The 53,081-nt window shown below is 63.6% G+C and carries 45 protein-coding genes, 1 tRNA gene and 1 rRNA gene (1 of these 47 only partly in view); 32 read left to right on the top strand and 15 right to left on the bottom strand.

Translation table 11 applies throughout. The features are described 5' to 3' along the window. The 3 genes from ACGYLA_RS05160 to ACGYLA_RS05170 form a co-directional block, all read left to right on the top strand. Positions 1 to 190: the 3' end of a DUF3035 domain-containing protein gene (locus ACGYLA_RS05160; RefSeq protein ID WP_394430834.1), read on the top strand. Its footprint begins 323 nt before the window's first position; 190 of the gene's 513 nt are visible here — the last part of the coding sequence; the start codon falls outside the window, past its left edge; the stop codon is at positions 188 to 190. Between the two features lie 64 nt (positions 191 to 254). After that, positions 255 to 1,601, top strand: coding sequence for a M16 family metallopeptidase (locus tag ACGYLA_RS05165; RefSeq protein ID WP_394430836.1), 1,347 nt, complete (start codon positions 255 to 257; stop codon positions 1,599 to 1,601). Continuing rightward, positions 1,598 to 2,920 (top strand): M16 family metallopeptidase, encoded by a 1,323-nt coding sequence (locus ACGYLA_RS05170; protein WP_394430838.1) that lies wholly within the window; start codon positions 1,598 to 1,600, stop codon positions 2,918 to 2,920. Before ACGYLA_RS05165 ends, ACGYLA_RS05170 begins: the two co-directional genes overlap by 4 nt. 56 nt (positions 2,921 to 2,976) lie before the next feature. On the opposite strand, the gene ACGYLA_RS05175 is transcribed toward ACGYLA_RS05170, so the two are convergent. Both ACGYLA_RS05175 and deoC read right to left on the bottom strand, forming a co-directional pair. After that, the gene (locus tag ACGYLA_RS05175) at positions 2,977 to 5,322 is read right to left on the bottom strand and encodes an aldehyde dehydrogenase family protein (RefSeq protein WP_394430840.1); all 2,346 of its coding nucleotides are present in this window, start codon (positions 5,320 to 5,322) and stop codon (positions 2,977 to 2,979) included. 44 nt (positions 5,323 to 5,366) lie between these two features. Continuing rightward, the gene (gene deoC, locus ACGYLA_RS05180) at positions 5,367 to 6,380 is read right to left on the bottom strand and encodes a deoxyribose-phosphate aldolase (protein ID WP_209218436.1); all 1,014 of its coding nucleotides are present in this window, start codon (positions 6,378 to 6,380) and stop codon (positions 5,367 to 5,369) included. Positions 6,381 to 6,557: 177 nt separating this feature from the next. Between deoC and ACGYLA_RS05185 the strand changes: the two genes are divergently transcribed. The 12 genes from ACGYLA_RS05185 (at position 6,558) to ACGYLA_RS05240 (ending at position 19,678) form a co-directional block, all read left to right on the top strand. Continuing rightward, positions 6,558 to 7,547, top strand: coding sequence for a metal ABC transporter solute-binding protein, Zn/Mn family (locus ACGYLA_RS05185; RefSeq protein ID WP_394430842.1), 990 nt, complete (start codon positions 6,558 to 6,560; stop codon positions 7,545 to 7,547). Positions 7,548 to 7,550: 3 nt separating this feature from the next. Continuing rightward, positions 7,551 to 8,345 carry a metal ABC transporter ATP-binding protein gene (locus ACGYLA_RS05190; RefSeq protein WP_394430844.1) on the top strand — a complete coding sequence of 265 codons (795 nt, stop codon included), beginning with the start codon at positions 7,551 to 7,553 and terminating at the stop codon, positions 8,343 to 8,345. Next, positions 8,342 to 9,547 carry a metal ABC transporter permease gene (locus ACGYLA_RS05195; protein WP_394430846.1) on the top strand — a complete coding sequence of 402 codons (1,206 nt, stop codon included), beginning with the start codon at positions 8,342 to 8,344 and terminating at the stop codon, positions 9,545 to 9,547. The genes ACGYLA_RS05190 and ACGYLA_RS05195 overlap by 4 nt, the downstream gene beginning before the upstream one ends. Then, a complete protein-coding gene (locus ACGYLA_RS05200; protein ID WP_394408699.1) occupies positions 9,544 to 10,473 on the top strand; it encodes a metal ABC transporter permease in 930 nt (309 codons plus the stop codon). Before ACGYLA_RS05195 ends, ACGYLA_RS05200 begins: the two co-directional genes overlap by 4 nt. 296 nt (positions 10,474 to 10,769) lie before the next feature. After that, positions 10,770 to 12,659: a DNA mismatch repair endonuclease MutL gene (mutL, locus tag ACGYLA_RS05205; RefSeq protein WP_394430848.1), complete on the top strand. Its 1,890-nt coding sequence runs from the start codon at positions 10,770 to 10,772 to the stop codon at positions 12,657 to 12,659. Then, positions 12,656 to 13,900: a DNA recombination protein RmuC gene (locus ACGYLA_RS05210; RefSeq protein WP_394430909.1), complete on the top strand. Its 1,245-nt coding sequence runs from the start codon at positions 12,656 to 12,658 to the stop codon at positions 13,898 to 13,900. The genes mutL and ACGYLA_RS05210 overlap by 4 nt, the downstream gene beginning before the upstream one ends. Then, complete coding sequence (locus tag ACGYLA_RS05215; protein WP_394430850.1) at positions 13,901 to 14,914, top strand: pyridoxal-phosphate dependent enzyme; 1,014 nt, start codon at positions 13,901 to 13,903, stop codon at positions 14,912 to 14,914. It begins immediately after the preceding gene. A 136-nt stretch (positions 14,915 to 15,050) separates the two neighbouring features. After that, positions 15,051 to 16,370, top strand: a complete 1,320-nt coding sequence (locus ACGYLA_RS05220) for an NAD(P)/FAD-dependent oxidoreductase (protein WP_394430852.1) — start codon at positions 15,051 to 15,053, stop codon at positions 16,368 to 16,370. Further along, positions 16,367 to 17,155, top strand: a complete 789-nt coding sequence (locus ACGYLA_RS05225; RefSeq protein WP_394430854.1) for a DUF1365 domain-containing protein — start codon at positions 16,367 to 16,369, stop codon at positions 17,153 to 17,155. Before ACGYLA_RS05220 ends, ACGYLA_RS05225 begins: the two co-directional genes overlap by 4 nt. Then, complete coding sequence (locus ACGYLA_RS05230; RefSeq protein WP_394430856.1) at positions 17,152 to 18,387, top strand: MFS transporter; 1,236 nt, start codon at positions 17,152 to 17,154, stop codon at positions 18,385 to 18,387. The genes ACGYLA_RS05225 and ACGYLA_RS05230 overlap by 4 nt, the downstream gene beginning before the upstream one ends. Then, positions 18,384 to 18,950 carry a DUF3833 family protein gene (locus tag ACGYLA_RS05235; RefSeq protein WP_067267771.1) on the top strand — a complete coding sequence of 189 codons (567 nt, stop codon included), beginning with the start codon at positions 18,384 to 18,386 and terminating at the stop codon, positions 18,948 to 18,950. The genes ACGYLA_RS05230 and ACGYLA_RS05235 overlap by 4 nt, the downstream gene beginning before the upstream one ends. Beyond that, positions 18,947 to 19,678 carry an SDR family NAD(P)-dependent oxidoreductase gene (locus tag ACGYLA_RS05240; protein ID WP_394430858.1) on the top strand — a complete coding sequence of 244 codons (732 nt, stop codon included), beginning with the start codon at positions 18,947 to 18,949 and terminating at the stop codon, positions 19,676 to 19,678. Before ACGYLA_RS05235 ends, ACGYLA_RS05240 begins: the two co-directional genes overlap by 4 nt. A 3-nt stretch (positions 19,679 to 19,681) precedes the next feature. Here ACGYLA_RS05240 and ACGYLA_RS05245 read toward each other — a convergent pair whose 3' ends face one another. Genes ACGYLA_RS05245 through ACGYLA_RS05255 form a run of 3 tightly spaced genes read right to left on the bottom strand, consistent with a single transcriptional unit; the run spans position 19,682 to position 22,033 of the window. Continuing rightward, positions 19,682 to 20,737: a saccharopine dehydrogenase gene (locus ACGYLA_RS05245; RefSeq protein WP_394430860.1), complete on the bottom strand. Its 1,056-nt coding sequence runs from the start codon at positions 20,735 to 20,737 to the stop codon at positions 19,682 to 19,684. Continuing rightward, positions 20,734 to 21,357, bottom strand: a complete 624-nt coding sequence (locus tag ACGYLA_RS05250) for a glutathione S-transferase family protein (protein ID WP_394430862.1) — start codon at positions 21,355 to 21,357, stop codon at positions 20,734 to 20,736. Before ACGYLA_RS05250 ends, ACGYLA_RS05245 begins: the two co-directional genes overlap by 4 nt. Before the next feature lie 25 nt (positions 21,358 to 21,382). Next, positions 21,383 to 22,033 carry a histidine phosphatase family protein gene (locus ACGYLA_RS05255; protein WP_209218422.1) on the bottom strand — a complete coding sequence of 217 codons (651 nt, stop codon included), beginning with the start codon at positions 22,031 to 22,033 and terminating at the stop codon, positions 21,383 to 21,385. Positions 22,034 to 22,206: 173 nt separating this feature from the next. Here ACGYLA_RS05255 and fdhF point away from each other — a divergent pair, with 173 nt between their 5' ends. Both fdhF and ACGYLA_RS05265 read left to right on the top strand, forming a co-directional pair. Continuing rightward, positions 22,207 to 24,972, top strand: a complete 2,766-nt coding sequence (gene fdhF, locus ACGYLA_RS05260; RefSeq protein ID WP_394430864.1) for a formate dehydrogenase subunit alpha — start codon at positions 22,207 to 22,209, stop codon at positions 24,970 to 24,972. 15 nt (positions 24,973 to 24,987) lie between these two features. Further along, positions 24,988 to 26,181 carry a Zn-dependent hydrolase gene (locus ACGYLA_RS05265; protein WP_394430866.1) on the top strand — a complete coding sequence of 398 codons (1,194 nt, stop codon included), beginning with the start codon at positions 24,988 to 24,990 and terminating at the stop codon, positions 26,179 to 26,181. Positions 26,182 to 26,187: 6 nt separating this feature from the next. Here ACGYLA_RS05265 and ACGYLA_RS05270 read toward each other — a convergent pair whose 3' ends face one another. Next, complete coding sequence (locus tag ACGYLA_RS05270; protein WP_394430868.1) at positions 26,188 to 26,904, bottom strand: response regulator transcription factor; 717 nt, start codon at positions 26,902 to 26,904, stop codon at positions 26,188 to 26,190. Beyond that, complete coding sequence (locus ACGYLA_RS05275) at positions 26,901 to 28,811, bottom strand: PAS-domain containing protein (protein ID WP_394430870.1); 1,911 nt, start codon at positions 28,809 to 28,811, stop codon at positions 26,901 to 26,903. The genes ACGYLA_RS05270 and ACGYLA_RS05275 overlap by 4 nt, the downstream gene beginning before the upstream one ends. A 127-nt stretch (positions 28,812 to 28,938) precedes the next feature. Between ACGYLA_RS05275 and ACGYLA_RS05280 the strand changes: the two genes are divergently transcribed. From ACGYLA_RS05280 to ACGYLA_RS05320, 9 genes are all read left to right on the top strand, one after another. Then, positions 28,939 to 29,361 (top strand): c-type cytochrome, encoded by a 423-nt coding sequence (locus ACGYLA_RS05280; protein WP_394430872.1) that lies wholly within the window; start codon positions 28,939 to 28,941, stop codon positions 29,359 to 29,361. Positions 29,362 to 29,520: 159 nt separating this feature from the next. Beyond that, on the top strand, positions 29,521 to 31,491 hold the full coding sequence (locus ACGYLA_RS05285) for an AMP-binding protein (RefSeq protein ID WP_394430874.1): 1,971 nt from the start codon (positions 29,521 to 29,523) through the stop codon (positions 31,489 to 31,491). A gap of 44 nt (positions 31,492 to 31,535) precedes the next feature. Next, a complete protein-coding gene (locus ACGYLA_RS05290; protein ID WP_394430876.1) occupies positions 31,536 to 32,354 on the top strand; it encodes an ABC transporter ATP-binding protein in 819 nt (272 codons plus the stop codon). 56 nt (positions 32,355 to 32,410) lie between these two features. Then, positions 32,411 to 33,400 (top strand): branched-chain amino acid ABC transporter permease, encoded by a 990-nt coding sequence (locus ACGYLA_RS05295; RefSeq protein WP_271688894.1) that lies wholly within the window; start codon positions 32,411 to 32,413, stop codon positions 33,398 to 33,400. A gap of 159 nt (positions 33,401 to 33,559) precedes the next feature. Beyond that, positions 33,560 to 34,636: a branched-chain amino acid ABC transporter permease gene (locus tag ACGYLA_RS05300; protein WP_067267750.1), complete on the top strand. Its 1,077-nt coding sequence runs from the start codon at positions 33,560 to 33,562 to the stop codon at positions 34,634 to 34,636. A gap of 82 nt (positions 34,637 to 34,718) precedes the next feature. Beyond that, positions 34,719 to 35,999 carry an ABC transporter substrate-binding protein gene (locus ACGYLA_RS05305; RefSeq protein ID WP_209218414.1) on the top strand — a complete coding sequence of 427 codons (1,281 nt, stop codon included), beginning with the start codon at positions 34,719 to 34,721 and terminating at the stop codon, positions 35,997 to 35,999. Positions 36,000 to 36,066: 67 nt separating this feature from the next. Further along, positions 36,067 to 36,903, top strand: coding sequence for an ABC transporter ATP-binding protein (locus ACGYLA_RS05310; protein WP_394430879.1), 837 nt, complete (start codon positions 36,067 to 36,069; stop codon positions 36,901 to 36,903). Between the two features lie 91 nt (positions 36,904 to 36,994). Then, entirely contained in the window at positions 36,995 to 38,221 is a 1,227-nt protein-coding gene (locus ACGYLA_RS05315) for a phenylacetate--CoA ligase family protein (RefSeq protein ID WP_394430881.1), read from the top strand. Between the two features lie 165 nt (positions 38,222 to 38,386). Then, positions 38,387 to 39,946: an ABC transporter permease gene (locus ACGYLA_RS05320; RefSeq protein WP_394430911.1), complete on the top strand. Its 1,560-nt coding sequence runs from the start codon at positions 38,387 to 38,389 to the stop codon at positions 39,944 to 39,946. Positions 39,947 to 40,315: 369 nt separating this feature from the next. Here ACGYLA_RS05320 and ACGYLA_RS05325 read toward each other — a convergent pair whose 3' ends face one another. From ACGYLA_RS05325 to ACGYLA_RS05340, 4 genes are all read right to left on the bottom strand, one after another. Continuing rightward, complete coding sequence (locus tag ACGYLA_RS05325; protein ID WP_394430883.1) at positions 40,316 to 41,332, bottom strand: Fe(3+) ABC transporter substrate-binding protein; 1,017 nt, start codon at positions 41,330 to 41,332, stop codon at positions 40,316 to 40,318. Between the two features lie 128 nt (positions 41,333 to 41,460). Then, complete coding sequence (yghU, locus tag ACGYLA_RS05330; RefSeq protein ID WP_394430885.1) at positions 41,461 to 42,336, bottom strand: glutathione-dependent disulfide-bond oxidoreductase; 876 nt, start codon at positions 42,334 to 42,336, stop codon at positions 41,461 to 41,463. Between the two features lie 126 nt (positions 42,337 to 42,462). Next, entirely contained in the window at positions 42,463 to 42,588 is a 126-nt protein-coding gene (gene ykgO / locus ACGYLA_RS05335; RefSeq protein ID WP_005850168.1) for a type B 50S ribosomal protein L36, read from the bottom strand. Positions 42,589 to 42,663: 75 nt separating this feature from the next. Then, positions 42,664 to 42,738 (bottom strand) — tRNA-Val (locus ACGYLA_RS05340). A 145-nt stretch (positions 42,739 to 42,883) separates the two neighbouring features. On the opposite strand from ACGYLA_RS05340, the gene ACGYLA_RS05345 reads away from it, so the two are divergent. Beyond that, positions 42,884 to 43,744 carry an N-formylglutamate amidohydrolase gene (locus ACGYLA_RS05345; protein WP_394430887.1) on the top strand — a complete coding sequence of 287 codons (861 nt, stop codon included), beginning with the start codon at positions 42,884 to 42,886 and terminating at the stop codon, positions 43,742 to 43,744. A gap of 2 nt (positions 43,745 to 43,746) precedes the next feature. Here the strand turns inward: ACGYLA_RS05345 and ACGYLA_RS05350 are convergent, their stop codons facing one another. After that, a complete protein-coding gene (locus tag ACGYLA_RS05350; RefSeq protein WP_394430889.1) occupies positions 43,747 to 45,000 on the bottom strand; it encodes a DNA polymerase IV in 1,254 nt (417 codons plus the stop codon). 60 nt (positions 45,001 to 45,060) lie between these two features. Between ACGYLA_RS05350 and ACGYLA_RS05355 the strand changes: the two genes are divergently transcribed. Then, a complete protein-coding gene (locus ACGYLA_RS05355; protein ID WP_394430891.1) occupies positions 45,061 to 45,468 on the top strand; it encodes an NUDIX hydrolase in 408 nt (135 codons plus the stop codon). 197 nt (positions 45,469 to 45,665) lie between these two features. On the opposite strand, the gene pyrF is transcribed toward ACGYLA_RS05355, so the two are convergent. Then, positions 45,666 to 46,355, bottom strand: a complete 690-nt coding sequence (gene pyrF, locus ACGYLA_RS05360; protein ID WP_394430893.1) for an orotidine-5'-phosphate decarboxylase — start codon at positions 46,353 to 46,355, stop codon at positions 45,666 to 45,668. 245 nt (positions 46,356 to 46,600) lie between these two features. Beyond that, on the bottom strand, positions 46,601 to 46,915 hold the full coding sequence (locus ACGYLA_RS05365; RefSeq protein ID WP_394430895.1) for an orotidine 5-phosphate decarboxylase: 315 nt from the start codon (positions 46,913 to 46,915) through the stop codon (positions 46,601 to 46,603). Between the two features lie 355 nt (positions 46,916 to 47,270). Between ACGYLA_RS05365 and clpB the strand changes: the two genes are divergently transcribed. Continuing rightward, positions 47,271 to 49,886, top strand: coding sequence for an ATP-dependent chaperone ClpB (gene clpB / locus ACGYLA_RS05370; protein WP_394430897.1), 2,616 nt, complete (start codon positions 47,271 to 47,273; stop codon positions 49,884 to 49,886). A 60-nt stretch (positions 49,887 to 49,946) separates the two neighbouring features. On the opposite strand, the gene ACGYLA_RS05375 is transcribed toward clpB, so the two are convergent. Continuing rightward, the gene (locus ACGYLA_RS05375; RefSeq protein WP_271692956.1) at positions 49,947 to 50,381 is read right to left on the bottom strand and encodes a DUF302 domain-containing protein; all 435 of its coding nucleotides are present in this window, start codon (positions 50,379 to 50,381) and stop codon (positions 49,947 to 49,949) included. A gap of 123 nt (positions 50,382 to 50,504) precedes the next feature. On the opposite strand from ACGYLA_RS05375, the gene msrP reads away from it, so the two are divergent. The 3 genes from msrP to ACGYLA_RS05390 form a co-directional block, all read left to right on the top strand. Beyond that, positions 50,505 to 51,410: a protein-methionine-sulfoxide reductase catalytic subunit MsrP gene (gene msrP, locus ACGYLA_RS05380; RefSeq protein WP_394430899.1), complete on the top strand. Its 906-nt coding sequence runs from the start codon at positions 50,505 to 50,507 to the stop codon at positions 51,408 to 51,410. A 64-nt stretch (positions 51,411 to 51,474) separates the two neighbouring features. After that, entirely contained in the window at positions 51,475 to 52,071 is a 597-nt protein-coding gene (gene msrQ, locus ACGYLA_RS05385; RefSeq protein ID WP_394430901.1) for a protein-methionine-sulfoxide reductase heme-binding subunit MsrQ, read from the top strand. 668 nt (positions 52,072 to 52,739) lie between these two features. Then, positions 52,740 to 53,081, top strand: a 16S ribosomal RNA gene (locus ACGYLA_RS05390); the annotation flags it as partial.

A 53,081-nucleotide genomic window follows, 5' to 3' on the forward strand; every position in this document is an offset into this window, starting at 1 on the left:
CTTGGCCGAGGCCGACGCGGAATTCCGCAAGCGCAAGGGCCGTTTCACCCAATTCCGCATCGTGCCGGTTGACCGCTACGGCCAAGCCTACAAGCGCATGATCCTCGACGCGCATAGCGAGGCAGAGCGCTGGCGCAAGGCAGGCGGACGCACGCCGTCCTACCCGCCGCAGGACACACGTTTTCGCTAGGCTTCTTGAAAGTAGCGCCAGACCGCGTAGGTAATGCGGCAGGCGATATATTTCGAGGTAAGCAATGATCCGACTGCCGATGATGGCGGCCCTGGTGGCAACGCTTTTCACAGCCCCCGCCGTGCAGGCGGGGCAGACCGAGAACGAAGCGGTCACCCATTTCACCCTTGATAACGGCATGGAGGTCGTGGTCGTCGAAGACCACCGCGCCCCGGTCGTGCAGCAAATGGTCTGGTACCGCGCAGGTTCGGCGGATGAACCCAAAGGGTCATCGGGCGTGGCGCATTTCCTTGAACACCTGCTGTTCAAAGCCACCGACAAGCTGGAAGCGGGCGAGTTTTCCGCCACCGTGGCCGCCAATGGGGGCCGCGATAACGCCTTTACCAGCTACGATTACACCGCCTATTACCAGCGCGTCGCAGCGGACCGCCTCGGCTTGATGATGGAGATGGAGGCCGACCGGATGAAGAACATCCGTCTGACCCCCGAAAACATCGAGACCGAACGTGACGTGATCCTCGAAGAGCGCAACCAGCGGACCGAGAACAACCCCGCCGCGCTGTTCAGCGAGCAGATTAACGCCGCGCAATATCTCAACCACCGCTACGGCGTGCCGATCATCGGCTGGAAACATGAGATGGAGGAGTTGGACCTCGAAGATGCGCTGTCGTTCTATGAGCTCTACTACTCACCCAACAACGCGATCCTCGTGGTCTCGGGCGATGTAACGCCGGAAGAGGTGCGCGAACTGGCCGAGGCCACCTATGGCCAAATCCCCGCCAACCCCGCCTTGCCGGAGCGTCTGCGCACCGAAGAGCCGCCCCAGATCGCCGAGCGCCGGTTGATCTACAAAGACGCCCGCGTGGCCCAGCCCTATGTCCGCCGCTCCTACCTTGCGCAGGAACGCGACAGCGGCGACCAGGAGGAAGCGGCGGCGCTCCTGCTGCTCAGCGAATTGCTAGGCGGCGGCACCACGTCCTACCTTGCCGAGAAACTGCAATTCGACGAACAGATCGCCAACTACACCGGCGCTTTCTACAAGGCCGACACGTTGGACGACACGACCTTTGACCTTGTCGTGCTGCCCGTGCCCGGCGTCAGCCTGCAACAGGCCGAAGAGGCGCTGGACGAGGCGCTGGCGCAGTTCATGGAGGCCGGGGTCGACCCCGAACACCTTGAACGCCTGAAGGCGCAGTTGCGCGCCGATCAAATCTATGCCCGCGATGACGCGGACCGCGTGGCGCACCGCTACGGTTCGGCCCTCGCCATCGGCCTCACGGTCGAAGACGTGCAGGCATGGCCCGATGTGCTTCAAGCCGTCACCGCCGAGGACATCATGCAGGCCGCCCGCGACCTGTTCGACAAACGCGCATCGGTCACCGGCTGGCTGATGAAGGAGGACGCGCAATGAGACTGATCTACGCCCTGATCCTGACGGTAATTGCCACACTCCCCGCCCGCGCCGAGGTCGATATTCAGGAGGTGACCAGCCCCGGCGGCATCACCGCTTGGCTGGTCGAGGAGCCTTCGATCCCCTTCGTGGCGTTGGAAATCCGTTTCCGTGGCGGCGCGTCTCTCGATGCCCCCGGCAAACGCGGTGCGATCAACCTGATGACCGGCCTCTTGGAAGAAGGGGCGGGCGAGATGGACGCCCGCGCCTTCAGCCGCGCGACCGAAGCGCTGGCCACGAACCTCAGCTTTGATGTCTCTGACGATGCGCTTTCCGTCTCCGCACGTTTCCTGACCGAGAACCGCGCGCCCTCGATCGACCTTCTGCGCGCGGCCCTTCAGGAGCCACGTTTCGACGAAGACGCCATTGAGCGCGTGCGCGGCCAAGTGATTTCGAACATCCAGTCGAACCAGAAAGACCCCAACAAAATCGCCCAACAGACCTTTGACCGGATCGCCTTTGGGGATCACCCCTATGGCAGTTCGCTCAATGGTACGTTGGAAAGCGTCGCGGGCCTGACCCGTAACGATCTGCTCGCCGCGCATCGCGCGGTGCTGGCGCGGGACCGCATCATCGTTGGCGTGGTGGGCGACATCACACCCGAAGAATTGGGCCAGATGCTCGACAAGCTGTTGGGGGGGCTGCCCGCCGAAGGTGCGCCGATGCCGCCCCGGGCCGAGGTCGATATCCCCAGTGGCACCACGGTCGTCGATTTCGCCACGCCGCAATCCGTCGCGCTCTTTGGTCAGCCCGGCCTCGCGCAGGACGATCCCGATTGGTTCACCGCGACGGTGCTGAACCACGTCCTCGGTGGCGGCGGTTTCGAATCCCGGCTGATGACCGAGGTGCGCGAGAAACGTGGCCTGACCTACGGCATCTATTCCTACCTCGCCCCGCGTGATCTGGCCGAGACCTACCTCGGCTCTGTCAGCTCGTCCAATGACCGCATCGCCGAAGCGATCGAGGTGATCCGCGCCGAATGGGCCAAGGCCGCCGCCGAAGGCATCACGCAAGAGGAACTGGACGCGGCCAAGACCTATATCACCGGAGCCTATCCGCTGCGCTTCGATGGGAACACGCCCATTGCCAACATCCTCGTCGGCATGCAGATGCTTGGCTTGCCGACCGACTATATCGCGACCCGCAACGACAGGGTCGAGGCGGTCACGCTTGAAGATGTCAAACGCGTCGCTGCCGAGCTGTTGGAGCCCGAAAACCTGCATTTCGTTGTCGTTGGCCAGCCCGAAGGGCTAGAGGCCGCAGACACAGCGCAGGACTGAAAAAAGCGCCGCTCCCGACAGGGGGCGGCGCTTCTGCGTAGGCAGGGCGGCGGGCGTTACTCGCCGTAGGGCACCCAGATATTCTTGACCTCGGTCGCGGCCTGTAGGAAGTCGCGCCCCGCGCCCTCGGCCCCGAACCAATCCCGCGCCATGCCGTGGTTGACCCAGCTGCGTTTGATGTTGCTCGCGGCCCCTTTCTCCACAATGCCGGAAAGCGCCGCGGCGCCGAAGGACCAGACCGCATCCACATCCATATGACGCGCCATCGCCTCGGCCAGATCCGTTTGTGGTCCGGTCAGGATATTCACCACGCCCGCGGGCACGTCCGATGTCTCAAGCACCTGAACGAAGTCCGTCGCCGCCAGCGGGAAGGGTTCGGAGGCCGAAAGGATCACCCGGTTGCCCAGGGCGATGGCGGGGGCCATGCAGGAAATCAGCCCCAGCAAAGGCGCCTCGGCAGGGCACAGCGCCCCGATCACGCCCACGGGTTCCTTCATCGCCAGTGCCACGCCGCGGATCGGCACGCCGTGAACCTGACCGTCGTATTTATCGGCCCAAGCGGCATAGGTGAAAAGCCGGTCGATGGCCGCATTGACCTCCCTACGGCCCGTCTTCGTGCCCTGCATCGCATCCAGACGTGCTGCGAATTCATCCCCCCGTGCGGAAAGGTTCTCGGCAATGTAGTACAGGATCTGCGCCCGCAGATGGCCGGTGGTTTTCGACCAGCCCTTCGCCGCATGCGCCGCCTCGACCGCATTGCGCAGGTCCTTGCGGTTGGCGAGGCTCACATGCCCCAACAGACCGCCCGACTTGCCCCAAACCGGCGCGGAATAGCCGCCATCGGGCCGCGCCTGTTTGCCACCGATAAAGAGCTTCGCAGTCCGGTCGATCCCATCCTCCGGCGCACCCTCACCTGAGAAGGCTTCGATCTCCTTCAAAGGCTTCCGCGCCGTCTTGGGCTTGGTATAGCCCGCCAGACCTTCCCAACCGCCCTCGCGGCCAAAGCCGCTTTCACGCTTGCCGCCGAACCCGGCTGCGGCATCCATCATATTGGTGCCATTGACCCAAACGATCCCGGTCTCCAACTTCGGCGCGATGTCGAGGGCAAGGTTCACATTCTCGGTCCAGACCGTCGCCGCCAGACCGTAGCGCGTGTTATTGGCCAGCTGCACCGCCTCGCCGGGCGTGCGGAAGGTGGTGGAGACCAGCACAGGCCCGAAAATCTCTTCCTGCATCAGCCGATCCGCCGGGTTCAGCCCGGTAATCAGGGTGGGCGGATAGAAACAGCCATTCTCCGGCATCGTCCCCGGTGCCACGAAACGCTCACCGGCGGTATTGGCCTCGACCATTTCGCTCACGCGCTTGTATTGCACCGGGTCGACCAGCGCGCCCACGTCAATGCTCTTGTCCAAGGGATCGCCAACGCGCAGTTTCTCCATCCGTGCGCGCAGCTTGGCATAAAACCGATCCGCGACCGGCTCATGCACCAGCAAGCGCGACCCGGCACAGCAGACCTGCCCCTGATTGAACCAGATCGCATCGACCAGCCCTTCGACTGCGCTGTCCAGATCGGCATCATCGAAAACGATGTAAGGCGATTTGCCACCCAGCTCCAAGGTCAGCGCCTTGCCGGACCCCGCCGTCACCTCGCGAATGCGGCGGCCAACGGCGGTGGAGCCGGTAAAGGCGATCTTGTCGATATCGTCATGGCCGACGATCATCTCGCCCACGGTGCCATCGCCCGTCACGATGTTGACCACACCCTTGGGCAGCCCGGCCTGACGGCAGATATCGGCAAACAAAAGCGCGGTCAGCGAAGTGTATTCCGCAGGTTTCAACACCACGGTATTGCCCATCGCAAGCGCGGGCGCGATCTTCCATGCCAGCATCAGAAGGGGGAAGTTCCACGGGATGATCTGCCCGCAAACCCCAAGCGCCTGCGCATCGGGCAACTCGCTCTCCATCAACTGCGCCATGCCCGCGTGATAATAGAAATGCCGCTGCGCCAAGGGCACGTCGATATCGCGCGCCTCACGAATGGGCTTGCCGTTGTCCAAGACCTCCAAGACCGCAAACAACCGCGCGTGTTTCTGCAACAGCCGCGCCAGCGCATAGATATGCCGCGCCCGGCCATGGCCGCCCAGCTTCTCCCACTTGGGCTGCGCCTTGCGCGCCGCCTTCACGGCGGCATCCACATCGCCCTGCGACGCCTGCGTTAGACTGGCCAAGACCTCACCCGTCGCCGGGTTCGTGCTGTCAAACCCCGCCGCCGGCGCAGTGAAGGCGCCATCGATGAAATGGCCAAACCGCCCGCCCTGATCGACGATCCACGCCAGCGCATCTGCCGCCGATTCCGGGGCTGGCCCGTATTCCATGCTTTCGAATATGTCGGACACGCTCATGCCTTCATCCTTTTCCAAATACCTTCCCGCAGCCTGCAACGGGCTCAGGCGGTCGCGTGGCGGTAAGCCGCCGAATAGTTGCCGGTCACATGATGCTCCAACTGCCGCTCGATATCGCCCAAGAGCGAGGACGCCCCAAAGCGGAACAGGTCAGGCTGCAACCAACGGTCGCCCAACTCTTCCTTCATCAGCGCCAGATAGGTGATCGCATCCTTGGCCTTCGAGATGCCGCCCGCGGGCTTGTAGCCCACGCGCACGCCGGTGCGCGCATAATACTCGCGGATCGCGCGGATCATGACGAGGCTCACGGGCAGGGTGGCGTTAACGCTTTCTTTGCCGGTCGAGGTCTTGATGAAATCGGCCCCGGCCATCATGCAAACCAGCGACGCGCGCGCCACATTGCGCAGCGATCCCAATTCGCCGGTGGCGAGGATCGCCTTCACATGGGCCTCGCCGCAGGCCTCGCGGAAGGCGCGCATCTCATCGTAAAGCGCCTGCCAGTCGCCTGAGAGCACATGACGGCGCGAGATCACGATGTCGATCTCGCTCGCACCGGCTTCGACGCTCATTTCGATCTCGCGAATGCGCAGTTCCAAGGGCGACAGCCCCGCTGGGAAGCCGGTTGAGACGGCGGCGATGGGAATGTTCGTGCCCTCCAGCGCGCGCCGCGCGGCGGGGATCATCTCGTGATAGACGCAGACCGCGCCGGTGGTGATCGGCGCCATGCCAAGCGCCTCGAGCAGATCGGGCGCAATCGGTTGGCGCGCCTTGGCGCAAAGCCGCTCGACCCGGCGCGCGGTGTCGTCGCCCGAAAGGGTCGTCAGGTCGATACAGGTCACCGCGCGCAGCAGCCACGCGGCTTGGTGGTCCTTTTTCAGCGAACGGCGGGCGGGCAGGGCGGCGGCGCGGCGCTCGATCGCCGAGGTATTCGCCTGCACCGAGCGCAGCCAATCCATATCAAGCGGCATCGGTTCGACGCGGGGTTCGGTGACCTGGGGCAGATGGCCCGGCGCGTCGGTCTCTGTCTCACGGTGCTGCGGGGTCGTCTGGGTGGCCATCGGGGTCTCTCCGGTTTGGTCAGGCGCGCAAAATGGCATGGGGCAGGGGCCAAAGCAAGCGACGCTAACCTCGCGTCACCGGTCGAATGCCTCAAAAACAGGCGAAATGTGGAAAATGTTAATGAGAACCATTCGCAACTGTTGACTTAATTGAGAATCGTTCTCACTAATACCCCCATGACACATGCATCTGATCCCTTTCGCCCGTCCCGCCGCACCGCTTTGATCGGCGGCCTGAGCGCATTTGCCCTGCTCGGGGCCGCGCCCGCCGCCTTCGCGGCGGAGAAGCTCAATGTCGTCGCGACCACCGGCATGATCGCCGACGCCGCCCGGCGCATCGGCGGCGATCTGGTCGAGGTCCGCTCGCTCATGGGGTCGGGGGTCGATCCGCACAGCTACCGCCAGACCCGCAGCGACATCGTGGCGCTGACGCGGGCCGATCTGGTGCTCTGGCACGGCCTTTACCTTGAGGCGCAGATGGAGCGGTTCTTTGAGGATCTGGGTCGCAAACGCGCCGTGATCGCCGTGGCCGAAGCCCTGCCCAAGGAGGGGCTGCTTAGCCACCCGGATTACGAGGGCCGCTATGACCCGCATGTCTGGATGGACCCCAACACATGGACCGCCGTGGTGGATGAGGTGACCCGCGCGCTGAGCGAAGCGCATCCGGCAGGGGCCGAGACTTTTGCCGCGAATGCCAAGACCTACCGTGCGGAACTGGACCAACTCGCCGCCTATGCCGTCGAGACCGTGGCGCAGGTGCCCGAAGGCCAGCGTGTCTTGGTCACGGCGCATGACGCTTTCAGCTACTTCGGACGCGCCTTCGGCTTCGAGGTGATCGGCATTCAAGGCATCTCGACCAACAGCGAGGCAGGGCTCAATCGCATCTCTTCGCTGGTCGATGAGCTTGTCGAACGCGAGATCGGCGCGGTTTTCGTCGAAACCTCGGTGTCCGACCGTAACATGCGCGCACTGGTCGAGGGGGCTGCGGCGCGCGGTCATAAGGTCGTGATCGGCGGGTCGCTTTATAGTGACGCCATGGGGGAACCGGGCAGCTATGAAGGCACTTATATCGGTATGATCGATCACAACGTCACCACCATCGCCCGCGCGCTCGGCGCGCCGGTGGATGCGGGCGGGATGACCGGCAAGCTGGCGCAAGGAAGCTGATCCATGACACTCGAACTCGCCAGCAATCGTGAGACCGCGCCGACCGCCCGCGCCGACAGCCCGCTCGCCCTGCGTGGGATGACCGTTTCCTACGGGCAGAAGCCTGCGGTCTTTTCGGTGGATATGACCGTCGAGCCGGGCAAGATGACGGCGATCATCGGGCCGAACGGGGCGGGGAAATCGACGCTGCTCAAGGCCGCTTTGGGCATCCTTACCCCGCTGGCGGGCACGGCCACCGTCTATGGCAAACCCGTGGCCGAACAGCGCCACCGCATCGCCTATGTGCCGCAGCGTGCGAGCGTGGATTGGGACTTCCCAACCCGCGTGATCGACGTGGTGCTGATGGGGCTTTACCCGCAACTGGGCCTTTTGGGCCGCATCCGCCCCGTGCACCGCGCCCGCGCCGCCGATTGTCTGGCCCGCGTCGGGATGGAGGATTTCGCCACCCGCCAGATCGGCCAACTCTCGGGCGGCCAGCAGCAGCGGGTGTTCCTTGCGCGGGCCTTGGCGCAGGATGCGGATCTTTACCTGCTTGACGAACCCTTTGCCGGGGTCGATGCGGCGACGGAAAAGGCGATCATCGCGGTTCTGAAATCGCTGCGGGATGCGGGCAAGACGGTCGTCGCCGTGCACCATGATCTGTCCACGGTGCCTGAGTATTTCGACAATGTTTTCCTGATCAACACCCACCGCGTGGCCGAAGGCAGCGTCGCTGAGGTCTTCAAGTCCAACCACCTGCAAGACGCCTATGGCGGGCGTTTGGCGGGCGCGCAAATGGATGCTTTGCAACTGTCATGATCTGGGACGCGCTGACACTGCAACTGGGCTATAACGCCACGCTGGTGACGCTGGGGGCCACGCTTTTGGGCATGGCGGCAGGCGTCGGCGGCACCTTCCTTTTCTTGCGCAAACGGGCGTTGGTGAGCGATGCAATTTCGCATGCGACACTGCCCGGCGTAGCGCTGGCCTTCATGGTGATGGTCGCTTTGGGCGGCGATGGGCGCAATCTGATCGGCCTGCTGCTGGGGGCTGCGCTGTCGGCGGGGGTGGGGCTGCTCTTGGTCTCATGGCTCAGCAACCGCACGCGATTGGCCGAGGATGCGGCGATCGGCTCGGTCCTGTCGGTTTTCTTTGGCCTTGGCATCGTGCTGCTCACGGTGATCCAGACCATGAGCGCGGGGCGTCAGGCGGGGCTGGAGGATTTCCTTTTGGGCTCTACCGCCGGGATGCTGCGCAGCGATGCGCTGATCATCGCCGTGGCGGCGGCGCTGACGCTGGCGCTGGTGCTGCTCTTGCGCCGCCCGCTGACGCTGGCCTCCTTCGATCCTGAATATGGCACCGCCATCGGGCAGAACGTGCCGCGCACGGATCTGGCGATGATGGGGCTGGTGCTGGCCGTGACGGTTGTCGGGCTCAAGATCGTGGGGCTGATCCTGATCGTAGCGCTGCTGATCATCCCGCCCGTGACAGCCCGGTTCTGGAGCGAGCGGACCGACCATGTGGTGCTGATCTCGGGCGCGCTCGGCGGCATTGCGGCCTATATCGGCGCGGCGCTGTCGGCGGCCCAGCCGAACCTGCCGACGGGGCCGATCATCGTTCTGGTGGGCTTCGCGCTCTTTGCGCTATCGCTGCTGTTGGCACCGGGGCGCGGGGCACTGTCGGCGCTACTGCGGCACCGGCGCTATCAGCGTCGGGTCCATCTGCGGCAGGGGCTCTTGGCCTTGGCCCATGGGCAGCCGATCTATGAACATCTCACCCTGCGCCTGCTGCGGTCCGAGGGCTACGCCCTGCCCGATGGGGTCGCCACCAAGGCGGGCCGGGGCCGCGCGGCCAAGGCGCTGCGCGATGAAACCCGCTGGCAACTGATCCGCCGCGATCCGGCCTACGAGGCGGCGGCACAGCAATATGATGGTCTGACCCCCATCGAGACAGTGCTGACCGCCGACCAAATCCGCGAAATCGACAGCCGCATCGACATGCGCGGCGGGGTGATGGCATGAACGGTTCCGAATTCGTCCCCCTGTCCTTGGTGCCGATGCTGACGGGCATCTTCGTGGCGGTGGCCTGCGCCTTGCCGGGGAACTTCCTTGTGCTGCGCCGCCAAGCGTTGATCGGCGATGCGATTAGCCATGTGGTGCTGCCGGGGATCGTGGTGGCGTTTCTGCTGACCGGTGTGGTCAGCACTTGGCCGATGCTGCTGGGCGCGGCCGGCGCAGCGTTGGTCGCCGTGCTGGCCATCGAAGGCGTGCGGCGTTTGGGCAAGATCGAATCCGGCGCGGCCATGGGCGTGGTCTTTACCGCGATGTTCGCGGGCGGCGTGCTGCTGCTGGAACAATCCGACACCAGCAACGTGCATCTCGACGTGGAACATGCGCTTTATGGCAACCTCGAAAGCCTGATCTGGCTGGATGCGACCGGCTGGGGGTCGCTGCTCGACCCCGAGGCGCTGGCGACCATCCCGGTGGAGCTGCCGCGCATGGCGATCACGTTTCTTTTCGTTGCGCTTTTCACGGCGGTGTTCTGGCGTCCGCTCAAGATCAGCACATTCGACGAAGGCTTTGCCCGCACCATCGGGATGAAGACCGGCCCCTTGGGCCTCGGGCTGGTGATCGTTGCCGCCATTGCCGCCGTGGCCGCCTTTGACGCGGTGGGCAGCATCATCGTGATCGCCATGTTCATCTGCCCGCCCGCTGCGGCGCGGATGATGACCAACCGGCTGGAGCATCAGATTGCATGGTCAGTGGGTTTTGCCACCGTGGCCGCGATTTTGGGCTATGTCTTGGCAGGTTACGGGCCGCTGTGGATCGGGCTGCGGGATTCGGTCTCGGCGGCGGGGATGATCGCGACCGTCTCAGGGCTGATCCTTGGCGCCGCGGCAGTGATGGGGCCGCATCGGCATAGAGGTGCCGCCGCGCCCACCGCTTAACCGAATCGCAACGATTCGTTTTATCGGCGCCTGATTCGCTTTTGCTTTGACCTGTGATTCGTCCTGCGTCTATACAGGTGGCAAGCTCCGCCGGAGACGACTTGTGCCCGGGTCGCCCGCCGCTCTGATAAGACCGGAATAACAAAAGCACCAGTGCGCCGAGTAGCCGACCCAGCAGCGGATCGCCCCACCTTTGGCGGCGGTCCGCTGACTTTCCCCAGAACCTCTGATACCCGGCCCACATAGACGCATTCACATCTGGCAGAATCAAAAGCCGCCATGCTAGGTCTTGCGGTATGCCCAGCCCGACCCCCAATATAAGCGAAGTTCGCCCCGTCATCCGTCAGTTGGACGATTCCGCGATCAACCGCATCGCCGCGGGCGAGGTGGTCGAACGGCCCGCCTCGGCGGTCAAGGAATTGGTCGAGAACGCCATCGACGCGGGCGCGCGGCGCATCACCGTGGAATATGCCGATGGCGGCAAGACGATGATCCGTGTCACGGACGACGGCTGCGGCATCGCGCCCGAAGATTTGCCGCTGGCCCTGTCGCGTCATGCGACCTCCAAAATCGACGGTTCCGACCTGCTGGATATCCACACCTTCGGCTTCCGCGGCGAGGCGTTGCCCTCGCTCGGCGCTGTCGGGCGGCTCACGATTACCAGCCGCGCGGCCGGGTTCGACGGGGCCGAGATCACCGTCGACGGGGGCCGCATGGGCGAGGTGCGCCCGGCGGCGTTGAACGGCGGCACCATCGTCACCCTGCGCGATCTGTTCTTTGCCACGCCTGCGCGGCTCAAATTCCTGCGCACCGACCGGGCCGAGGCGCAGGCGATTGGCGACGTCATCAAACGGCTGGCCATGGCCGAGCCTTTCGTGCGTTTCGTGCTGCGCGATGTCTCGGGTGACGGTAAGGGCCGCGATGTGTTCCGCGCCGAGGCCGAGCAGGGCGATCTCTTTGATGCGCTGCATGGCCGTCTGGCGCAGGTGCTGGGCCGGGAGTTTGCCGAGAATGCCCTGCCCATCGACGCCCTGCGCGAGGGGCTGCATCTGACCGGTTTCGCTGCTCTGCCGACCTACTCGCGCGGCTCTGCCGTGGCGCAATACCTTTTCGTCAATGGCCGCCCGGTGCGGGACAAGCTGCTGACAGGCGCACTGCGCGGCGCCTATTTCGATTTCCTCAGCCGCGACCGTCACCCGGCGGCGGCGCTTTTCGTGGAATGCCCGCCGACGCTGGTCGATGTGAACGTGCATCCCGCGAAATCCGAAGTGCGCTTTCGCGATCCGGGGTTGGCGCGCGGGCTGATCGTCTCGGCCCTGCGCCACGCGCTGGCTGAAGCGGGCCACCGCGCCTCGACCACCGTGGCGCAGGCGACCTTGGGCGCGATGCAGCCCGAGCCGCAGGGCGCGCGGGTCTACCAGATGGACCGCGCCGGCATGGACCGCCCCAGCCACGCCGCACGAGAGGCCGCCTATCAGGCGCAGGCCCCCGGTTTTGCCGAGACCGCAGGCGTTTGGGGCCGGGTGGAGGGCACGCCGCTGCCCGAGACCCCCGCGCCGAGCCATGCCGCCGCCCCCGAAGCGGAAGAGGCCGCGCCCACCCCCGATTACCCGCTTGGCACCGCGCGGGGGCAGGTGCACGAAAATTACATCATCGCCCAGACCGCCAATGGCATGGTCATCGTCGATCAGCATGCGGCGCATGAGCGGCTGGTCTATGAGAAACTCAAACGGCAGATGAACGAGAACGGCGTCGCGGCCCAAGCGTTGCTGATCCCCGAGATCGTCGAACTGTCCGCCAATGACTGCGCGCGGCTGCTGGAACTGGCGGAGGAACTGGCGAAACTCGGCCTTGGCATCGAAGCCTTCGGCGGCAGCGCCATCGCGGTGCGCGAGACGCCTGCGATCCTCGGCACCGTCAACGCGCGTGCGCTCATCCTCGACGTGCTCGATGAATTGGCCGAGGGCGAGAGCAGCAACATCGTTCAGGCCAAGATCGAAGCAATCCTGAGCCGGGTGGCTTGTCACGGCTCGATCCGCTCGGGCCGCTGGATGCGCGCCGAAGAGATGAACGCGCTTTTGCGCGAGATGGAGGCGACGCCGCATTCCGGCCAGTGCAACCACGGGCGGCCCACCTATGTCGAGCTTAAACTGGCGGACATCGAACGGCTTTTCGGGCGCACCTGATGGAGCTTGGCGGCGCGACTTTGACCCTGTCTGACCCTGTGACTCTCGCGGCGCTCGCGGGGGCGGGGCTGCTGTTTCTCATCGTCATCCTGCTGATCATGGCGGTGCGCGCGGCGGGTCGGTCGGCCCGGGTCGCCGCCCCCTTGGCACAGCAGATGCGCGTGCTGGGCGGCCATGTGCAGCAGTTGGGGCAGGGGCAGGAGCAGCTGCGCGGCGGCTTGCAGATGGTCTCGGACACCCAGAACAACACCCAGGCGCAGATGATGCAGACGATGGAAGCGCGGCTGGCCTATGTGCAGCAGCAGATGCAGGACCGTCTGGCCGACAACGCCGCCCGCTCGGCCCGCTCGCTGGCCGAGATGCAGCAGCGCATGACCGAGACGCTGCACGGCTCGTCCAAACGCACCACCTCCAGCCTTGCGCAATTGCAGGAACGGCTCGCCTCCATCGACAAGGCGCAGGACAATATCACCAAACTGTCGGGCGATGTGCTGTCGCTGCAGGATATCCTGAGCAACAAACAGACCCGCGGGTCTTTCGGGGAAATCCAACTGCGCGACATCGTGTCGAAAGCGCTGCCCTCGGACAGCTATTCGCTGCAAGCCACGCTCAGCAACGGCAAGCGGCCCGATTGCCTGATCCATCTGCCCAACCCGCCGGGCCCGATCGTGATCGACAGTAAATTCCCGTTGGAAGCCTATGAGGCCCTGCGCCGCGCCAAGACCGAAGCGGAGACCCGCGCCGCTGCCCAGCAGATGAAAACCGCCGTGCGGGTGCATCTGAACGCCATTTCCGACAAATATATTCTGGAGGGGGAGACGGCTGAGGGCGCTCTGATGTTTTTGCCCTCCGAGGCGGTCTATGCTGAGCTGCACGCGAACTTCCCCGAACTGGTCCGCGAAGGGTTTGAGAAACGTGTCTGGATCGTCAGCCCGACCACCTGCATGGCCACGCTCAACACCATGCGCGCCATTCTGAAAGACGCGCGGATGCGCGAACAGGCGGGGGCGATCCGCAAGGAACTGGGCAACCTGAACAAGGATGTCGAGCGCTTGGCGACCCGGGTGGGCAACCTCGACCGGCATTTCACCCAAGCGCGGCGGGACGTGGAAGAGATCAAGGTCAGCAGCGAAAAAGCCGCCAAACGCGCGGGGCGCTTGCATAATTTCGACTTCGAAGAACTGGCAGAAGCCAAAACCGAGGCTATTGTTCCCCTAAGGACACCCGAAGGGAACGGCTGAATGAACGACGTGGACATTACCGGGATGACGCTGGAGGCGATGCAGACGCGGGCCGCCGCGTTGCGCAGCGATATCTTGCAAACACCGGTGGTGACGCTGTCTTCTCCCATGATCGACGAGGTGCTGGGCGGCGCGCGGGTCGCGCTCAAGCTGGAGTGTTTTCAGCATACCGGCACCTTCAAGGCCCGCGGCGCGCTGTCGGTGGCGCGACAGCTTGACGATGACACCCGCGGGCGCGGGATCACCGCGGCCAGCGCGGGCAACCACGCCATCGCCGCAGGCTGGGCCGCCGCCAAGCTGGGCATCAGCGCCAAGGTGGTGATGCAGGACAACGCCAACCCCTTTCGCGTCGCCCTCGCCCGTGCCACCGGGGCCGAGGTCATCCTGAAACCCGCCGGGCAAGAGACCTTTGCCGAGGCCGAGCGGCTGGTGCGCGAAGAGGGACGGTTCTTTATCCATCCTTTCGAGGGGCTGCACACCTCGCTCGGCACCGCCGGGGTGGGGCTGGAACTGATGGCGCAGGTGGCGGATTTGGACGCGGTCGTCGTCTCTCTCGGCGGTGGCGGGCTGATCAGCGGTGTCGCCGCCGCGGTCAAGGCGATCAACCCCGCTTGTCGGGTCTATGGCGTGGAGCCCGAGGGCGCCGACAGCATGTCGCAAAGCCTCGCCTCCGGTGCGCCGGTGACGATCCCTGAGGTCAACACGATCGCCGACAGCCTTGGCCCGCCGATGGCGCTGCCTTTCGGCCATGCGCTTTGCGCGGTCTATGTCGACGATGTGGTGACGGTCAGCGACGATGCGATCTGCGCCGGGATGGTGGTGCTGCAACAGGCGGCGAAACTGGCGGTGGAACCTGCCGCCGGGGCCGCGATGGCGGGGGCGCTCGGCCCCCTGCGCGGGCAACTGTCAGGGCGGCGGGGCGGCGTGATCGTCTGCGGGGCCAATATCGACACCGACAGCTATTTGGGCCAACTCAGCCGCGGGCAAGCGGCGCTCGACAGCCTGCTGTCCTAGTGCCCTCCAAGGGGCTTTGCACGTGGTCGCGGTGCTGCGTGCATTTTCCAAGAAAATCTATCGGGCGCTGCAACTTTAACTCCCCTTTACCCGTGGGTGCCCCATATCCAAAGTTCCGGACCAAAGCAGGACGCCTATGCCTTTCGAAGCTCTGAACGACAGTACCCTCCCTCAACAGCCGCTTGGGCGGCGTGTCGCCGTGATTGGCGGCGGGATTTCAGGCATGGGGGCGGCGCATATGCTGGCACCTGCGGACCGCGTCACCCTCTATGAGGCGGGGGCCAAGATCGGCGGCCATGCGCGGACGGTGATCGCGGGCAAGAATGGCGATCAGCCGGTCGATACCGGGTTCATCGTGTTCAACTATGCCAACTACCCGCATCTTGCCGCGCTCTTTGCGGAGTTGGACGTGCCGGTCGTACCCTCGAACATGAGCTTTGGCGCGTCGATTGATGGCGGGCGGCTGGAATATGCGCTGACCAATTTCAACGCCGTCTTCGCCCAAAAACGCAATATGTTCAGCCCGCCGTTTCTGCGGATGCTGCGCGACATCGTGCATTTCAACAAGAACGCGCTTGCCGTCTCGCGCGATCCTTCCATGACCATTGCGGAGTTTCTCGAACAGCTGGGCACCGGGCCATATTTCCGCGACTTCTATCTGTCGCCCCTTTCGGGCGCGATCTGGTCCACCCCGACGGAAAAGATCATGGATTTCCCGGCCCATGCCATGGTCAATTTCTTCGAGAACCACGCGCTGTTGAACTATTCCGGCCAGCATCAGTGGTACACGGTAAAGGGCGGCTCGCGCCAATATGTCGACCGGTTGGAGAGTGCCCTGCGCGCCAAAGGTGTCGACCTGCGCACCGACAGCCCTGTGCAGGCGGTGCGCCGCACGGCGCAGGGGGCCGAGGTCCGCGCCTATGGCGGGGAATGGGAGACTTTCGACGAGGTGATCTTTGCCACCCATTCCGACGACACGCTGGCGATGCTGTCCGATCCGACGGAGGCTGAGCAACGCGCCCTCGGGGCAATCCGCTACCAACCCAATGACATCGTGCTACACGCTGACGCCAGCATCATGCCCAAGCGGCGCTCTACTTGGGCGTCGTGGGTCTATACCGAGGATCGCGAGCAGAAGTCCGACCGGATCGACCTGACCTATTGGATGAACTCGCTGCAACCGATCCCGCAGGATGATCCGCATTTTGTGACGCTCAACACCAAACGCACCATCCGTGAGGAGTTGATCTATGACCAGGTGACCCTGCGCCATCCGGTCTATGACCTTGCCGCCTTGGGCGCGCAGGACGAGGTACGCGCCTTCAACGGCAGCCATAACACATGGTTCTGCGGGGCATGGCTGCGCAATGGTTTCCACGAAGACGGGCTGGCCAGCGCGGTGGATGTGGTCGAACGGATGCAAGCCGCGCGGGCGGCGCCCTTGGCGGCGGAGTGACGGCACAGGTCGATCATATCCGCGGCCAGACCTTCCATGGCCGCAAGGGCGCGGTCGAGAACCGTTTCCGCTATTCGGTCGACTATGTGATCTGCGACGCCGAGGCCGAGGCGCTGGCGACGCCTGCGCTTTTCGCCCGCAATGGTGGAAATGTGACCAGCCTGCACGACAGCGACCACGGCGGCGCGCCGGGGCAGGGACGCGGCGCCCTTTGGGTACGCGAGGTTTTGGCGGCGCATGACATCACCGCGGTCGCACGGATCGAACTGTTGGCACAGCCGCGGGTGCTGGGCCATGTCTTCAACCCGGTCAGCTTTTGGCTCTGCCGTCGGGCCGATGATGCGCTGATTGCCGTGATTGCCGAGGTCACGAATACCTATGGCGACCGGCATTCCTATCTCTGCCATCACCCCGATCTGCGCCCCATCGCGCCCGAGGATCGCTTGCGGGCCGCAAAGCTCATGCATGTCTCGCCCTTTCAGGACATCTCGGGCGGCTATGTCTTTCGCTTTGACATCAGTGCTGAGCGGATCGGCATCTGGATCGATTTCACGGATGGGGAGAACGGGTTGATCGCCACCTTGACCGGGCCGCGTGCGCCGCTGACGAATGGCCGTATCCTCTGGTCGCTGCTGCGCCGCCCCTTTGGGGCGCGGCGGGTGCTGGCGTTGATCCATTGGCAGGCGCTGAAACTCTGGCTCAAGGGTGCGGGGTTCCGCAACCGCCCCGAGGCGCCTGCGGTCGAGGTTTCCCGCGATGCGGCCCATGGCGCGGGTGGGCGATGAGGGCGCGCGCGGCCTGGCTGCCTGCCTATGCGCTTTACGCCGCATTGCTCGCCGCGGCGGGGCTGCCAATCTACATTCACGCGCCGAAGTTCTATGTCGATGAATATGAGGTTTCGCTGACGGCGCTTGGCTCTGTGCTTTTTGGATTGCGGCTATTGGACGTGGTGCAAGACCCCGCGCTTGGATGGCTGGCCCAAGCGCTGGGCCACAAACGCGGGCTGGCGGTGACGGTGGCGGGGGCGGTGATGGCGCTGGCGATGCTGGGGCTTTTCGCGGTGCCCGCGCCGATGGCGCCCGTGCTGTGGTTCGCGCTGATGCTGACGCTGGTCTTCTCGGCCTTCAGCTTTCTGACCATCTGTTTTTATGCCCAAGGGGTGGCCAAGGCCGACAGCCTGCCGGGGGCCGGGCATCTGACCCTTGCCCGCTGGCGCGAGACAGGGGCGCTTTTGGGCGTCTGTCTGGCCTCGGTTGCGCCCCTGCTGTTGGGCTTAACGCTGGATCGCCCCTTTGCTGGCTTCGCGGTGGGCTTCGCGGTTTTGGCGCTTTGGGCCACGGTCGCGATGCGCGGGGAATGGCGGGCGGCGGGGCTGCCAAGCGCCAGTGGTTTCGGCACCGTCTTGCGTGACAGGCAGGCGCGGCGGCTGTTGCTGATCGCGCTGGTCAATGCCGCCCCGGTTGCTGTGACCTCGACCCTGTTTCTCTTTTACGTCGAACTGGCGCTTGAGGCACCGGGATGGGAGGGGCCGCTCTTGCTGCTGTTTTTCATCGCAGCGGCGGCGGCAGCCCCGCTTTGGGGGGTGCTGGCCGAACGCCACGGCCCGCGCCGGGTGCTCTTGGCGGCGATGGCCTTGGGCATCGCCGCTTTCGGCGGGGCGCTGTTTCTGGGTCCGGGGGATGTGGTGCTTTTCGCCTTAGTCTGTCTGGCTTCCGGCGCGGTCTTGGGAGCCGACCTCACCCTACTGCCTGCCATGTTCGCCAGCCGCATGGCGCAGATTTCCCCCTCGGCAGCCGAAGGCTTTGGCCTTTGGTCTTTCGTGTCCAAACTGACCTTGGCTTTCGCGGCGGCGGCCCTACTTCCCGCACTAGAAGGTGCAGGGTTGCAGACCGCGACGGGAACCAGTTCCGACACATCCATCTCCCTGTTGATCTGGTTCTATGCCGGTGTACCTTGCGCCCTGAAATTGCTGGCGATCGCTCTTCTCGCCGGTGCAAAAGACGTGGAGACATCGTGACAGAGCCGCTGATCTTTATCGCTGTCGGGCTGGGCCTTGGTCTATTGCTCACCTTCCTGCGCCGCCGGTTGGGGGAGTTTCACGGGCAATCGCCCAGCGACTATGTGGATTCCTTCCCCGTCTTCGACCTGCGTTTGCATCTGCGCGATGAGATGATCTGCGAAGGCGTGATTTTCGGCCCCCTTGGCCGGGTCACCAGCAGTTTTACGGCTAAGTTCGACGTGTCTTGGGAGGGCGATGTCGCCACGGTGGCCGAGAGTTTTCGCTATAACGATGGTTCGCGTCAGCAGCGCGAATGGACCGTGACACTGGGCGAGAATGGCCGTTTCACCAGCACCGCGCCGGATGTGATCGGGGTGGGGCAGGGCGTTCAGGCTGGTCCGACATTGCAGTTGCGCTATCGTATCCAACTGCCCGAGGAACTGGGCAGCCATGTGCTGAAAACCGTCGATTGGATGTATCTCACCCCCGATGGCACCATCGTCAATCGCAGCCAGTTTCGGAAGTTCGGGATCAAAGTAGCAGAATTGGTCGCCACCCTGCGACCGACGGAGGAAAGATGAAAGACTGGCAAGGCAAGACCTATTGGCTGGTGGGCGCGAGCGACGGGCTTGGCGCGGCGCTGGCGCATCAGCTGAGCCGCACCGGGGCCGAGGTGATCCTCTCGGCCCGGTCCGAAGATAAGCTGACCGAGCTCGCGCAGGCGCTGCCGGGGCGGGCGCGGGTGCGGGTCTTGGATGTGACCGATGACGAAGACGTCGCACAGGCGGCCAAGGATGTGGGGCCGATCGATGGGTTGGTCTATCTGGCGGGGGCCTATTGGCCCTTCGGCGCGCAGGAGTGGGACGCGAAACATGGGGTGACCATGGCCGATGTGAACTTCACCGGCTTGATGCGCGTCTTGGGGCAGGTGGTGCCGCAGATGGTCGCCCGCGATCACGGGCATATCGTCATCACTTCCAGCCTGACCGCCTATCGCGGGCTGCCCGGCTCCATCGGCTATACGGCCTCCAAGGCGGCGACGCTGTCCTTGGCGGAATGCATGCATGCCGATCTGCGCAAGACGGGCGTGCAGGTGCAGGCGATCAACCCGGGCTTTATCAAGACCCAGTTGACCGACAAGAACGATTTCAAAATGCCCTTTTTGATGGAGCCCGATGATGCCGCGCGCCGTGTGTTCGAGCATATGAACAGCGACAGTTTCAAACTGGATTTCCCTTACGGCTTCTCACTGCTGTTCCGTTTGGGGCGCTTTCTGCCGGATTGGCTGTATTACCGGTTCTTTTCCTGAAGGTCAGACCTCGGCGACATGCTGAGTGAACAGATCTCGCGCACGTTGCCAGACGGCATGATCCGTCTTTGACAGCGCCCGCAGGGTCGGCAGCAACTGGCCCGCGAAATCCTCTGAGCTTTCGCGCGGCAGCATGGATGGCAGGTTGTCGATGGCCATGACATCCAGCGGCGGCGCGTCATGCACGCGCAGCGCTGGCTCCGCCCAAGTGGTCGCGCGGTCATAGACCTGCACCGGGTTGAAGGCACTGTCGGGGTCGCAGGCGATGTCGCCGATCACGCGCAGGGCGCGCTTTGCCTCGGGGGCATCGGGGCGGACGAAGGCGGGGGTGTCTGGCCCTGCGAGGATGCAGTTGAAGAAATAGGCGTGGTCGAGGATTTCGGGGAAGGGCCCGCCGTGGGCGGTCTCTGCCATGTCCCAACCGGTGACGGGGATGCCCAGAGCCGCGCAAAGATCGCTCGCCCCGCGTCCCACCCGGCCCAAGGCCCCGATGACCAGCGCGCGGTCGCCGGTCGCGTCGACTTGGGCAAGTTCTTTGCTCAATGCGGCTTTCAGCGCTTCGGCGTCAGCGTAGGGCGCAACCGGGCCGCAGGCCTCGCCGCGCAATTGTGCAATGCGGCATTTGACCGAGACGGCTGCCCCAGCAAAGCCCGCCCAATAGCCAAAGGCGGCAACGCGGCGGCCAGTGTCATCGGTCAGGTACTCCAAATCCAGCAGCGTGCCGCCGCCCGCCTTGAACCGCTGCAACAGTTTGCGGCCCGAGGATTGGCCCTTGTAGGCATGGCCGAACATGATGTGCGTATGCGGCAGGGGCGTGCCGTCTTCGGGCAGTTCCTTGAGGCCAAAGATCACCGCGTCGCGCGGGGCGTCGGGCCAGCTATGGGCCGGAACGATCTCACAGCCCGCCTGCGCATAGGCGGCGGAGGGGATCACGCGGCTGTCACTGTCTTCGACGCTCACCTTCATGCCAGACGCGATCAGCGCGGCGGCCCCTTCGGGCGTCAGCCCTGTGCGGGTCTCATTGTCACGCTGCTCGGCGCGGAGCCATAGATGGGTCATGCCAAAAGTCCTTTCGCGCGTATGGCCTTGACGCTGTCGCGGTCTTCCATCCGGGCTGCGAAGGCATCGAGCCGTGAGTAGGCCGCGCGGTCGACCCCGTCACCGGCCAGCCACCCCGAGACGACAAAGAGATAAGGATCGGCCAGCGACAGGGCATCGCCCGCGACGAAGTCACCCCGGAAGGCGTGGTTCTCAATATAGGCGGCGCAATCGGCCATGGTTTGTGGCACCTTGGCTTTCATATCGTCAAAGCTGGATTGCTGATCGGCCCAGCGGTGGCCGCGCATTTTATGCGCGTGGGCCACATGCATGGTCGAGGCGAGGTAGTACATCACCCCGCGCATATGCGCCGCGCGTTCAGGGTCGGCAGGGACCAGCCCCGCATCGGGCGCGCGGATGGCGACATAATCCAAAAGCGCGCCGGTCTCGGTCAGGGCGGTGCCTGCTTCGGTCACGAGGGTCGGCACCCGGCCCTTGGGGTTCAGCGCCAGATAGGGTGCTGCGGTCTGTTCGGCGTTGGCGAAATCGACCTTCACCGGCTCATAGGCCAGCCCCGCTTCTTCGAGGGCGATGGCAACGGCGACCGAGATCGTGCCGGGGGCGTAGTGAAGTTTCAGCATGGGTCAGCCTTTCGCGGGCGAGGGGTTACATATGCGTTTGTGCAAGGCGGCGGTCGGGCCGGTCAAGATGCGGCACCGCGTTGAACAGCACCGGCGACCAATGGCCGCCGATGGGAAAGAGCCGGTGCATTGAGGTATGCATGATCGCCAGCGCCAGCCGTGCCATCGCCGGAATCCCGACGCCCATCGCCTGCGCCATCGCCAGAGAGATCAGCCCGCCCGAGGTCACCACCAGCGCCGGGCCTTCGCCCTCGGCGATCTCGGCGAGGACGGATTGCACCCGCGTCTCGAAACTCTCATAGGTTTCAGGCGTATCGGCAAGTTTGCCCGCTTTCCAATAGTCAAAGACCTGCGGCAGGTGGTGCACGAACTCGCCCTCACGGGGGAAGGGCACCTTGTGCTGCTGCTCCATCAAGTTGGCGAGGGTGAAATACTCCAGCTCGTTCAACCGCGCGTCGCGGATCGGCTCAAGCCCGGTGTTCATCCCCTCCGCCGTTTCGATATGGCGGGTCAACGTGCCGGTATAGAGCCTTGTGTGGTAGGTCTCGCTCTGGCGCAGATGGTCGCCCAGCCACGCGGCTTGCTCATGGCCAAGCGGGCTGAGTTGATCATAGCTCAGCTCGTCCTTGGCGGTGGAATTGGCTTGGCCGTGGCGGATCAGGGTAATGTGGGACATCAAATGGCTTTCACTGTTCGCCCAAGTGATAGGGCAGCTTGTCGGGCCATACAATGCAATGCGCCGCAATGCGCTGGCGCGGCGTTTATCCGTGACGGGGTGTCGGGATTGGCCCCTGACAAGCGCCGGATTTTGCCTATAGTTTGGGCAATAGCCAAGGGGAGGGGGCAGCCATGGCCGAGAGGATCACATTCACGCTTGATGGGCAGACCGTCGAGGCCGAGGCCGGCATGACCATTTGGGAGGTCGCCAACGGTCGGGGTTTGAAAATCCCGCATCTGTGCCACAAACCCGCCCCCGGCTACCGCCCCGATGGCAATTGCCGCGCCTGTATGGTTGAGATCGAGGGCGAGCGTGTGCTGGCGGCGTCGTGCATCCGCGAGCCTGCCGAGGGGATGGTCGTCACCACCAACAACGCGCGGGCCGAGAATGCCCGCAAGATGGTCATGGAACTACTGATGACGGACCAGCCTGCGCAGGATGTGGCGCATAACAAATCCAGCCACATGCGCGACATGGCCGAGCTGAATGGCGTAGAGGAAAGCCGTTTTCCCAAGTTGGAGCGCGACCGCGTGCCGCTTTTGGACGACAGCCATGTCGCGATGCGGGTCAATCTCGACGCCTGCATCCAGTGCAACCTCTGCGTCCGCGCCTGCCGCGAGGTGCAGGTCAACGACGTGATCGGCATGGCGGGGCGCGGCCATGACGCCTATCCGGTCTTCGATATTGACGATCCCATGGGCGCCTCGACCTGCGTGGCCTGCGGCGAATGCGTGCAGGCCTGTCCCACCGGCGCGCTGATGCCCGCCAGCGTGGTCGACGAGGCGCAGGTCGGTGACACTGCCGACTTTGACAAGGAAGTCGCCAGCGTCTGCCCCTTCTGCGGCGTCGGTTGCCAGATCTCGCTCAAAGTGAAGGACAACAAGGTCAAATATGTCGAGGGAATCAATGGTCCGGCCAACGAGGGACGGCTCTGCGTCAAGGGGCGCTTTGGCTTCGACTACATCCACCACGAGCACCGCCTGACCAAGCCGTTGATCCGCCGCGACGACGCGCCCGCCAAGGGGCTGAACGTCGATCCGGGCAACTGGGGCGAGGTGTTCCGCGAGGCGACCTGGGACGAGGCGCTGGATTTTGCCGCCAAGGGGCTTAAAGGGCGCGGGCGCGAGGTGGCGGGTTTTGGCAGCGCCAAATGCACCAATGAGGAAGCCTACCTGTTCCAGAAGATGATCCGGCAGGGGTTTGGTCACAACAACGTCGACCACTGCACGCGGCTGTGCCATGCCTCCTCCGTCGCCGCGCTGATGGAGAATGTCGGGAGCGGCGCGGTCACCGCCACCTTCAACGAGATTGAGAACGCCGATGTGGCCATCGTGATCGGTGCCAACCCGGTGGAGAACCATCCCGTCGCCGCGACCTATTTCAAACAGTTTACCAAACGCGGCGGCAAGCTTATCGTCATGGACCCGCGCGGGCAGGGCCTGCGGCGGTTCGCGTCGCATATGCTGCAATTCCGCCCCGGCACCGACGTGGCGATGCTGAACGCGATCATGCATGTGATCGTGGAGGAAGGCCTCTACGACGAGCAATATATTAAGGCCTATACCGAGAACTGGGAGGCCGAGAAGGCGCATCTGAAAGATTTCCCGCCCGAGGCCATGGCCGCCGTCTGCGGCATCGAGGCCGAGGTGCTGCGCGATGTGGCGCGGACCTTCGCCGGGGCCAAGGCGGGGATGATTTTCTGGGGCATGGGGGTGAGCCAGCACATCCACGGCACCGACAATTCGCGTTGCCTGATTTCGCTGGCGCTGATGACCGGCCATGTCGGCCGTCCCGGCACCGGGCTGCACCCCTTGCGTGGGCAGAACAACGTGCAGGGCGCCTCGGATGCGGGCCTCATCCCGATGTTCCTGCCTGACTACCAGCCCGTCGGTGACGACGGCGTGCGCTCGGCCTTCACCGAGGTCTGGGGCTCGGATGATTTCAGCGCCGAGAAGGGGCTGACGGTGACCGAGATCATGGACGCGGTGCACAACGGCGAGATCAAGGCGATGTATGTGCTGGGCGAGAACCCGGCCATGTCGGACCCGGACGTGGAGCATGCCCGCGCAGCACTTGCCAAGCTCGACCATCTTGTGGTGCAAGACATTTTCCTGACCGAAACGGCGAACTACGCCGACGTGATCCTGCCCGCCTCGGCCTTCGCGGAAAAAACCGGCACGGTGACCAATACCAACCGGCAGGTCCAGATGGGCCGCCCGGCGGTGACGCCGCCCGGAGACGCGCGCGAGGATTGGTGGATCGAGGTGGAACTGGCCAAGCGGTTGGGGCTGGGCTGGTCCTACGAAAGCCCGGCTGAGGTCTTTGCCGAGATGAAGCACAACATGGCCTCGCTCGACAATATCACATGGGACCGGCTGGCGCAGGAAAATGCGGTGACCTACCCGTCGCTCAGCGAAAACGATCCCGGGCAGGCCATTGTCTTTAGCGAGGGGTTCCCCCGGCCCGAAGGCCGCGCCAAATTCACCCCCGCCGCGATCGTGGCCCCGGATGACGCGCCGGATGACGCCTATCCGATGATCCTGACCACTGGGCGCCAGTTGGAACATTGGCACACTGGCTCGATGACCCGGCGCTCCAAGGTGCTCGACGGACTGGAGCCCGAGGCGAATTGCTCGCTCCACCCCTCGACCCTGCGCCGCCTTGGCGTGGCGCCGGGGGAACATGTACGGCTGTCGACCAAGCGCGGCAGTATCGAGATCATGGCCCGTGCGGATCGCGCCGTGGCGCCCGACATGGTTTTCCTGCCCTTCGCCTATGTCGAAGCGGCGGCGAATATCCTGACAAATCCAGCAGTTGACCCCTACGGCAAGATCCCGGAGTTTAAGTTCTCTGCCGTCAGGGTGGAGGCGGCGAAAGGGGCCGTCGCCGCCGAGTAAGGAAAGTTTGGAAGAATGAAGATTGATGCCGCCCGATTTTTGAAAGACCTGCACGATCTGCGCGCCATCGGCGCTGCGGGTGTCGGCAAGGGCGTGGTGCGCCCGGCCTATTCCGCCGCCGATGTGGAGGCGCGGGAGTGGCTTGCCGGGCGGATGCGCGATGCGGGGCTGAAGGTCGAGGTCGATGCCATGGGCAACCTCTTTGGGCTTGCTGACGGCCCGTCGATCCTGCTGGGGTCGCATTCCGACAGCCAGCCCGAAGGCGGCTGGCTTGATGGGGCCTTGGGCGTGATCGCCGCGCTTGAAGTCGCCCGCGCGGCGGGGGAGGCCGGAGGGCCTGCGGTCTCGGTCGTGTCCTTTCAGGACGAAGAAGGGCGCTTTGGCGTGACCACCGGTTCGACGGTCTGGTCCGGCGCTTTGGATCAGGCCGAGGCCGATGGCTTTACGGATGACGCCGGGGTCAGCTTGGCCGAGGCGCGCCGCGCTATGGCGGATATGGTCACCGGCCCCGTCGATCCCGCGCAATTCAGCGGCTATATCGAGTTGCACATCGAACAGGGGCCGACGCTGGATGACAGTGGTGAGCAGATCGGCGTGGTCAGCGACATCGTCGGCATCCGCGACATGAAGGTGACCTATGAGGGCCAGCAGAACCACGCGGGCACCACCCCGATGGCGGTGCGGCGCGATGCGTTTCAGGCGGTGTCGGAGTTTAACAGTCTGCTGAACGACCGGCTGCGCAATGTGGTGACGCCGAGCACCGTCTGGACCATCGGCCATGTCAGCCTGCACCCCAATGCTTCGTCCATCGTGCCGGGTAAGGCCGTGTTCTCCATGCAATGGCGCGACGGGGATAGCGACCGTTTGGGGCGGATGGAGAGGATCATTCGCGAAACCGCCGAAGAGGTGGCCAAGGCGCGCGGCATGGAGCTGTCCTTTGGCCCGATGCTGGGGCTGGAGCCGGTTGCCATGGACGCGCGGCTACGCGATGCGCTGGCGGAGGCGGCTGAAGCCGTGGCCCCCGGCAAATGGCGCAAGATGCCCTCGGGTGCGCTGCATGACGCGACCAACGTGGCGCGCCTGATGCCGGTGGCGATGTTGTTCGCGCCGTCGATCAACGGCATCAGCCATGCTTTCGAGGAAGACACGGATGAGGCCGATCTGGTCGCAGCGGTCGAGGTGTTGGGTCGGGCGGTGGCGGCGCTTTAAACGCGCTCAGTCCCAGTCCACATCGCCGAGGAAGATATAACCCGCGCCGTAGATCGTCTTGATCAACTGCGGGTTCTTCGGGTCTTCGCCAAGCTTCGTGCGCAGCCGCGAGATGCGCACGTCCATCGCCCGGTCGAAACTTTCCGAAGCAACACCGCCGAGGCTTTCCTGCATCTGCGCACGGCTGATCAGCCGCTTCGGGGCCTCGAGGAAAAGCCGCAGCACCTCGCCCTCGGCATGGGAGAAGGTGACCTCGGCGCCCGTGGCATCCTGTAGCACATAGCGGTCGAAATGCGCGGTCCAGCCGTTGAACCGCGCCGTGGTGCCGGCCTGCGGGGTCGGCTTGGCGCTGCGCAGGCGGGCGCGGATACGGGCGACCACTTCGGCAGGATCGAAGGGTTTGATGATGTAGTCGTCGGCCCCCAACTCCAGCCCCGTGACCCGGTCCTGCACCTGTGCGCGGCCCGAGATGATGATCACGATGGCGCCTTGCTCCAGTGCTAGACGGTGCACCAGCGTCAGCCCGTCGGTGTCAGGCAGCGACAGATCGACAAGGCAGACATCGGGCGTATGGCTGGCCAATGCGGCCTCAAAGGCCCGCGCGCGGCCAAAGCTGAGCGTGTCAAAGCCCGCTTCCTGCAACGTGTCCGACAGCATCTGCCGGATCTCCGGTTCGTCGTCGAGGATGGTGACCAGCGGGCGGGGGGCGGTATCACGGCTCATGGGGCGGTGGCTTTCAGTGGGGCGATCAAGGCTTGCAGATCGTCTTTTTCAAAGGGTTTGCGCAGCACCGGCGTGAGGGTCTGGGCCTCGACGAAAAGCGGGTGATCGGGGGGCAGGGAGGTCATCAGCAAGAGCGGCAAGCTGCTGCCGACACGGCGGGCAAGGTCGATCCCGGTGCCCTCGCCCGAAAGCTGAATGTCCGACAGCACCAGCGCGATGTCAGGCAGATCGGCGATGAGGGCGGTGGCCTCATCCGCGCTGGTGGCCTCGATCACCGAATGGCCCTGATCCATGAGCATGTCGCGCACGACGGCGCGGATATCGGTGGTGTCCTCGACCAGCAGCACCAGCCCGGTGGTGGCGGGCACGGCGACGCGGTAGGGCAGGCGCAGGCTGATCTGCGCGCCGCCCTCGGGCGCATTGCTCAACCGCAGATCGCCGCCTGAGGATTTGGTCATGTCATAGACCATCGACAGGCCCAGCCCTGACCCCTCGCTGCCCTTGGTGGTAAAGAACGGCTCGACCCCGCGTTCCAGCGCCGAGGGCGCAAAGCCCGGCCCGGTGTCGTGGATCACCCATTCGATCCATGTGTTATGCACCAGCCGTTGGGTCAGCGTGATCGTGCCCCGCGCGCCGCAGGCGTCGCGGGCATTGAGGATGAGGTTCAACAGCGCATCCTGCACCCGGCCTTTGTCGAGCAGCACTGCGCCCTCGGGCACGTCATTGCGCACCGCCAGCGCGCATTTCGGCGGCAGCGTGGGGGCGGCGAGGGTCGAAAGCTCACTCAGCAAAGCGGCGGGGTCGGTGGCCACGGGGCGCAGGGCGCGGGGTTCGGTCACATCGGCGATGGAGCTGAGCAGCGTGCCGCCCCGCCGTGCGGCGGCCAAGGTGCCTTCGACCAATTCACCCGCTTGTGGCGGCATGTCGGGCAGTCGGGCCAGTTTCGATTGCATGCCGAGGATGATCGTCAAAAGGTTCGAGAAGTCATGCGCCAGCCCAGAGATCATCCGCGAGGCCAACTCGCGTTTCAGCGTCTGTTGCAGGGCGACACGGGTCTGGGTCTCTTCGGTGATGTCCATCGACAGGATATAGACCCCGCCGCGCCCGTCGGGGGTAAAGGCACCGCGGATGCGGCGGGCGGATTCATCATGGGTGAATTCGATCACCGCCGGGCTGCCCGCATAGGCTTGGGTCAGCGCGGGCTTGATCCGCGCATAGGCCGCCGCCCCAAGCGCGTCACTGATATGCAGCCCGTAGATGTTGCTGGGCCGCCCCGGCATCACGCTGCTGAGCCGGCGGTTGGAGTAGATGTAATGCCCGCTCGCGTCGACATGGGCGATATGGGCGGGCATCATCTCGGTCGTCAGCCGGGTGCGGGCCTCGCTTTCGGTGACCTGCCGCTTGGCCTCTTCCAGCGCGGTAATCGTCGCCTCCAACTGGCGGTTCGTGGCGGCCAGTTGTTCGGCATGGGACAGCAGTTGATCGCTCAGCGCGTCCGACCGTGCGCGCAACAGCGCCTCTTGCCGCTTGGTGTTGGTGATGTCGGTATAGACGGTGACCCAGCCGCCCTGTGGCAGGGGCGAGCCTTCGACACTGATGGTGCGCCCGTTCGAGCGGGTCCGCTCCATGTAATGCGGCACGAAGGCGCGGGCCTGTTCCACCCGTTCGGCCACGAAGGCGTCGACATCCCCCACCTCGCCATACTCGCCGGTGCCAGCCAGATGGCGGATCGTATCCTCGAAGGGCGCGCCGGGGGTCACCAGCCGGTCCGGCAGGTCGAACATGGATTGAAACGGGGCGTTGCAGACCGCGAGCCGAAGGTCGCTGTCATAGATGGTCAGCGCCTGAGCGATCAGGTTCAGACCGGCATTGGTCAGCGCTTTGGTTTGGTCGTCGGTGATCTGCATCGGCATCCTTTCGCATAGGGCTAGCACCGCGCGGGCGAAAGGCAAAGAGCCGCGCGTAAATCGCGCTTGACCTTCTTGCGCTGGAGGCCCCGAGAAGCGCGCCGAATGGGAACCGGAAAGGCAGAGCATGAACAAGAAAATCGGAGCAGGCGCAGCGGCGGCACTGGTCTTGGCAGGCGGATATATCTGGTGGCAGGCCGAAGAGGCCCCGGCCCCCGCTGCCAGCGGCGCGGCCATGGTGAAAGTCACCGTGCCGGAGAGCCTGAGCGGCCCCGCGCAGATTGGCGCGCGGGCATTCAAAGCGAAATGCGCCGCCTGCCACGGGGTCAACGCCGCCGGGCGCGAGGGGGTTGGTCCACCGCTGATCCATAAGATCTATGAGCCCAGCCACCACGGCGATGCATCCTTCATGGTCGCGGCCACCAATGGCGTGCGCCAGCATCACTGGTCTTTCGGCAATATGCCCCCGGTCGAAGGGATTACCCCGGCAGAGGTGGAATCCATCGTGACCTATGTGCGCGAAGTGCAGCGCGCCAATGGGATCGACTAGCGGAAAATGGGCCGCGGGGGCGCTGTAACAATTCGTTAAAATTCGGAAAAGATCAGGAAAAAGTTGACCTCCACAAAAAAGAGAACGTCACTTGTGGGATCATAGAATCGCACAAGCGATCGAACCCGCCGGGGAGGGCGGGCATGGGAGGAAGACAATTTGGCCAAGCCGCTGACGCGTGCCGACGGACCTCAGTCCGTGCCGGCGCTGTTGCACCGCAACGCAAGTGAATTCGCAAACGCCCCCGCTTACCGGGAGAAGGAATACGGGATCTGGCAAAGCTGGACCTGGTCGCAGACCCGCGACGAGGTCGAGGCGCTGGCCCTCGGGTTTCTGGAACTGGGGCTGAACGAGGGCGATTTCGTCGCCATCATTGGGCGCAACCGTCCCTATCTCTACTGGGCGATGATGGCCGCGCAGATGGCCGGGGCCGTGCCGGTGCCGCTCTATCAGGACGCCAATGCCGAAGAGATGGCCTATGTCATGGGCCACTGCGGCGCGCGCCTTGCCGTGGTGGGCGATCAGGAACAGGTCGACAAGATCATCGAGGTGCAGGACCAGCTGCCCGACTTCGAGCGGATGATCTACCTCGACCCGCGCGGCCTGCGCAAATACGACCATTCCAAGCTCGACCAATATACCGCCGTGCAGGAGATGGGCCGCGCCAACCGCGAAAAGCATATCGCCGAGTTGGAGGCGCGTCAGGCCAAGCTGGATTACGATTCCACCGGCGTGATGCTCTATACTTCGGGCACCACCGGCAAGCCCAAGGGCGTGGTGCTGAGCAACCGCAACGTGATCGAGACGGCGAAGTCGTCGTCGGAGTTCGACGACCTCAAGCGCAATGACGAGATTCTCGCCTATCTGCCGATGGCATGGGTGGGGGACTTTATCTTCTCCGTCGGCCAAGCGCTCTGGACCGGTTTCTGCACCAACTGCCCCGAAAGCGCCGACACGATGCATGTCGACCTGCGCGAGATCGGGCCGACCTATTACTTCGCCCCGCCGCGCGTGTTCGAGACGCAGCTGACCTCCGTCATGATCCGCATGGAAGACGCGAGCCGGTTCAAGAAATGGCTCTTCGACACCTTCATGGCCCATGCCCGCAAGGTCGGTCCCGCCATTCTGGACGGCAAGAAAGTGTCCGCTTGGGACCGCGCGAAATACGCACTGGGCGAGCTGATGATCTATGGCCCGCTGAAGAACACCCTCGGCTTCAGCCGCGTGCGCGTGGGCTATACCGCCGGTGAGGCGATCGGGCCGGAGATTTTCGATTTCTACCGTTCGCTCGGCATCAACCTGAAACAACTCTACGGCCAGACCGAGGCGACGGTGTTCATCACTGCCCAGCCTGATGGCGAGGTGCGCAGCGATACCGTGGGCGTGACCTGCCCCGGGGTGGAGCTGAAAATCGCCGATAACGGTGAAGTCTTCTACCGTTCGCCCGGCGTCTTCGTGGAATACTACAAGAACCCGGAAAGCACTGCATCGACCAAGGATGCCGAAGGCTGGGTCGCAACCGGCGATGCGGGCTTCATCGAGGAAGGTTCGGGCCATCTGCGGATCATCGACCGCGCCAAGGACGTGGGCCAGATGGCCGACGGCAGCCTGTTCGCGCCGAAATACGTTGAGAACAAGCTCAAGTTCTTCCCCAACATTCTCGAGGCCGTAGTCTTCGGCAACCAGCGCACTGAATGCACCGCCTTCATCAACATCGACCTCACGGCGGTGGGCAACTGGGCCGAGCGCAACAACATCGGCTACGCCTCCTATCAGGAACTGGCGCGGCATCCGCAGGTGATGGACACGATCCAGTCTCATGTTGAAGAGGTTAACCGCTCGGTCGCCGAGGATGAGATGCTTTCGGGCTGTCAGGTGCACCGCTTCGTCGTGCTGCATAAAGAACTCGACGCCGATGATGGCGAGCTGACCCGCACCCGCAAGGTGCGCCGCAAGATCATCGAAGAGAAATACGCCGACATCATCGCCGCACTCTACGACGGCTCCGACAAGGTCAGCACCGAGACGGAAGTGACCTATGAGGACGGCCGCAAGGGCTCGATCAAGGCGACGCTCGAAATTCGCGACGCCGCGGTGCAGCCGGTCAGCCGCCGGATGGCAGCAGAATGAGCGCGGCCAGCGCCGGACAGGCGGGAACTATGGAAAGGGACAGCGTGAAAGATCAGGCTGACAGCTATGTCACCGACGACGGCCGCACCATCGGCCCGACGGTGATGGAGATGAAGAACATCACCCTGCGCTTCGGCGGCGTGGAGGCGATCAAGGATATTTCCTTCGACATCCGCGAGGGCGAGATCCGCGCGATCATCGGGCCGAACGGGGCGGGCAAGTCCTCGATGTTGAACGTGATCAGCGGCTTCTACGTGCCCCAAGAGGGCGAGGTCTGGTACAAGGGCGCGCGCCGCCCGGCGATGAAGCCCTATCAGGTGGCCCAGCAGGGCATCGCCCGGACCTTCCAGAACATCGCGCTGTTCGAGGGCATGTCGGTGCTCGACAACGTGATGACGGGGCGTCTGACGCAGATGAAGACCGGGATGCTGGCGCAATCCTTCTGGAAAGGCGCAGCCGAGCGTGAAGAGATTGAGAACCGTGAAATCGCCGAGAAGGTCATCGACTTTCTGGAAATTCAGGCGATCCGCAAGACACCCGTGGCGCGTCTGCCCTACGGTCTGAAGAAACGCGTCGAACTTGCCCGCGCGCTGGCCGCCGAGCCGACGATCCTGCTTCTGGACGAGCCGATGGCCGGCATGAACGTCGAAGAGAAGGAGGACATGAGCCGCTTCATCCTCGACGTGAACGACGAATTCGGCACCACTATCGCGCTGATCGAACACGACATGGGCGTGGTCATGGACCTGTCCGACCGCGTCGTGGTGATGGATTACGGCCGCAAGATCGGCGACGGCTCGCCCGACGAGGTGCGCAACAACCAAGAGGTGATCGACGCTTATCTGGGGGTGGCCCATGACTGAGGCCCGTTTGATCACCCGCAACGACACTGCCGTTCTGACTTTGGGGAGGGCCAATGATGCCTGAGCAACTGGCGTTTACGATCGAGGTCTTTCTCAACGGGCTGATGGCCGGGGTGCTTTACGCGCTCGTGGCACTTGGCTTCGTGCTGATCTATAAGGCTTCGGGCATCTTCAACTATGCCCAAGGTGTCATGGCGCTTTTCGCCGCGCTGACGCTGGTGGGGATCATGGAAGGGCAGGTGCCTTTCGGCCATCTGATCAACGCGATCCTTGGCACCGAGGTGCATCACTTCGGCTGGCACATTCCGGCTTTCCTTGCCATCGTGCTGACCATGGTCGTGATGATCGTGCTGGCCTATTGCGTGCAGCGTTTCGTCTTTCGCTACCTCGTGGGGCAAGAGCCGATCATCCTTTTCATGGCGACCATCGGTCTGGCCTATTTCCTTGAAGGGGTGGGCGACCTGATGTGGGGGTCGGAGATCAAGACACTCGACGTCGGCCTGCCGCAGGGCATCAACGTCTGGATCGACGAATTTACCTATAACGCCACCGGCTACGGCTTTTTCATCGACAACCTCGATATCGTGGCCTCCATCGTCGCGGCGGTGCTCGTGATCGGGCTGGTGATGTTCGCGCAATACACCAAACAAGGCCGCGCCATGCGTGCCGTGGCGGATGACCATCAGGCCGCGCTTTCGGTCGGTGTCTCGCTGAACTTCATCTGGATCCTCGTCTGGTCGCTCGCGGGTTTCGTGGCGCTGGTTGCAGGCATCATGTGGGGTGCCAAGTCGGGCGTGCAGTTCTCGCTCTCGCTCATCGCGCTGAAGGCGCTGCCGGTGCTGATGCTGGGTGGCTTCACCTCGATCCCCGGTGCCATCGTCGGCGGGCTGATCATCGGCGTGGGCGAGAAGCTCTTCGAGTTCCTGATCGGTGCCCCCTTCCTTGGCGGCGCGACCGAGAACTGGTTCGCTTACATGCTGGCGCTGGTCTTCCTTGTCTTCCGCCCGCAGGGCCTGTTCGGGGAGAAGATCATTGAACGGGTTTGATACAGGCTACCCGGAAACTGTCCGGGGGACAGTTTCGCCTGTTCAAAGGGCGAAGCCCCGGATTGATAACGGCTTGGTGCGCGGCTTGCGCGCATCCTATCGCACGGCATTGCAGGCAAACGCAGTGCAAATGACTACCGCAGAAGGGAAAGCAGTCTAATGTTCTATCGTGAAGCGGGCGATTTCAACACATCCTACGCCCAGGACCAACAGACCTTCCCGATCCGGTTCGACCGGTACCGCTACTATCTGGTGCTGTTCATCGCGGTCTTCGTCGTGCCCTTCGTGGTCAACGATTACTGGGTGAACTCGCTGTTCCTGCCCTTCCTGATCTACGCCATCGCGGCGATCGGGCTGAACATCCTCGTGGGCTATTGCGGGCAGGTGAGCCTTGGCACCGGGGGCTTCATGGCGGTGGGGGCTTATGCCTGCTACAAGCTGATGACGGCCATGCCCGAGGTCAGCATGTTCATCCACATCCTGCTGGCGGGCGGCATCACCGCCGCGGTCGGTGCGCTCTTCGGCCTGCCGTCTTTGCGGATCAAGGGGTTCTACCTTGCCGTGGCCACGCTGGCGGCGCAGTTCTTTCTCGTGTGGCTGTTCAACCGGGTGCCGTGGTTCTACAACTACTCCGCCTCCGGCCAGATCAGCGCGCCCGAGCGGGACACCTTCGGCATCCTGATCACCGGCCCCAATACCGAAGCCTGGGCGACCTATATGTTCTGCCTGATCTTCACCGTGGGCTCGGCGCTGGTGGCGCGCAACCTGACGCGCGGCTCGGTGGGCCGCAAGTGGATGGCCATCCGCGACATGGACATCGCCGCCGAGATCATCGGGGTGAACCCGTTGCGCGCCAAGCTCACGGCCTTTGCGGTCAGCTCCTTCTTCATCGGCATCTCCGGCGCGTTGTTCTTCTCGATCTACCTCGGCGCGGTCGAAGTGGGCGAAGCCTTTGGCATCAACAAATCGTTCCTCGTGCTCTTCATGATCATCATCGGGGGCTTGGGCAGCATCTTTGGCAGCTTCGCCGGCGCCGCCTTCCTCGTGCTCTTGCCGGTGCTTCTGAAGATCGTCGGCGTCGACTGGCTGGGCTGGCCCACGGATATCGTGGCGCACCTGCAACTGGTGATCGTGGGCGGGCTGATCGTGGTCTTCCTGATCGCAGAGCCGCACGGGCTGGCGCAGCTGTGGCGCGTGGCCAAGGAAAAACTGAGATTGTGGCCCTTCCCGCACTAAGCGGGAGCCATGAAAAGCGAGGCCGGAGGGAGGAAACCCGGCCCAAACACCCAAGTCGGACAATCCAAGGGAGGAAACACCGATGAAATACAAACTGGGAACACTGGCCGTTGCTGGCCTGATGGCCGCAAGCCCCGTGATGGCGGACCTTGTCTTTCCGTCGCTGAGCTACCGCACCGGGCCCTATGCCGCGGGCGGCATCCCCTTCGCCGACGGCTATGCCGATTACTTCACCCTGCTCAACGAGCGTGACGGCGGCATCGGTGGCGAGCCCATCCGCGTCCCGGAATGCGAGACCGCCTATAACACCGAGAAGGGCGTGGAATGCTACGAATCCACCAAGGGTGAAGGCGCGTTGGTGTACCAGCCGCTCTCGACCGGCATCACCTACCAGTTGATCCCCAAGGTCACCGCCGATGACATCTCGATGCTGACCTCCGGTTTGGGCCGTACCTCGGCCAAGAACGGTGATGTCTTCAGCCATGTCTTCAACTTCCCGGCCAACTATTGGGACGGCGCCTCGGTCGCGGTAAAACACATCATGGAGCAGGAGGGCGGCAGCCTTGAGGGCAAGAAGATCGCGCTGGTCTACCACAACTCCGCCTATGGCAAGGAGCCGATCCGCACCCTGCAGGAACTGAGCAAGAAACATGGTTTCGAGCTGAAGGAAGTGCCCGTCGACCACCCCGGTCAGGAGCAGAAGTCCCAGTGGCTGCAGATCCGCCGTGACAAGCCCGACTACGTGATCATGTACGGCTGGGGCGTGATGAACCAGGTTGCCGTTCAGGAAGCCGCCAACATCCGCTTCCCGATGGACAAGTTCATCGGCATCTGGTGGTCCGGCTCCGAGAACGACGTGCTGGCCGCGGGCGCCAAGGCCGATGGCTACAAGGCGCTGACCTTCCACAACGTCGGTTCCGATTATCCGCTCTATGACGACCTTCAGGAATACGTTGTCGATGCGGGCAAAGCCGCGGGCGCGGGCGATCAGGTCGGCTCAGTCCTCTACAACCGTGGCATCTACGCCGCGATGCTGGTGGCCGAGGCCGCGCGCACCGCGCAGGAGATCCACGGCGTGACCGACATCACCAGCGGCCAAATGCGCGACGGGATGGAGCAGCTTGAGATCACCGAAGAGAAGATGGCGGCCCTTGGTCTGCCGGACTTCGGTCCTGAGTTCAGCGTCTCTTGTGAAAACCACGGTGGCGAAGGCTTCGTGGCCGTGACGCAGTGGGATGCCGAGGCGAAGGAGTGGAACCTCGTGTCGGACTTCATGCAGTCCGATCAGGACGTGATCCAGCCGCTGATCGATGCCGACAGCTCGGCCTATGCCGAAGAAAACGCCATCGAGGGCAACTGCTAAGAACCCTGCTCCCGGCCACTTTCCCGGTGGCCGGGGACATCTTCGAACCCCAAGAAAGGTCCTTCCCATGCTGGATGCCGCCAACACCAATGACGTCGCAGTCGACAACCTGCTCGAGGTCAACAATATCGAGGTGATCTACAACCACGTCATCCTCGTGCTGAAGGGCGTCAGCCTGAACGTGCCCAAGGGCGGCATCACCGCGCTTCTGGGCGGCAACGGCGCGGGCAAGACGACGACGCTCAAGGCAATCTCGGGTCTGCTGGCCTCGGAACGTGGCGAGGTCACCAAGGGCTCGATCAAGTACCGCGGCGGTGCGATCCAGTCTCAAGACCCCGCCGAGATCGTGAAACAGGGGGTCGTGCAGGTCATGGAAGGCCGGCACTGCTTCGAGCACCTCACCATCGAGGAAAACCTGCTGACAGGCGCCTATACGCGCAGCGATGGCAACGCCGCGATCCAGCGCGACCTCGAGATGGTTTATAATTATTTCCCCCGGCTGAAAGAGCGCCGCCGCTCGCAGGCTGGCTATACCTCGGGCGGTGAGCAGCAGATGTGTGCCATCGGTCGCGCACTGATGTCGCGACCTGAGACGATCCTTCTGGACGAGCCCTCGATGGGCCTCGCACCGCAGCTGGTGGAGCAGATCTTCGAGATCGTGAAATCGGTGAACGAGCAAGAGGGCGTGACCTTCCTGCTGGCCGAGCAGAACACCAACGTCGCCCTGCGTTTCGCCCATTACGGCTACATCCTCGAATCGGGGCGCGTGGTGATGGACGGTCCCGCCAAGGACCTGCGCGAGAACCAGGACGTGAAGGAATTCTACCTCGGCATGTCCGACGAAGGCCGCAAGAGCTTTCGCGACGTGCGCAGCTACCGCCGCCGCAAGCGCTGGCTGAGTTAACCGGCCCGCCCGGACCCGAAGGAAAGACCAAGACGAGACCTGAGCGGGCCTATGCCCTCTCCAGTGATGCCATAGCAGGAAAGTGACAGGGATGCTGACCAAGCCCCATTTCGACGATCTGGAAACCCGCAGCGCCGACCAACGGGCGGCCGATCTGGCGCAGGCTCTGCCGCAGCAGATCGCCCGCGCGCAGAGCTTGCCGGGCTATGGTGACACGCTAAAGGGGATTGATGCCGCGCAGATCACCTCCGCCGAAGCGCTGGCCGATCTGCCGGTTTTGCGCAAATCTGAACTGGGCAAGGCGCAGGCCGGCCAGCCGCCCTTTGGTGGTTTCACCACCAAGCCGGTGCATGACTTCTCCCATGTCTTCCAATCCCCCGGTCCGATTTATGAGCCGTCGAGCAACGATCCCGACTGGTGGCGCATGGGGCGGTTCCTGCATGCTGCCGGGATCGGCGCGGGCGACGTGGTGCACAATTGCTTTGGCTACCATCTGACCCCCGCGGGCATGATTTTTGAGAGCGGCGCACGCGCCGTTGGCGCCACGGTGCTGCCCGCCGGGACCGGCCAGACCGAGCTTCAGGTCACCGCGGCGCGCGACGTGGGCTCCACCGCCTATGCCGGCACGCCGGATTACCTGAAGGTGATTCTTGAGAAGGCCGATGCCATGGGGGTGAAGCTGAACATCACCAAGGCGGCGGTCGGCGGCGGGGCGCTCTTCCCCAGCCTGCGCGCCTTCTATCAGGAGCGCGGCATCACCTGCCTGCAATCCTACGCCACCGCTGACTTGGGCAATGTCGCCTATGAAAGCCCGGCGATGGAGGGGCTGATCGTCGATGAGCAGGTCATTGTCGAGATCGTCACCCCCGGTACCGGCATTCCGGTGGCCCCGGGCGAAGTGGGCGAGGTTGTGGTCACCACGCTGAACCCCGATTACCCGCTAATCCGCTTCGCCACTGGCGACCTCAGCGCCGTGCTGGAGGGTGAAAGCCCCTGTGGGCGCACCAATATGCGCGTCAAGGGCTGGATGGGCCGCGCCGATCAGACCACCAAGATCAAGGGCATGTTCGTCCGGCCCGAGCAGGTGGCGGCGCTGGTCGCCCAGCACGACGAGATCGAGAAGGCCCGCGTCATCGCCAGCCGCGAAGGCGAGGCCGATGTCATGACGGTGCAGATCGAGACCGCCGGAGAGGATAAGGCCGCCTATGCCCAATCCGTGGCCGATCTGCTCAAGCTCAAGGGCCGTGTCGAACTGGTTGCCCCCGGTAGCCTGCCGCGCGACGGGCTGGTGATCGAGGATACCCGCAACTACGACTGAGACGCGGCGTCGCGGCCTCTGGCATTTCCGAGTGAAATCGTCGAAATAGAGCGCATGACGCTGAACCCCGCCTCCACCGAGACGCCCCACCTGCGCCGCGCCCGCGACGGGCTGCGCGCCCTGTCGGCCGTCGCCCTGACCGTGGCCGTCTTCTGTGCGCTGCCGATGCTGGCGGTGCTGATCGCCGCCCTGAGCGGCGGGACGGAGACGGTGCAGCACCTGATCGACACGGTGCTGGGGCGCTACACGGTCACGACATTGCTCTTGGTGCTGCTGGTCTCTCTAGGCACCTTCGCCATCGGTGTGGGGGCCGCGTGGCTGGTCACGATGACACGTTTTCCGGGGGCGAAACTTCTCGAAATCGCGCTGGTGCTGCCGCTGGCCTTCCCGGCCTATGTGCTGGCCTATGCCTACACCCATGTGCTGGACCATCCCGGCATCGTGCAGACGGTGCTGCGCGACGTCACCGGCTGGGGGCCGCGCGATTACTGGTTCCCCGAAATCCGCTCGCTCGGCGGGGCGGCGGCGATGCTGGTGCTCGTGCTCTATCCCTATGTTTATCTGCTGGCGCGCGCCGCCTTTCTGCAGCAGAGCGGCACGACCTTTCTGGCCGCCCGCGCGCTCGGTTCCAGCGCATGGGCCGCGTTTTTCAAGGTCAGCCTGCCGCTGGCCCGACCCGCTATCGCGGGCGGCGTGCTCTTGGCGGTGATGGAGACCATCGCCGATTTCGGCACCGTGGCCTATTTCGGCGTGCAGACCTTCGCCACCGGCATCTACACCAGCTGGTTTTCGATGTTCGACCGCGCGGCGGCGGCGCAGCTGGCGCTCTGCCTGCTGAGTTTCGCCCTGCTGCTGGCGATGCTGGAACGCGCACAGCGCGGCAAGGCCAAGTATCACGACCCCGCGCGCCGGACCCAGTCCGCGCCGCCGGCCGAGTTGAAGGGCTGGCAGGCCGCGGCGGCGATTGTGCTGTGCGGGGTGCCGGTGCTCTTCGGGGCGGTGCTGCCGGTGGTGATCCTCGTGACCATGGGAATCGAGAGCGAGCAGAGCCTCTTCAGCCCGCGTTACCTCGGTTTCATGCGCAATTCGGTGACGCTTGCGGCCGTGGCGGCTGTGCTGACCGTACTGGCGGCGATCAGCGTGGGCTTTTACCGCCGGCTGCGTCCCGGTCGGGTCTCGCAAAGCGCCGCCTATGTGGCGCGGCTTGGCTACGCGGTGCCCGGCGGTGTGATCGCGGTGGGTCTGCTGGTGCCTTTCGCGGCCTTCGACAACGCGCTGGACGCTTGGATGCGTGAGACCTTCGACATTTCCACCGGGCTTCTGATCACCGGGTCGATCTGGCTGTTGGTGCTGGCCTATCTGGTGCGCTTCCTCGCCGCCGCGCTTGGCGCCTACGAGGGCGGGCAGTCCATGGTGCATGCCAACATGGATGCCGCCGCGCGCTCGCTGGGGCAGACGCCTCTGGGTACGTTGCGCCGGGTGCATCTGCCGATCCTCGCGCCGAGCCTGCTGACCGCGCTGTTGATCGTCTTCGTCGACGTGATGAAGGAACTGCCCGCGACGCTGATCATGAGGCCGTTCAACTATGACACGCTGGCGGTGCAGGCGTATCGCTTGGCCAGTGATGAGCGCTTGAACGGGGCGGCGGTGCCGAGCTTGGTGATCGTGGCGATGGGGTTGCTGCCGGTGATCCTGATTTGCCGACAGGTGGGGCGGCAGCGGTAGATAGCGAGGGCCAGCGCCTGCCCGTGGGGTGGCGATCCAACCGTGCCTTCGTGCCACTTTATGGTGCCGCCCTGGCGTGACTTAGATGACTTCCACCCAGCCTTACCAAATCCGGCGCCTGCGGCTTGGTTCCGGGCCGGGAGCGATGAGGGCATCGCCCTCACTGGGGGGGCGATGATCGGCCTGCTCTCTGCAATGCCCTTGCCGAGGGCGCAGGTGCTGCGTCATGGGCCAGCGTTGCAAAATCGCCCTCCGGGGGGAGGGAGGGCGATGCCCGTGGTCCCCACGGGCGGGGCTCTAGATGCGGGCAGCACAGCACATAAAAAAGGCGGGCCCGAAAGCCCGCCTCCTGCGCGAATGTCGCGCTGATTATTCCCAGCCAACCGAGTTGAAGATCTTCTGCGCGGTGCCGATGTTCTCGGCCACGTCCGACAGGTTCACCTCGTCGGCTTTGAACTCACCCAACTGCTTGACGCTGTCGGCCAGTTCCACGCCTTCCACGGTGGGGAATTCGTCGTTGCCCGCCGAGAAGTAGACCTGCGCCTGATCCGAGGCGAGATACTCAAGGAACTTCACCGCGTTCTCACGGTTCGGCGCGTTCTTGGCCACACCGCCGCCCGAGAGGTTCATATGCGCGCCGTTGCCTTCCTGATCCGGCCAGATCACGCCGATCTTGCCGATATCGGCGCTGACGCCATCGACATCGGTGCGGATCGCACGGGCGAAGTAGTAGCTGTTGGAGACCGCGATGTCGCACTCACCGGAAACGATGCCGCGCAGCTGGTCGGTGTCGCCGCCCTGCGGGGCGCGCGCCATGTTGTCGACCACGCCCTGCGCCCATTCGGTCGCGGCTTCTTCGCCCTCATGGGTCACGATGGAGGCCAGCAGGGTCTGGTTGTAGGTGTTGGTCGAGGACCGGATGCAGATCTGACCTTTATACGCCGGATCGGCGAGGTCCATGTAGGTCTCGGGCGGGTTGTCCATCGTCTCTTTGTTGAAGAAGATGATCCGCGCGCGCTGCGACAGGCCGAACCACTGGTTGTCGTCGTCTTGCAGGTTGGAGGGGATGCGCTCTTCCAGCGTCTCGCTCTCGACGGCTTGCAGCAGGCCCAAGTCCTTGGCACGCTTGAGGCGGCTTGTGTCCACGGTCAGCAGGACGTCGGCGGGGGAATTCGCGCCTTCGGCTTCCATACGGGCCAGCAGTTCGTCGGCCTTGCCTTCGATGCGGTTGATGGTGATGCCGGTTGCTTCGGTAAAGTCGGAGTAGAGCCGCTCATCGGTGTCGTAGTGACGCGAAGAGTAAAGGTTCAACTCGCCATCGGCCAGCGCGGGCAGGGCCAGCGCCATGAGCGCGGCGGCGGCAGTCGATGTTTTGCAGAAGGTCATATCAGGGTCCTGTTCCATTGGGATAACTTGACTGAAATAGTAAGAAACAGATTTCACCCTTTCCTGCAACCAATTCCGCCAGAATTGGTTGGCAAGCCCCCGGCCAAGCCGGGCCGGGGGCTGCGTGGTCAGTCTTTGCTGCCGATCTTGTCTTGGGTCTTGGTGTCGAAATCGCTGGCGTCGTGACGCTCGTGCAATTGCATCGACAGGTCATCGCCGAAGGCGCGGTTGACCATCCGGCCTCGCGTCACGGCCGGGCGCGCGTCAATCGCCTCGGCCCAACGCATGACGTTCTTGTAAGAGGTCACATCGAGGAATTCCGCCGCGGCGTAGAGCCGACCGAGGACCAGCTGCCCATACCAGCTCCAGATCGCCATATCGGCAATGGAGTATTCATCGGCGAAATATTCGTGTTCGGCCAGATGCTTGTCCATCACGTCAAGCTGGCGCTTGGTCTCCATCGCGAAACGGTTGATGGGGTATTCGAACTTCTCGGGCGCATAGGCATAGAAATGGCCAAAGCCGCCGCCGAGGTAGGGCGCGCTGCCCATCTGCCAGAAGAGCCACGAGAGTGCCTCGGTCCGGCGGGCAGGGTCTTGGGGCAGGAAGGCGCCGAATTTTTCGGCGAGATAAAGCAGGATCGCCCCCGATTCGAAGACCCGCTGCGGCGTGTCGCCGGAACGGTCCATCAGCGCGGGGATTTTCGAATTGGGGTTCACCTCAACAAAGCCGGAGCCGAACTGATCGCCCTCGGAAATATCGATCAACCACGCGTCATATTCCGCCGCTTTGTGGCCCGCCGCCAGCAGCTCTTCGAACATCACCGTGACTTTGACCCCGTTGGGCGTGGCGAGGGAGTAGAGCTGAAACGGATGCTCCCCAACTGGCAGTTCCTTGTCATGGGTCGCACCGGCGATGGGCCGGTTGGTGCTGGCGAATTTGCCGCCGCTCTCTGATTCCCATTTCCAAACCTTGGGGGGCGTATATTCGGGCGTGTCCGACATGATGGTCTTCCTTGTTATTCAAGCCTGCCTTGAAGGTGGGGTTTTGCGCCGGGGTTGCAAGCAGTTAGGCGCAACGAAAAAAGCCGCCCCCGAAGGAGCGGCCTTTAAACCGAATAGCTGCGAAGCTCAGCCCTGACGGGCTTTGAACCGGCGCTGCGTCTTGTTGATGACGTAAACGCGGCCTTTGCGACGCACAACACGGCAATCGCGATGCCGATTCTTGAGCGAGCGGAGCGAATTGCGAACCTTCATGGTCGTCTCCTCATGTCGTGGCGCGGGCCAGCGCCTGGGTTGCGGGCAACCTGCAAGGGCAGGTCGATGAATAAATGGTGGGCGATACTGGGATCGAACCAGTGACCCCTTCGATGTCAACGAAGTGCTCTACCGCTGAGCTAATCACCCACTTTTCAGCGTTTCCACATCGGCCCCAAAACTAAATGGGGCGCGAAATTTCGCGCCGTTGGGGTCCTATAAAAGGAGTCGGCGGCGGGATCAAGGGCTTTTGGCGCGGAATAAACACGCTATGTTCGACTTAGAGGAATTTATTATGCCGATGACCGCTTACGAAGTATTGCATCCGGACCGAAACCGCTCTTGCGTGGTCTTTGCATCGCCCCATTCGGGGCGGGATTATGCGGCGTCTTTCCTGCGGCGGTCGGTTTTGGACGAACATGCGATCCGTTCGTCCGAAGATGCCTTTGTTGATCTCTTGTTCGACTGCGCACCGCTGCATGGCGCTTCTTTTATCAAAGCCGGGGCCCCGCGGGCCTATATCGACCTCAATCGCGCGCCAGAGGAGTTGGATCCGTCGGTCATCGAAGGCATTCCGCGGCAGGGGCATAACCCGCGCGTGGCCTCGGGGCTGGGGGTGATTCCCCGCGTGGTGGCCAATGGCCGGGCGATTTATCGCGGCAAACTGACCCAAGAAGAGGCGCAGTTGCGAATCGACAGCTACTGGCGGCCCTATCACGCGAAATTGCAGGAGTTGCTGAGCGGGGCGCATCGCCGCCATGGCCAAGCGGTGCTGGTCGATTGCCATTCCATGCCGCATGAGGCGATGGACGGCGTGGCCCGCGGCGGGATGCGGCGGCCCGATGTCGTGCTGGGGGACCGTTTCGGCGCGGCGGCGGGGGGTGAGGTGGTCGACCGGATCGAAGCGGCTTTCGTCGATGCGGGCTTCGTCGTGACGCGCAATTCGCCCTTCGCGGGGGCCTATATCACCCAAGCCTATGGCCGCCCGTCTCGCGGACAGCATGCGGTGCAAGTGGAAATCGACCGCGCGCTTTACATGAACGAGCGGTTGATTCGCCCCAATGGCGCTTTCGAGGCAGTGCAGGCGGTGCTGCAACGTGTAGTGGCCGAGGTGGCGCAGATCGGGCAGGAGCGGCTTCCGCTCGCCGCGGAGTAGGCTCAGCGCAGCGCGCGGCCTTTGCCGATGGCCTTTTCACCAAAACGGCTGCGGATGCTATCGGCGGCGCGTTCCGCGCGGCTGCGTTGTGCCGCGCCGGGGTCGAGCAGATCGCCCGCCATATCCGCCCCCTCGGCGCCCGACAGCTCGGAGAGGCCCACGCCAATCAGCCGGTAGGCGCTTTGGTGATCGACCTGATCAAAGAGGGCGCGGGCGGTGCGGTAAATCCGGTCGGCCAATTGGGTCGGGTCATGCAGCGACAGGCGGCGCGACAGCACAGTATGATCGGCGCGTTTGAGCTTGAGCGTCACCACCCGGCCCGCCATCTCTTTCGCCTTGGCGCGGTCCGCCACCTTTTCCGCCAAGCGCCAGATATGGCCGTCCAGTATCTCCGCGTCGCCCGTATCGTCGGAGAATGTCGTTTCATTACTGATCGACTTCACCGGGCGGTGGCGCGAGACGCGGCGGGTGTCTTGGCCCCGTGCCAGATGCCACAGCCGGTCCCCCATGCTGCCAAAGCGCGCGATGAGATCGGTCTGTTCCCACCGCAGGAGATCGGAAAAGCTGCGGATGCCGGCCTTTTCCAGCGCGGTCTGGGTGGCGGCACCGACGCCCCAGATCATGCCCACGGGTTTGTCGCGCAGAAAGTCCGCCGTTTCCCCCGCGCCGATGACAGAGAACCCATGCGGCTTGTCGAGGTCCGAGGCGACCTTGGCCAGAAACTTGTTGTGGCTCAGCCCGATGGAGCCGGTCAGCCCCAGTTCGGTTTTCATCCGCCGCACCAGCCGCGCCAGCATCATCGCCGGGGGCTGGCCGTGCAGCCGCGCGGTGCCGGTCATGTCGAGAAAGGCTTCGTCCAGCGACAGCGGCTCGATGGCCGGGGTCATCTCTTCCATCATGGCGCGGATCGCGCGGGAGGCTTCGACATAGACCTCCATCCGCGGCTTGATGATCACCGCCTCGGGGCAAAGCTTGAGCGCCTGAAACATCGGCATGGCGGAGCGCACGCCGCGAATGCGCGCGACATAGCAGGCGGTCGAGACGACCCCGCGCCGCCCCCCGCCGATGATGACGGGTTTGCCCGCGAGTTCGGGATTGTCGCGTTTTTCGACCGAGGCATAAAAGGCGTCGCAATCCATATGGGCGATGGAGAGGTCAAAGAGTTCCGGGTGGGACAGCACGCGCGGGCTGCCGCAGCGCGGACAGCGCCGCGACGGCGGGATTTCAGTCAGACAATCGCGACAGAGGGTAGCCATGGGTACACCGGGAGGGCAGGGTTCGGGCGACGATTCTAACCAGATCGCGAGGGATTGAACATGGTCTTTGATGGCGCAAAGCTCGCGCTCTACCTTGGGGAGAAGTTGGCCGTGGTCCTGCGCGACGATCTGCCGGGGCTGCTCTTTGCCGATCACTGGGATTTTCCCGGCGGGGGGCGCGAGGGGGAGGAGACCCCGCTGGCCTGCGCCCTGCGCGAATGCCGCGAAGAACTGGGGATCGTGGTGCCTGAAGATGCCGTAATCTGGGAGGGCAGCTTTGACGAGGGCGGGCGGATCAAATGGTTCTTCGTCGCGCGCTTGCCTGCGGAGGCAGAGGCCCAGATTGTCTTTGGCGACGAGGGGCAGCGCTGGCGCTTGATGACCGAGGCGGAGTTTCTCAACCATCCCCGCGCGGTGCCCGCCTTTCAGGACCGCTTGCGGGTCTATCTTGCAGACACGAAGGTGTAGGGCAAATAAAGGCCCCCCGCCTGCGTGAGCGGGGGGAGGTGACGAACATCAGGAAGAACCAGTTCGTCGGGGAGTATCACCTGAGTTCAACATAACATGTTATGCGGTTTTCGCCTAACATTGATGGCCACCTGCGTGGTGCAACCCGGCGCGCTGTGGTCGATTTGCTACAGGCGAGGGAAGGCCCCTGTTAATGTTCAAAAAATTTCCTGAAGCACGGCGCGGGCGGCGGCGGCGGGGTCTTCGGCTTGCCAGATAGGGCGGCCCACCACGATGTGATCGGCCCCGTCCGCAATGGCCTGACCGGGAGTGGCGACGCGTTTCTGGTCGCCCAATGCGGCACCTTGGGGCCGCACGCCGGGGGTGACGATCAGCTTGCCGCCCGCTTCGGGCAGGGCGCGGATCGCGGCGGCTTCTTGGGGAGAGGCGATGACCCCATCCGCGCCCGCGTCCAGCGCCCGGCCTGCGCGGGTCAGCACCAGATCGCCCAGATCGCCCGGCTGGATCAGCGCGGCGTCAAGATCGGCGCGGTCCAGCGAGGTAAGGATGGTGACGGCGAGGATTTTCATATCGGTGCCCGCGGCCCCCTGTTTCGCCGCAGCCACCACATGCGGGTCGCCGTGGACGGTCAGGAAATCCAGATTGAACTGCGCAAGGCCCCGCACCGCCGCCTCGACGGTGGCGCCGATGTCGAAGAGTTTCATATCAAGGAAGATGCGCTTGCCATGCTCTTGCTTCAGCTCATTGGCCAAGGCCAAGCCGCCGCCGGTCAGCATGCCCAGACCGATTTTGTAAAAACCCACGGCATCGCCGAGCTTTTCGGCCAGTTCCAGCCCCGCGACCGCATGGGGAACATCAAGGGCGACAATCAGACGGTCATCAGACATGCGAGGGCTCCTGCCAAATTTCAAACGGCTTTGATCTACGCCGCGGCGCGGGCCAAGTCCATCATTCACGCGGGGAGGGCGCAAAAAAAGAGGCCCGAACGCCGCTGAGCGGGTCCGGGCCAAGTGATCAGAGACTTAGCAGGCAGGCACTGGTCTCTGGTTTGCGGAACGCCACATCGGGACAGATGAGGTGGCGGCAGGTCCGCGGGCAGCCGCGCGGCAGGCAGGCGCCGCGCGGAAGGGGGTTAAGCCGCGTCGCGACCGGGGAGGTGCATGACCTCTTCCAGCCAACGCAGCGGGTCGAAGCTGCGGCGTCCGGCCCGCTGAGCGGGGACGTGGCGCAGGACTTCGGAACTCAGGCCACGCTTTTGCACGTGGCGGCGAAGCGCCTGACGGGATAGCCCGTCAGCGGCATCGCGGTATGACATGGTGATCGGGGCATCAATTGCACAGGCGTAGCGGCGCAGTTGCTCCCCGTCTTGGACGGTCACCAGCGCTTCGAAACACTGAGTGGCCGCATTGTAGGTGACATCTGTCAACTGGATAGGGCGCGTCTGCATCGTTTCACCTCTTGCGTTCTTCTGAACCTTGGCAGGCTTTGCCATCCTGCTTTCCTCTGCTGGGTAAACGCGAGAAGGGGCAAAATGGTTTCATTATGGTTACAGCTTCTGTGGATAAAGGTTAACAATGTATTGATATCAATAGTATAGGATTGTATTTTTTGTCGCAAAGTTGCCGTATTTTTGCCTTATTGGCTGAATTTTTCCTGTTGGCGGCAGTTCTCTCGGCGGTATTTTGCGATTGGATGGTCTTGAACCCGCAGTCCCGCTACCCAAATTGATACGGAGGCTCAGACCGCCGCGCGCCACATACCGGGCGCGGCATTTTGGAGCGCTTGTAGAAAAGGAGAGACCCATGGACTTGAGCAAGTTCACGGAAAGATCGCGCGGCTTCATTCAGGCGGCGCAGACCATTGCAACACGGGAAAGCCACCAACGGCTGGCCCCGGAACATGTCCTCAAAGCACTGTTGGACGACGACCAAGGACTTGCGCGGAATCTGATCGCCGCGTCGGGCGGCGACGGTGCGCGCGTGGTGCAGGCGCTTGATTTGGCGCTTGGCAAGATTCCGAAAGTCACCGGCGATGCGGGGCAGGTCTATCTGGACGGCACCACCGCCAAGGTGCTGGCCGAGGCCGAAGCGATTGCCAAGAAAGCAGGCGATAGTTTCGTCACTGTCGAGCGCATTCTGACCGCGCTATGCATGGTAAAATCGGGCGCAAAGACGGCGCTGGAAGCGGGGCAGGTGACCGCCCAAGGGCTTAATGCCGCCATCAATGATGTGCGCAAGGGCCGCAAGGCCGACAGCGCCACTGCCGAAGACAACTATGAGGCGCTGGAGAAGTACAGCCTCGACCTGACCGCGCGGGCCGAAGAGGGCAAGATCGACCCGATCATTGGCCGGGACGAAGAGATCCGCCGCGCCATGCAGGTGCTGAGCCGCCGCACCAAGAACAACCCGGTGCTGATCGGCGAGCCCGGCGTCGGTAAGACCGCTATCGCCGAAGGATTGGCGCTGCGCATCGTGCATGGTGACGTGCCTGAATCCCTGCGCAACAAGCGTCTGCTCGCGCTCGACATGGGGGCGCTGATCGCTGGCGCGAAATACCGTGGTGAATTCGAAGAGCGTTTGAAAGCCGTGCTGACCGAGGTGACCGAAGCCGCGGGCGAGGTGATCCTGTTCATCGACGAGATGCACACGCTGGTCGGCGCCGGTAAGGCCGATGGCGCGATGGATGCGTCGAACCTGCTGAAGCCTGCGCTGGCGCGGGGGGAATTGCACTGTGTGGGTGCCACCACCCTCGAAGAGTACCGCAAATATGTTGAGAAAGACGCGGCACTTGCGCGGCGGTTCCAGCCGGTGATCGTGCAGGAGCCGACGGTGGAAGACACCGTCTCGATCCTGCGCGGCATTAAAGAGAAGTATGAATTGCACCACGGCGTGCGCATCAGCGACACCGCGCTGGTCGCGGCGGCGACGCTGAGCCATCGCTATATCACCGACCGTTTCCTGCCCGACAAGGCGATTGACCTGATGGACGAGGCGGCAAGCCGCCTGCGGATGGAGGTCGACAGCAAGCCTGAAGAATTGGATGCGCTGGACCGTCAGATCCTTCAGCTTCAGATCGAGGCGGAGGCGCTGAAGAAGGAAGACGATGCCGCGTCCAAGGATCGGCTGGAGGCTTTGCAAAAAGACCTCAGCGATCTGCAAGATCGCAGTGCCGAGATGACAGCGCAGTGGCAGGCCGAGCGTGACAAGCTGGCCGGGGCGCGTGACATCAAGGAGAAGCTCGACCAAGCGCGGGCCGAACTCGACATCGCGAAACGCGAAGGCAACCTCGCGCGCGCGGGCGAGCTATCTTATGGCGTGATCCCGCAGTTGGAACGCGACCTTGAAGCCGCCGAAGGCCGTGAGGATGACATGATGGTCGAAGAGGCCGTGCGCCCGGACCAGATCGCCTCCGTCGTCGAGCGTTGGACCGGCATTCCTGCGGGTAAAATGCTTGAGGGTGAGCGCGACAAGCTGCTGCGGATGGAAGAGCAGTTGCATGACCGCGTGATCGGGCAGAATGCTGCCGTGAAGGCCGTGGCCAATGCCGTGCGCCGGGCGCGTGCGGGGCTCAACGACGAGAACCGGCCTCTGGGCTCCTTCCTCTTCCTCGGGCCGACCGGTGTGGGCAAGACCGAGCTGACCAAGGCCGTGGCCGAGTTCCTCTTCGACGACGACAGCGCCATGGTGCGCATCGACATGTCGGAGTTCATGGAGAAACACGCCGTGGCCCGTCTGATCGGTGCCCCTCCGGGCTACGTCGGCTACGACGAGGGCGGTGTGCTGACCGAAGCGGTGCGGCGTCGGCCCTATCAGGTCGTGCTCTTTGATGAGGTCGAAAAGGCGCATCCCGATGTCTTCAACGTGCTCTTGCAGGTGCTCGACGATGGTGTGCTGACCGATGGTCAGGGCCGCACGGTAGACTTTAAACAGACGCTGATCGTGCTGACTTCCAACCTCGGGGCGCAGGCGCTGAGCCAACTGCCCGAGGGCGGCGATATGGCGGCGGCCAAGCGTGACGTGATGGATGCGGTCCGGGCGCATTTCCGGCCGGAGTTCCTGAACCGTCTGGATGAGACGATCATCTTTGACCGTCTGGGCCGCAAGGACATGGACGGGATCGTCGATATTCAGATGGCGCGGCTGCTCAAGCGACTTGCGGGGCGGAAGATCACACTCGATCTCGACGACGCCGCGCGAAAATGGCTGGCGGATGAGGGTTATGACCCGGTCTTCGGGGCGCGTCCTTTGAAGCGGGTGATCCAGCGCACCGTGCAGGATCCGTTGGCCGAGATGCTCTTGGCCGGGGATGTGAAGGATGGCGATACCGTCACCGTCCGCGCCGGGGCCGATGGGTTGATCATCGGCGATCAAGTGGCCGCATCAAACCGGCCCAAGCCGGATGACGCAACGGTGCACTAACCGTTATGCGATGAAGAGAAGGGCCGGATTTTCCGGCCCTTTTTTAATCTGGAAGGGGACCTACTCTCCAATCGCCTCTTTCACGATCTCGTCCAGCAGGCTTTGCACCTCTTGCATCGCGCCGTCGGGGAAAGCGCGGTAGCCGATGGTCACTTCGTCACTCTCGGGCAATTGCATGACGAAAATGTCGTAGGGGCAAAAGCCGATGTTCATCACATCCGCCTCCATCACCTTGCGCGACAGCGCGGCCGAGCAAAAGCTGAACACCTCCGCCGCCTCGAACAGCACCACGTCCGACCCGACATCGGCGCGGGTGCGGTCGAGCATCTCACCGACATGGCTGACGTTCTCGGGGATGAGCCCTTGGTTCAGGATCGCGTTCTCCACCCCGAAAGTCACATCACCAAAGCTCTGGTCGGTGGTATAGGTGACCATCTCATCCGCTTGGGCGGCGCTGGCCCAGATCAGACCGGCGGCGAAAAGAAAACGGATCATGGCGGCACTCCTTTGAATAACGGCGCCTGACATTCCGGTGTGCTGGCTGAAATCCGGGCGAAAGGATTTGGTATGGCTTCCGGCGGGCGCTAACTTTGCATGAGTATAGTAGGGAGCGCTGAAATGGCCAATCGCTGGATCAATCGACTGACGGACCGTGACGTGACCGATGAGGCGCAATACCTCAACCGGCGGCAGATCATGGGCGTTGCGATGGCGGGGCTGGGTCTTGCCGGGCTGGGGCAGGGGGCCGCGGCCCAAGAGGGGCTGACCCCGAATGACTACGAAGACATCACCCAATACAACAATTACTACGAGTTCGGCACCGGTAAGGACGATCCCGCGAAATACGCGGGCGCGCTGACGACCGCCCCTTGGACCGTGACCATCGCGGGCATGGTCGACAAGCCCGGCGACTATGCTTTCGAGGATATCGTGAAGGCGATGACCATCGAAGAGCGCATTTACCGGCTGCGCTGTGTCGAGGCGTGGTCGATGGTGGTGCCGTGGAACGGGTTCGAACTGGCCGATCTGCTCAATATGGCCGGGGTGCAATCCGGCGCGAAATACGTGGCTTTTGAAACCGCCTACCGCCCCGAAGAGATGCCGGGCCTGCGTTTCCCCGTGCTCGACTGGCCCTATGTCGAAGGGCTGCGGCTGGATGAGGCGATGCACCCGCTGACGATCATGGCCACCGGCATCTATGGCAAAGACATCCCGAACCAGAACGGCGCGCCGCTGCGGTTGGTCGTGCCGTGGAAATACGGGTATAAATCCATCAAATCCGTGGTGCGCATCACGCTCACCGACACGCAGCCGCCCACCAGTTGGAACAAGGCCGCGCCGCGAGAATATGGTTTTTACAGCAACGTGAACCCCAAGGTCAGCCATCCGCGCTGGTCGCAGGCCGATGAGCGCCCCATCGGCGGCGGGCTCTTCGCAGGGCGCCAGCCGACGCTGATGTTCAACGGCTACGAAGAAGAGGTGGCGTCGCTTTACGAGGGCATGGACCTGACGGCGAACTTCTGATGCCGGCTGCAATATATATGCCCCGTCCTTTCGCCCAAGCGCCGCAGGCTGGCGTGGCCGCAGCATGATGCGCCTGGCCGATGCCCTGAACAGGGCCGCCCGCCGCATCCCGGTCTGGGCAGTCTATTTCCTACTGGCCCTGCCTATCCCATGGTTCTTTTACCAAGGGCTTACCGGCGGGCTGGGGCGCGATCCGGTAAAGGGGCTCGAACACCTCTATGGTCTCTGGGCGCTGCGCCTGCTTATCGCCGGTCTGGTGATCACCCCGTTGCGCCGAGTACTTGGGGTGAGCCTGCTGCGCTTTCGCCGGGCGCTCGGTGTGATGACCTTCGTCTATGCGCTCGCGCATCTGACGGTCTGGGCGCTGCTCGACGTGCAGGGGCTGTCGCGTATCTGGGCGGATATTCTCAAACGGCCCTATATCACCATCGGCATGGCGGGGTTCCTATGCCTTGTGCCGCTGGCGGCCACATCCAACAACTGGTCGCTGCGGAAGCTGGGGGCGCGTTGGCGCAAGCTCCACCGGCTGACCTATGTAGCAGCGCTTTTGGCAGCCCTACATTTCCTATGGCTGGCGAAAGGGTTTCAGCTAGAGCCGCTGGTCTATGCCGGTCTTGTCGCAGGGCTTTTGATCTATCGGCTGCCGTTGGGGAGCTTTTGACAGAAAGGCCCACGGGGATGGGCGACTCGGAAGGGGCAACAGAGGTCGTGATTCACGCGTCTGAAACGCGCGATTCCGGGCTGTGGCATGTGGATAACTGATGGCGTTAACATAACGAAGGCATATTAGGAGAGTTTGCGTTAACCTCTGCAGTCTTTCGCATGCCATAACGCCTTGTTTTGCCGTGATTTTATAAGGATTTCACAAAAACTACACAAAACTTCAAAAAACGGCTTGCGGCTTTGTCCCACTAACCTTAGAACCCCCTCTACCGGCGGCGCTGAGACGCACCGCTGGGGCGCCAGACGGGGCGGACGGCAGCGGAGACGCGGTGGTTCGGATCACGAGGCGGATAAGAATTCGAGGTATGAGAGGCGGGGCGCGCCAAGAAGTTAGGGCGCATCTCAGTTTCTTTTGTCTCAACGCTGTTTGAAAATTTGATATCTGAAGAGATATGTGGGCGGTTTGGTTCATTCGATGGATCAACGTCTGTATATCGCGCTCTTAGGGTTTCGGCTCGATGATAGAGTGTCAGCTTCACTGTTTGGACGGCTTTCGCTACTTTGTAGCTGAAGCACAACAAACAGAGAATGGTCTGCATCTTTCAGTAATGGATGCAGGTCGATGTGCAGAGGTTCGACGTCAAGGATAAGCTAGTAATAGCTTTTCAACTTGAGAGTTTGATCCTGGCTCAGAACGAACGCTGGCGGCAGGCCTAACACATGCAAGTCGAGCGAGACCTTCGGGTCTAGCGGCGGACGGGTTAGTAACGCGTGGGAACGTGCCCTTCTCTGCGGAATAGCCACTGGAAACGGTGAGTAATACCGCATACGCCCTTCGGGGGAAAGATTTATCGGAGAAGGATCGGCCCGCGTTAGATTAGATAGTTGGTGGGGTAACGGCCTACCAAGTCTACGATCTATAGCTGGTTTTAGAGGATGATCAGCAACACTGGGACTGAGACACGGCCCAGACTCCTACGGGAGGCAGCAGTGGGGAATCTTAGACAA

The sequence above is a fragment of the Sulfitobacter sp. 1A13679 genome (assembly GCF_043557115.1).
Lineage (GTDB): Bacteria > Pseudomonadota > Alphaproteobacteria > Rhodobacterales > Rhodobacteraceae > Sulfitobacter > Sulfitobacter faviae.

What these genes read in the sequence shown, in the direction of transcription:
- ACGYLA_RS05165 (WP_394430836.1), top strand. Translation starts at nt 255, where the DNA reads ATGATCCGACTGCCGATGATGGCGGCCCTGGTGGCAACGCTTTTCACA.
- ACGYLA_RS05170 (WP_394430838.1), top strand. Translation starts at nt 1,598, where the DNA reads ATGAGACTGATCTACGCCCTGATCCTGACGGTAATTGCCACACTCCCC.
- ACGYLA_RS05175 (WP_394430840.1), bottom strand. Translation starts at nt 5,322, where the DNA reads ATGAGCGTGTCCGACATATTCGAAAGCATGGAATACGGGCCAGCCCCG.
- deoC (WP_209218436.1), bottom strand. Translation starts at nt 6,380, where the DNA reads ATGGCCACCCAGACGACCCCGCAGCACCGTGAGACAGAGACCGACGCG.
- ACGYLA_RS05185 (WP_394430842.1), top strand. Translation starts at nt 6,558, where the DNA reads ATGACACATGCATCTGATCCCTTTCGCCCGTCCCGCCGCACCGCTTTG.
- ACGYLA_RS05190 (WP_394430844.1), top strand. Translation starts at nt 7,551, where the DNA reads ATGACACTCGAACTCGCCAGCAATCGTGAGACCGCGCCGACCGCCCGC.
- ACGYLA_RS05195 (WP_394430846.1), top strand. Translation starts at nt 8,342, where the DNA reads ATGATCTGGGACGCGCTGACACTGCAACTGGGCTATAACGCCACGCTG.
- ACGYLA_RS05200 (WP_394408699.1), top strand. Translation starts at nt 9,544, where the DNA reads ATGAACGGTTCCGAATTCGTCCCCCTGTCCTTGGTGCCGATGCTGACG.
- mutL (WP_394430848.1), top strand. Translation starts at nt 10,770, where the DNA reads ATGCCCAGCCCGACCCCCAATATAAGCGAAGTTCGCCCCGTCATCCGT.
- ACGYLA_RS05215 (WP_394430850.1), top strand. Translation starts at nt 13,901, where the DNA reads ATGAACGACGTGGACATTACCGGGATGACGCTGGAGGCGATGCAGACG.
- ACGYLA_RS05220 (WP_394430852.1), top strand. Translation starts at nt 15,051, where the DNA reads ATGCCTTTCGAAGCTCTGAACGACAGTACCCTCCCTCAACAGCCGCTT.
- ACGYLA_RS05230 (WP_394430856.1), top strand. Translation starts at nt 17,152, where the DNA reads ATGAGGGCGCGCGCGGCCTGGCTGCCTGCCTATGCGCTTTACGCCGCA.
- ACGYLA_RS05240 (WP_394430858.1), top strand. Translation starts at nt 18,947, where the DNA reads ATGAAAGACTGGCAAGGCAAGACCTATTGGCTGGTGGGCGCGAGCGAC.
- ACGYLA_RS05245 (WP_394430860.1), bottom strand. Translation starts at nt 20,737, where the DNA reads ATGACCCATCTATGGCTCCGCGCCGAGCAGCGTGACAATGAGACCCGC.
- ACGYLA_RS05250 (WP_394430862.1), bottom strand. Translation starts at nt 21,357, where the DNA reads ATGCTGAAACTTCACTACGCCCCCGGCACGATCTCGGTCGCCGTTGCC.
- ACGYLA_RS05255 (WP_209218422.1), bottom strand. Translation starts at nt 22,033, where the DNA reads ATGTCCCACATTACCCTGATCCGCCACGGCCAAGCCAATTCCACCGCC.
- fdhF (WP_394430864.1), top strand. Translation starts at nt 22,207, where the DNA reads ATGGCCGAGAGGATCACATTCACGCTTGATGGGCAGACCGTCGAGGCC.
- ACGYLA_RS05265 (WP_394430866.1), top strand. Translation starts at nt 24,988, where the DNA reads ATGAAGATTGATGCCGCCCGATTTTTGAAAGACCTGCACGATCTGCGC.
- ACGYLA_RS05270 (WP_394430868.1), bottom strand. Translation starts at nt 26,904, where the DNA reads ATGAGCCGTGATACCGCCCCCCGCCCGCTGGTCACCATCCTCGACGAC.
- ACGYLA_RS05275 (WP_394430870.1), bottom strand. Translation starts at nt 28,811, where the DNA reads ATGCAGATCACCGACGACCAAACCAAAGCGCTGACCAATGCCGGTCTG.
- ACGYLA_RS05280 (WP_394430872.1), top strand. Translation starts at nt 28,939, where the DNA reads ATGAACAAGAAAATCGGAGCAGGCGCAGCGGCGGCACTGGTCTTGGCA.
- ACGYLA_RS05295 (WP_271688894.1), top strand. Translation starts at nt 32,411, where the DNA reads ATGCCTGAGCAACTGGCGTTTACGATCGAGGTCTTTCTCAACGGGCTG.
- ACGYLA_RS05300 (WP_067267750.1), top strand. Translation starts at nt 33,560, where the DNA reads ATGTTCTATCGTGAAGCGGGCGATTTCAACACATCCTACGCCCAGGAC.
- ACGYLA_RS05305 (WP_209218414.1), top strand. Translation starts at nt 34,719, where the DNA reads ATGAAATACAAACTGGGAACACTGGCCGTTGCTGGCCTGATGGCCGCA.
- ACGYLA_RS05310 (WP_394430879.1), top strand. Translation starts at nt 36,067, where the DNA reads ATGCTGGATGCCGCCAACACCAATGACGTCGCAGTCGACAACCTGCTC.
- ACGYLA_RS05315 (WP_394430881.1), top strand. Translation starts at nt 36,995, where the DNA reads ATGCTGACCAAGCCCCATTTCGACGATCTGGAAACCCGCAGCGCCGAC.
- ACGYLA_RS05320 (WP_394430911.1), top strand. Translation starts at nt 38,387, where the DNA reads ATGCTGGCGGTGCTGATCGCCGCCCTGAGCGGCGGGACGGAGACGGTG.
- ACGYLA_RS05325 (WP_394430883.1), bottom strand. Translation starts at nt 41,332, where the DNA reads ATGACCTTCTGCAAAACATCGACTGCCGCCGCCGCGCTCATGGCGCTG.
- yghU (WP_394430885.1), bottom strand. Translation starts at nt 42,336, where the DNA reads ATGTCGGACACGCCCGAATATACGCCCCCCAAGGTTTGGAAATGGGAA.
- ykgO (WP_005850168.1), bottom strand. Translation starts at nt 42,588, where the DNA reads ATGAAGGTTCGCAATTCGCTCCGCTCGCTCAAGAATCGGCATCGCGAT.
- ACGYLA_RS05345 (WP_394430887.1), top strand. Translation starts at nt 42,884, where the DNA reads ATGCCGATGACCGCTTACGAAGTATTGCATCCGGACCGAAACCGCTCT.
- ACGYLA_RS05350 (WP_394430889.1), bottom strand. Translation starts at nt 45,000, where the DNA reads ATGGCTACCCTCTGTCGCGATTGTCTGACTGAAATCCCGCCGTCGCGG.
- ACGYLA_RS05355 (WP_394430891.1), top strand. Translation starts at nt 45,061, where the DNA reads ATGGTCTTTGATGGCGCAAAGCTCGCGCTCTACCTTGGGGAGAAGTTG.
- pyrF (WP_394430893.1), bottom strand. Translation starts at nt 46,355, where the DNA reads ATGTCTGATGACCGTCTGATTGTCGCCCTTGATGTTCCCCATGCGGTC.
- ACGYLA_RS05365 (WP_394430895.1), bottom strand. Translation starts at nt 46,915, where the DNA reads ATGCAGACGCGCCCTATCCAGTTGACAGATGTCACCTACAATGCGGCC.
- clpB (WP_394430897.1), top strand. Translation starts at nt 47,271, where the DNA reads ATGGACTTGAGCAAGTTCACGGAAAGATCGCGCGGCTTCATTCAGGCG.
- ACGYLA_RS05375 (WP_271692956.1), bottom strand. Translation starts at nt 50,381, where the DNA reads ATGATCCGTTTTCTTTTCGCCGCCGGTCTGATCTGGGCCAGCGCCGCC.
- msrP (WP_394430899.1), top strand. Translation starts at nt 50,505, where the DNA reads ATGGCCAATCGCTGGATCAATCGACTGACGGACCGTGACGTGACCGAT.
- msrQ (WP_394430901.1), top strand. Translation starts at nt 51,475, where the DNA reads ATGATGCGCCTGGCCGATGCCCTGAACAGGGCCGCCCGCCGCATCCCG.